Raw genomic sequence first — 56,527 nt, forward strand, 5'->3', positions numbered from 1 at the left:
ACGCTTCGGCACCGGATTGCCGTCGATGGCGATGACGGTCGTATCGGCGCCTTCAACCTTCAGCGAGAAGATCCGCGTCACGTCGGTGACCGCGATGCGCAGCCGCACCAGCCCGCCGGCCGGCGCGTCATATTGCGGCTCCCGATGCCAGTTGGCGGTGCGCACCGTGCCGTAGGTGCCCGACTTCGCGGCGTCACGCGGCCGGAAAGGGGCGATGAACTGTCCGTCGCCGCCGAGCCGCCAGTCGCGCAGGTTCAGGACAACCTCTGCATCGAATTCAGGGTCGGCCGGATCTTCGACGACGAGGACCCCGGTCATGCCGTGCCCCATCTGCGTCAGCGTATTGCAATGCGGATGATACCAGAAGGTGCCGGCATCCGGCGGCGTGAAGGCATAGTCGAAGCTGTCGCCGGTATAGACATAGGGCTGCGTCATGAAGGGCACGCCGTCCATGCGGTTATCGATGCGAAGCCCATGCCAGTGGATCGTCGTCGGCTCGTCGAGCCCGTTTTTCAGCCGCGCCGCATAGGGGCGTCCCTTCGTCATCCTGAGAACCGGCGGCATGCCGTCATGGCCCCAGCTCATGATCTCCCGGGTCGGTCCGATCTCGGTCAGCATCGCCTCGGTCTTGACAGCCGTCAGCAACTGCGGCTCGGGAGCCGCCTCGGCAGGCCCGAATTTGCCGGCAATGCCGAGGCCGACGCCATAGGCGCCCGCCACGGCGGATGCCTTGAGAAGATTGCGACGGGTCAGGAGGGGCATGCGGGCGCTCCACAGTGAGAATGCCGATCCTTTTAAAGTTGACCAGCTTCTTCATCAATACGGGAAGCGCGGCCAAACTGCCGCAGCATACGGGCCGCTGCGTTGCCACAAACGCGTGCCAAACGCGTGGGCGGCACGCGCCAAGCCTTGACAAATCGGAGCGTCCATGCGCTTTTCCGCCCGATTTTCTTGTCGGCGCTTGAGGGTCTTTGAACCCTTGCTGCCGTCTTAAGCCACATTCCAGGATTTGAGATCATGCATCGCTATCGCAGCCACACATGCGCCGCCCTCCGCAAGACGGATGTCGGCTCGACCGTCCGTATCTCCGGCTGGGTCCATCGCGTCCGCGACCATGGCGGCGTTCTCTTCATCGACCTTCGCGACCATTATGGCATCACCCAGGTCGTCGCCGATCCGGACAGCCCGGCCTTCAAGATGGCCGAGACCGTGCGCGGCGAATGGGTCATCCGCATCGACGGCCTCGTCAAGGCCCGCACCGAAGATACCGTCAACAAGGCGATGGCGACCGGCGAAATCGAGCTCTACGCCCAGGAGATCGAAGTGCTCTCCGCTGCCAAGGAATTGCCGCTTCCGGTGTTCGGCGAGCCGGACTATCCGGAAGACGTCCGCCTCAAATACCGCTTCCTCGATCTCCGCCGCGAAACGCTGCATAAGAACATTGTCAAGCGCACCCAGGTGATCTCGGCCATGCGCCGCGAAATGGGCAATGTCGGCTTCACCGAATATACGACTCCGATCCTGACGGCCTCCTCGCCGGAAGGCGCGCGCGACTTCCTCGTGCCGTCGCGCATCCATCCCGGCACATTCTACGCGCTGCCGCAGGCGCCGCAGCAGTACAAGCAACTGCTGATGGTCGCCGGCTTCGACCGCTACTTCCAGATCGCGCCGTGCTTCCGCGATGAAGACCCGCGCGCCGACCGCCTGCCGGGTGAATTCTACCAGCTCGACCTCGAAATGAGCTTCGTCACCCAGGAGGACGTCTGGAACACGATGGGCCCGCTGATGACAAGCGTGTTCGAGGAGTTCGCCGAAGGCAAGCCGGTCACCAAGGAGTGGCCGCGCATCCCCTATGACGAAGCGATCCGCAAATATGGTTCGGACAAGCCGGACCTGCGCAACCCGATCGTCATGGAAGCGGTGACCGAGCATTTCGCCGGTTCCGGCTTCAAGGTCTTCGCCGGTATGATCGCCTCGAACCCAAAGGTCCAGATCTGGGCGATCCCGGCCAAGACCGGTGGCTCGCGCGCCTTCTGCGATCGCATGAATGCCTGGGCACAGAGCCAGGGCCAGCCGGGCCTCGGCTATATTTTCTGGCGCAGTGAAAACGACAAACTCGAAGGTGCCGGCCCGCTTGCCAAGAACATCGGCGAGGAGCGCACCGATGCGATCCGCACCCAGCTTGGTCTCGGCGATGGTGACGCCTGCTTCTTCGTCGCCGGCGAACCGGAAAAGTTCTACAAGTTTGCCGGCGAGGCGCGCACCAAGGCCGGCGAGGAACTGAACCTCGTTGACCGCGACCGCTTCGAACTGTGCTGGATCGTCGATTTCCCCTTCTTCGAATGGAGCGAGGAAGACAAGAAGGTCGACTTCGCCCACAACCCGTTCTCGATGCCGCAGGGCGGCCTGGACGCGTTGCAGAACCAGGATCCGTTGACGATCAAGGCTTTCCAGTATGACGCCGTCTGCAACGGCTTCGAAATCGCCTCGGGCTCGATCCGCAACCAGTCGCCGGAAACCATGGTCGCCGCCTTCGAGAAGGTCGGTCTCAGCCAGCAGGATGTCGAGGATCGCTTCGGCGGCCTATACCGCGCCTTCCAGTACGGCGCGCCGCCGCACGGTGGTGCCGCTTTCGGTATCGACCGCATCGTCATGCTGCTCGTCGGCGCCAAAAACCTGCGCGAAATCTCGCTGTTCCCGATGAACCAGCAGGCCCAGGATCTGCTGATGGGCGCCCCGAGCCCGGCAACCCCGACGCAGCTGCGCGAGCTTTCGATCCGGCCGATCCCGCCGGTCAAGAAGGACTGAGGATCGTCCGATCCCGAATGTGAAAGGCCCGGCGACCGTTCAGGTGTCGTCGGGCTTTTTGCTGTCGCTCACAAGGCCGCGTAGATCGCCTCGCGCAGATCGACCGTGAACTTGCCCCACATGCCCTCCAGCGTCGTGTTCGTCAGCGCAACGACGGTCACTCCGTTGACCGGATCGATGAACCAGCTGTGGCCGTAGACGCCGCCCCATTTCACCGTGCCTCTGGGGAAGGGGACGCCTGCCTCGGCCGGATCGGTGATGACGGACCAGCCGAAGCCGAAGCCCGAGCCGGGTTCATACCACTGGCGGTGCCCGCCGGACTGGTCGGTCATCATCATCGCAACGGTGCCGCTCGAGAGCAGCGGTGCACCGCCCCTGCGGATGGTTTCAAGTACGGCCAGAACGTCATCAGCCGTTCCCGCCATGCCGGCGCCGCCCGAATGATAGGAGGCGGGATCGAAGATGCGGTCTGGGGCGAAGCGGATCGGACCCATCAGCGACATCACCAGCGCATTTTCGCCCATCAGCGCCGGTTCGGGTGAAGCGTTCATATAGGCGGCGGCGAGCCGGCTGCGGTCACGAACCGAAAACGCCGTGTCGGCAAGCCCGAGTGGTCTTGTCACCAGTTCGGCGACGGCCTCAGCCAACGGCACGCCGGTTTCCGCCTCGATGACGCCGCCGATAACATCCATGGCAAGGGAATATTGCCAGTCGCTGCCCGGTGCGAAACGCAAGGGCACACTGGCGATCCGCCTGAGGTTCTCAGTGAGCGCCAGTCCCGGCTGGTCGAGCCCGTCGGAAATGCCGGCGCGGATATAGGGACCGTCGTCCTCTTCTGAGAAGCTGTAGCCGAGCCCTGATGTATGGGTCAGCAGGTGGCGGATACGAATGGTCGCCTCGCTGCCGTCGGGCAGCTTTGGTCGGAATTCCGGCAGCCATCTGGTCGCCGCGTCGTCAAGGTCGATTCTCGCCTGCTCGACGAGCCGCATCGCGGCGATGGTGACGATGGGCTTGGTGATAGAGGCAAGCCTGAAGATCGTATTCTCGCGCATTGCCAGGCCGTTTTCGCGGTCGGCGAGGCCTGCTGCTCGGCGGTGAATGATTTCTCCGTCGCGGGCGACGAGCACGACCGCTCCGACCAGGCGCCTGTCGTCAAGCGCATCTGCAATTGCCGCGTCGACGCCCGCGGAAAGCAAGGAATTCTTGTTGGCACGTGTCGTTTCGAGGGGAAGACTCATCAGATCAAACCTTCTATAATCACAATGACCATTCCTGAATTAGATGGATCAGGCGGAATATCTAGAGCGATCGTTATGAAAAATAGTCCAGAGATGAAAAATCCTTCCGCGCGCCGCCGCGGCCGCCCGCCCGCCTTCGATCGCGAGACGGTTCTCGCGGCCGCCCGCGAGACCTTCTGGGCGCATGGATACGAAGGCGCCTCGATCGCCGATCTCACGACCGCCATGGGCATTACGACGCAAAGCCTCTATGCCGCCTTTCGCTCGAAGGCCGATCTCTACCGCGCGGCGTTAGAGCAATATAGAGCGCTGGGCGCCGGTACCTTTTCCGCGCTCGGCGAGCCGATCGACACCGTCTCTGCCTTCGAACGGATATTGCAGGGGTCGGCGGCGATATTTTCGGCTCCGGAACATCCGAAAGGCTGCATGATTTCGACGGCTGCGTTGAATTGCGCCAGCGAGAACGACATGATCGCCGACCATGTCGCGGCGCTGCGCCGTCGGTCGCTGGATACTTTTGCGGCAAGGATCGAGCGTGGTATCCGCGAGGGCGATATAAGCGCGGAGACGAATCCGCGTGCGTTGGCGCGATTCCTCGGCGCTATCGTGCAGGGCATGTCCGTGCAGGCAAGGGATGGCACATCGCTCGAGGAGTTGCTCGATATCGCAAGCCTCGCCATCTCAGAACTCGCCCGACACCGCGTTTGAATCGAAAAGGCCCGGCAATCCGTGACTGACACCAACTATTGGGGTCAGTCACACATTGCCGGGCCTTTCATCGCAAGAGTAAAGCGATCAGTCGTTGGCCGAGACCTTGACGCCGAGCACCTGCGGCAGCGTGTTCGGAGCGCCCATGGCAGCGCCGACGATCGTCGGGAAGGGCACCGGCTTTGCAGGAGCGGCCTTGACGGTCAGGCTCTTCGGGTCGTCGAGGAAGGTGTTGACCGCAGCCGAAACGGCGTTCTGCAGTTCCGGGATGTTGAGCTGCGCCAGCATGATCGGCGTCATCGCCTTCAGCGAATCCGCCATCTGCTTGCCCGACATGTTCTGCTGCGAGCCAGCGTAATCAAGCGCACGCTTGGTGATCGAGGCATCGTCGAAACGCACCTGCGCCGCTTCGAAGGAAAGCTGCTGCATCAGGCCGAGCATGGCGAGGCCGAGCGCCTGCTGCGACTGCTCCTTGTTCGGGTTGGTTTCGGATTCCTTCATCGCATCCTGCATCGATTTCATGAAGGCCATCGTGTAGCCCGAAATCTTGAAGCCGAGGTTCAGTTTGCCGACGTTGGTGAAGTCGAAGGCGAATTCCGAAATGTCGACCGTGCCGGGGGCGAGTTCCCAGGCGCCCTTCATGGTGATGTCGCCCTGGACGTGCTGCAGGGCGAGCTTCTCGATCGCATCCTTGCTCTGCGCATCTTCGGTCTTGGTCAGATCGGCCTTCATGCTTTTGAAGGCGCCGTCGAAATCGAAGCCGGATTCGTCTTCGCGCAGCGTCAGGTTCATGTTGCTTTCGAGCAGCGAGAACACTTCCGCACCGTCCTTGACGACCTTCACCGGGCCAATATGCGCGGTCTCATAGAGCATCATGGTGTCGAGCGTGTCGCCGCCCGGCGTTGCCGGCACGGAGATGCCGCCGAGCGTCAGTTCCTGCGCCGTCACGGTGACGCCGTCTTCCGTCTTGTTGATGTCGGGGAAGGCGGCTTCTTCGATATAATAGCCGCCGTCCTCGTCTTCTTCGACGCCGGAAAGGGTAATTTCGCCGATGGGCAGGCTTTCGCCGCCGGTCGGCTTGACGGTGACATTCTTCAACGTGACGGTCGTGCCGTCGATATCGACGCTGTCAGCCGCAATCGTCCCACCCTGGGCGGCATAGGCGGCATTGATCTTCTTCAAGAGATCGGTGCCGTCGAGAGCGAACGCCGAGCCGGCGAGCGAGAAAAAGGCGGCGCCCGACAGCATCAGCCGCGTTGTCCGGTAAAAATTCATGGGGTGATTCCTCTGGTGGCGTGTGGCGGTTGGAAATCTGCAGTTACGCTACTACGGATTGGGCCCGCTTTATATTTGCGGACTTCTAAATTTCCGTTGAAAGGAACGGCAAACGAAGTCCAAATTGCGGCCGAACGTTTGTCTCATCCTTTGATGTCGGTGCCAAGACTTCATCCACAGCTGCAATGGCCTGGATTCCTTGCCCGCCAGCCTCTTCTGGGCTAGTCAGAACCTATGGGACAAGAGATTTTGCCGCCGTCCGGCGGAGACGACGATCACATCCAACCGGTCGACCTCAAGGCGGCGCTCGAGCAGCGCTATCTCGCCTATGCGCTGTCGACCATCATGCATCGTGCTTTGCCTGACGTGCGCGACGGGCTGAAGCCCGTTCATCGCCGCATCGTCTACGCGATGAACGAGATGGGGCTGAGGCCGACGTCGGCCTTCAGGAAATGCGCCAAGATCGTCGGCGAGGTGATGGGTAACTACCATCCGCACGGCGACCAGTCGATCTATGATGCGCTTGCCCGTCTCGCCCAGGACTTCTCGCAACGCTACACGCTGGTCAACGGCCAGGGCAATTTTGGCAATATCGATGGCGACAGCCCCGCCGCCATGCGTTACACCGAATCGAAGATGACGGCGGTCTCCGAACTGCTGCTTGAAGGCATCGATCAGGATGCCGTCGATTTCCGCGACACCTACGACGAATCGAATTCCGAGCCGACCGTCCTTCCCGGCGCCTTCCCGAACCTGCTCGCCAACGGCTCCTCCGGCATCGCCGTCGGCATGGCGACCTCGATCCCGTCGCACAATGCCCACGAGCTTTGCGACGCCGCGCTGCATCTGATCAAGCATCCGGATGCGACCGTCGAAAAGCTCGTCGAATTCATTCCCGGCCCGGATTTCCCCACGGGCGGCATCATCATCGACAGCCGCGACAGCATCATCGAGAGCTATCGCACCGGCCGCGGTGGCTTCCGCGTGCGGGCGAAGTGGCAAACCGAGGATCTCGGCCGCGGCGGCTACCAGATCGTCATCACCGAAATTCCCTTCCAGGTGCAGAAGTCGCGGCTGATCGAGAAGATCGCCGAGCTGCTGATCGCCCGCAAACTGCCGCTCTTGGAGGACATCCGCGATGAATCGGCCGAGGACATCCGTGTCGTCCTGGTGCCGAAGACCCGCAGCGTCGATCCGACGATCTTGATGGAATCGATGTTCAAGCTGACGGAGCTCGAAAGCCGCTTCCCGCTCAACATGAACGTGCTGTCCATGGGCCGCATTCCGCGGGTCATGGCGCTGAACGAAGTGCTGAAGGAGTGGCTGGATCACCGCCGCGAGGTGCTGCAGCGCCGCTCGCGCTTCCGACTGGCCGCGATCGACAGGCGTCTCGAAATCCTCGGCGGCCTTCTGATCGCCTATCTCAACATCGACGAGGTGATCAGGATCATCCGCGAGGAGGATGAGCCGAAGCCTGTGATGATGGCGCGCTGGGATCTCACCGACATTCAGGTCGAGGCGATCCTCAACATGCGGCTGCGCGCCTTGCGCAAGCTGGAAGAGTTCGAGATCCGCAAGGAATTCGACGAACTCACCAAGGAAAAGGGCGAGATCGAAGCGCTGCTTGCCTCCGACGACAAGCAGTGGCAGACGGTCGCCTGGGAAATCGGCGAAGTGAAGAAGAAATTCGCCAAGGCGACCGAGGTCGGCCGCCGCCGCACCCAGTTTGCCGACGCACCCGAGGCCGACGAGGAAGCAATCCAGCAGGCGATGATCGAGAAAGAACCGATCACCGTCGTCATATCCGAAAAGGGCTGGATCCGAGCGCTGAAGGGCCATATCGCCGATACGGCGACGCTGACCTTCAAGGAGGGCGACGGCCTGAAGATAGCCTTCCCGGCGCAGACGACGGACAAGATCCTGATCGTCACGACAGGCGGCAAGGCCTTCACCCTTGGCGGCGACAAGCTGCCGGGCGGTCGCGGCCATGGCGAGCCGCTGCGCATCATGGTCGACATGGACAACGACCAGGCGGTGCTGACGGCTTTCGTCCACGATCCGTCGCGCAAGCAGCTGATCGTCTCGACAGCCGGCAACGGCTTCGTCGTTCCGGAGGCCGAGCTGGTCGCCAATACGCGCAAGGGCAAGCAGATCATGAACGTCGCGCTGCCCGAGGAGACGCAGCTGCTCGTGCCCGTCAGCGGCGACCATGTCGCCGTCGTCGGCGAAAACCGCAAGCTGCTGGTGTTCCCGCTGGCACAGGTGCCGGAAATGTCGCGCGGCAAGGGCGTGCGCCTGCAGCGTTACAAGGATGGCGGCATTTCCGACGTCCGCTGCTTCGCAATATCGGGCGGCCTCGTCTGGGAAGACAGCGCCGGCCGCACCTTCACGAAGAACAAGGACGAGCTTGCGGAATGGCTGGCCGACCGCGCCACCGCCGGCCGCACCGTGCCGAAGGGTTTTCCGCGCAGCGGCAAATTCGCCGGTTAATGCGTGATGCCGAAAAGTGTGAGCGGTTTTCGGGCGACATCATGCTCTAACTTTGTCGCCCGCAAGCGCGCAGCGGTTCCGGGCTAGCGATATAAAAATTCCGTGCTCGTCTCTTGGCGGGCGCCGGAACTTCTCTATCTCTTCGCTGTTATCCAAAACAAGAGAAGGCCGGTCTGTGGGCGGACGGAACGGCTGTGGGCCGCGCGCTTGGAGCAGGCGCGCGCCGTTACCGGAGGAAAATCGATGCCCGCCAGCACCATCAAATTGCATGTCAGCCATACCTACAGGGTTCCGCCTGCTGTCGTGTACGACGCCTGGCTCAACCCCGAAATCGCCCGCCGCTTCCTCTTTGCCACCGATGACGGTCATGTCATCCGCGCCGATATCGATCCGCATGTCGGCGGCCGTTTCTTCATCGTCGACCGCCGTCCCACCGGCGACGCCTTTCACCAGGGCGTCTTCCTGGAATTGAAGCGCCCGCAACGCATGGTCTTCAGCTTTTCCGTCGAGGACCACGACCACAATTGCGACCGAGTCGAAATCGACATCGAACCGCTCGGCGGCGGCAGCCGCCTGACGCTGACCCACGAAATGTGCGCCGAATGGGCCGAACACGAGGAAAAAACCCGGCAAGGCTGGGCGCACGTGCTCGAAGGACTTGGCAGAGAGTTGGAACAGCAGCAGATGAAGGCTACCGGTTGAGCGACAACGCCTATCCCGCCAATGGCCTGATGCTTCTGCCGTGCACCATCCAGAAGCAATGCCCGGCGATCGCCGCTATCAGGATGCCGCCGCCGACGAGTGTCATCGTCGCCGGCGTTTCCGAAAAGATCAGCCAGACCCAGATTGGGGCGAGCACTGTTTCGAGCAGATAGAACATGCCGACCTCGGGGGCGGAGAGGTAACGCGGCCCGGTCGCGAGGCACCAGAAGGCGACCGGCATGACGATGGCGCCGTTGACGAGAATCCAGCCGGGATCGGCGATGGAAAGCCCTGAGGGCAGAGCTTGCGCGAGGCCGAGCACGGCCGGCAGGATAGCGGCAAGCAGCGGCACGAAGCCCATATCCCGGCGCGAGGCGCGCCCGATTGTAATAGCTGCGGCAAGAATAAACGCGCTGAGAAGCGCCATGGCATCGCCGAAAAAATGACCGCTGGAAAGCCCTTCGCGCACGATCAATCCGACGCCGAGGATCATGAACAGCATGGCGATCAGCGTCGCGGCCTGCGGCTTCTCCTTGAGGAAAGTCCAGGAAAGGAGCGCCCCGAACATCGGGTTGAAGGCGACGATGAAGACGACATTGGCTGTGGTCGTATTGAAGACGGCCAGCACGAAAGTGAGGGATGAGAGGCCGTAGAGCAGACCGGCGAGCAGGCCGGCTCGCCCCGGAACGAGCACCGGCCATTTACCCGAGGCAACGCGCATTGCTGCAAGGATGACGAGCGTGGCGACAGCCGTGGCTGCGCTTCGCATGCCCAGGATCGACCAGATGTCGCCGCCGCCAAGGCGGACGAGCGGAATATCCATGGAAAGCGCCAGCCCGCCGATCGCCGTCAGCAGCAGGCCCTTCCGATGATCGGAAAGAGCGGTGGACATTCAGTCGTGGGGGCTTTCGGGCATGGACGAGGGATCGAAACGTTCCCAGCCGCGCGGTGTCAGGTGCTCCTGCGGCTGGAAGCGCGTCTTATAGTCCATTTTTCGCGACCCTTGAACCCAGTAGCCGAGATAGACATGCGGCAGGCCCAGCGCTTTCGCGCGCCTGACATGGTCGAGAATCATGAAGGTGCCGAGTGACCGCCGCTCGAGATCGGGATTGAAGTAGGAATAGACCATCGACAGCCCATCGCTCATCGTGTCGGTCAGCGCGGCGGCAAGCAGCTCGCCCTTCGGCCGCTGTTCCAGCCCGGAGCCTTCTTCACGCCGCCGGTACTCGACAATTCGCGTGTTCACATGCGTGTCCTCAACCATGATTGCATAGTCGAGCACTGTCATGTCGGACATGCCGCCCTGCTGGTGGCGAAAATCGAGATAGCGGCGGAAAAGCGAATATTGCTCGCTCGAAGGCTGGGCCGTGAATTCGGTGGCAATGACGTCGGAATTGGCGGCAAGCACCCGTTTCATCGATTTCGTCGGCTCGAATTCCTGGGCGAGAATACGCACGGAAACGCAGGCGCGACAGGATTCGCAGGCCGGGCGGTAGGCGATATTCTGGGAGCGGCGGAAACCGCCCTGGGTCAGGATGTCGTTCATCTCGGCGGCGCGCGGGCCGACCAGATGGGTGAACACCTTACGCTCCATCTCATGCGGCAGATACGGACACGCAGCCGGAGCCGTCAGATAAAACTGCGGAGATGGCGTTGTCTGCGTATTCATCTGTCGCGGAAATTTCCTTGTCGAGACCGTGCCGTTTCTTGACAGCATGACCTAAGAATAAAAAACGTCAACAGCGGGGCGGTTCTTGCCCTTCATATCGGTCTTCTAATTTTAAATATGGAGCAGTGGCGGCCCCGGCAAAGAGAAAGCGGAGACTTTATTTCGTCTCCGCTGAATGGTTTAGCCGTGGTCTTGAGCCATCGCTTAGGCGGTGCGAACCGTCGCTGTCCCGACCAGCAGGTCGTGGATGAGGCGGCTGCGCTCGGTAAACAGGCCGGCAAGCAGGATCAGCGGCGTCAGAACCGAGTTGAGGATCCAGAACAGCGCCAGATGCACGATCGCCGTCAGGAAATCCATCGGCCGACCGTCGACGCGCACGATGGCGATGCCCATCGCGCGCATGCCGAGCGAGGCCTGGCTCCGCCCGCCGACAGTCAGGCCGAAATAGATGCCGGCGACGATGACGAAGAGTGCAGGGTAGAGCAGGAAGCCAAGCCCGAGCGTGACGATCGACAGGAAGAACAGCACGATCCCCGCGGGGATGCAGAGCAGCAGCACGATCAAATAGTCGAGGATGAAGGCGAAGACACGGCGGCTCAACACGCCGCTATAGGCGCGCCAGTCCTCCGGTGCGGCATAAAGCGGATTGGGGTTGTAGCTCATCTCAATCTCCTGCGGAAAAGCGATGCCGCAGATATGGTATCGGCAGAACAAAATACAATAATTCTTCCTGGCTGCGGATGTTTCAGGCCGATCCGACCTGAAACATCCGCATCTAAATCGAAGAAATAGAGCATGATGTCACCCGAAAACCGCATACACTTTTCGGCATCATGCTCGCAATCACCGCTTCGCGAGAACTTTCGCCACCTCGACCGCGAAATAGGTGAGGATGCCGTCGCATCCCGCCCGCTTGAATGACAGCAGCGTTTCGAGCATCGCCCGCTCGCCGTCGATCCAGCCATTCATCGCCGCTGCCTTGATCTGCGAATATTCGCCGGAAACCTGGTAGGCGAAGGTCGGCAGGCCGAAGGCCTCCTTCATCCGCCAGCAGATGTCGAGATAGGGCAGGCCGGGCTTGACCATCAGCATATCAGCACCTTCCTCGACGTCGAGGGCCGCATCGCGGATCGCCTCGGTGCCGTTGGCCGGGTCGATATAATAGGTCTTCTTGTCACCCTTCAGCAGCCCGCCCGTCGAGATCGCCTCGCGATAGGGGCCATAGAAGGCGGAAGCGAATTTCGTCGCATAGCTCAAGATGCCGACGCTCTGGTGGCCGGCTGCATCAAGCGCCATGCGGATTGCGCCGATGCGCCCGTCCATCATCTCGGACGGCGCAATGATGTCGGCGCCGGCATCCGCCTGCATCACGGCGGCACGCGCCACCTGATCGACCGTCTCGTCGTTGACGATCTCGCTGCCTCTCAAAATGCCGTCATGGCCATGGCTGGTGAAGGGATCGAGCGCGACGTCGGTGATGACGCCGATATTGGGCACCGCCTTCTTGATCGCCGACGTCGCCTGATTGATCAGATTATTGGCTTCGAGGCTGTTCGAGCCCGTTTCGTCGCGCAGTTCCATCTCGATATTCGGAAAGGTCGCGAGCGCTGGAATGCCGAGGCCGGCCGCTTCGCGTGCTGCCTCGACGGCCTTGTCGATGCTCATGCGGTTGACGCCCGGCATGGCCGGGATCGGATCGACGATGCCGGAGCCGGGCACGATGAAGATCGGCCAGATCAGGTCGTCGACCGTCAGCCGGTTCTCCTGCACCAACCGGCGTGTCCATTCCGCCTTGCGGTTGCGCCGCATGCGGCGATGGCCGGTGATGTCGTCGACGAGATGCGTCCTATCCTGCATGATATCTGCCCCTGGCCCATTCCATTTATCGGAGCGCTCATTATCATGACCCCCGAAAAATCCAAACCGGACGATTGGCCGCGGCGGAAAAACTTGAGGCGTAAAGCCCGAAATCGATTTTCGGCGTTACGCGCGAGCGCGATGTGATAGAGCATCTTCAGCGCGTCGTCAGAGGCGCGGCGCTCGTATGAAGATGCAACCCCGAACCGATGTCTGCGCTATGGAAACCGATTCTCCGACGATACCGAAACGCACGCTGGCGGATATACTCTTCATTCTTTTCCTGAGACTGGTCGCCGTTTCCTGCTTCTGGTTCGGCCTGCAATATTGGGCGATGCTCGTCGGCTATTCGCTGGTCGGCGCCGGCCGCTTCGACCTTTTGAGCCTGCCGTGGAAGGTGGCGAGCACCAGTCTCGCCGTGCTTTTTCCCGTCGCCTCCCTCGGCCTTTGGCTCACCGTCTCCTGGGGGCCGGTCATCTGGGTGCTGGCCGCCGGCGGGCAAATCCTGATGTACGGCCTACTGCCCAATATTTTCGGAGCCAACAAACTGATCATCCTGCTGCACGTGATGGTCGCCGTCGTCTACCTGATTTTCCGCCTGCTGCTCTGGCTGGAAAAACGCCGGCACCGCCGCCAGGTAAGTGTTGATTTACCCTGAGACAACGTGGGGTTTCCAGTAAGGCTCCGTTAAGCCTGCGGTTTAAGTCGAATTTTATATGTATTCGATAGGGTCTCACTCAAGGCGGGAAGAAAACGACACCGCCAAACAAACAGTGAGGCAGTCAATATGAACACGAAAATCAAGCCGCAGGCGGTATCGAACTTCCGTGACCAGCAGGACCAGGGCATCCGTGATCTTTACATGGAATCCCTTCATCTTGTTGAACGTCTTCACCGCCGTCTTCTCGACGTCATCAAGGACGAGTTCGACCGTCAGGGTCGCAGCGACGTCAACGCCATCCAGGCGCTGCTCCTTTTCAACATCGGCAATTCCGAACTGACCGCCGGCGAGCTGCGCTCGCGGGGCTACTATCTCGGCTCCAACGTTTCCTACAACGTCAAGAAGCTGGTCGACCTCGGCTTCATCAACCACCAGCGCTCGCGCATCGACCGCCGTTCCGTCCGCATCAGCCTGACCGAAACCGGCCAGGACATTGCCGAAACGGTGGCTAAACTCTACGAACGCCACATCACCTCAATCGACAAGGTCGGCGGCATCGGCACCGACGAGTTCACCCAGATGAACAAGCTGCTCCAGCGCCTCGACCGCTTCTGGAACGACTCGATCATGTATCGCCTCTGAGACCCTCGACCTCCTTCGGGGTTGCAGAAAACCGGACGTGTTCCCTGCGCGTCCGGTTTTGCCGTTGGCAACGCGTGGCATCTTTGCAACGCAAGGCAGACAAGCATTATCTCCCGTATCCAAGCCGTTTTTTAGCCGTTATTAACCGGCACGGTTTAGCCCGTCATATGGTTTGTTGTGTCGTGTTTCCGGTAGCCGGATATTCCGCCTTCCGGCACGGCAACACGAATTGGCCATATTGGTGTGGCAGCGGAAGGCTTAACAACCGGCGCTTTCAAGGGACCGATCAAAAATGGTCAGGCTGTCGCATCGCAATCTTGTGATGGGGCAAGCGGAAAGTTTTGATCTGCCGGGACAACAAATGCACAGAGATCTGCGTCAGAGCGCAGTGATATCGCAAAGAGCCGCGGCTTCTCTTTATCGCCGCATTCAGTGGTTGGGACTATGTCGAAGAAAAACGGAAATGAAGCTCTCTCGCGCCGCGCTTTCCTTGCGTCCGCGGCAACGGTTGGCGTTAGCGCGATTGCCGCGCCGGCCTTCGCGCAATCGGCGATCGATACGCTGATCAACGCGCCGCGCCGCGGCAACTGGGACGACCAGTTTGACGCCAAGGCGGCTTCGCGCACGGCAAGCGCCGTCGTTTCCAATACGCCGATCCTCGGCCCCCAATCGGTCGCTAGCGCCCAGCAGGCGGTCATGCAGTATCAGCAGATCGCGGCCGCCGGCGGCTGGCCGGAGGTCAATCCCGGTGACCAGAAGCTGCAGCTCGGCGTCAGCCATCCCGCCGTTCAGGCGCTGCGCCAGCGTCTGGCGATCACCGGCGACCTGCCGCGCGAGGCCGGCATGTCGAGCGCCTTCGATTCCTATGTCGATGGTGCGGTCAAGCGTTTCCAGGCCCGCCACGGCCTGCCGTCCGACGGTGTGCTCGGCGAATTCACGCTGAAGGCGATGAACATCCCCGCCGATGTCCGCCTGCAGCAGTTGAACACCAATATCGTCCGCCTGCAGACTTTCCCCGAGGATCTCGGCCGCCGCCACGTGATGGTCAACATCCCGGCTGCCTATGTCGAGGCTGTCGAGGATGGCACTGTCGCGACGCGCCACACCGCTGTTGTCGGTCGTCTCAGCCGTCCGACACATCTCGTCAATTCGAAGATCTACGAGGTCATCCTCAACCCCTACTGGACCTCGCCGCGCTCGATCGTCGAGAAGGACATCATGCCGCTGATGCGCAAGGATCCGACCTATCTCGAAAAGAACGCCATCCGCCTGATCGACGGCAAGGGCAACGAAGTTGCCCCCGAGACCATCGACTGGAACGGCGAGGCACCGAACCTGATGTTCCGCCAGGACCCCGGCAAGACCAACGCCATGGCGTCGACGAAGATCAACTTCTACAACAAGAACGGCGAGTACATGCACGACACGCCGCAGCAGGGCCTGTTCAACAAGCTGATGCGCTTCGAGTCGTCTGGCTGCGTCCGCGTCCAGAACGTGCGCGACTTGTCGAACTGGCTCTTGCGCGAGACCCCCGGCTGGAACCGCCAGCAGATGGAGCAGGTGATCGCATCCGGCGTCAACACGCCGGTCAAACTCGCCACGGAAGTTCCGGTCTATTTCGTCTACATCTCCGCCTGGGGCATGCCCGACGGCATCGTCCAGTTCCGCGACGACATCTACCAGATGGACGGCAATGCCGAGCTGGCGCTCGATACCACGGCCGGCATGGAACAGCCGGTCCAATAAACGGCGGCCTCTGCATCGCATCTTCAAACCGCGCCTTCCCGGCGCGGTTTTTTTATGCCGGGGAGGGCACCCGGTGACGTGACCGCCGGTCCTCAGCGCTGCGCTGTCGCAAAATGACAGGAGCGCGCGCTTTGCTCAGCAAATGTCGTTCTCCGTATTGCCCTTGCCACGGCGGAAGGCTAATACCTCAGCGCATTCCAGTTGAGGAGCCCGCCATGACCAATGCTTCCACCGAGTCCTTCTTCAATCGCTCGCTTGCGGACGTCGATCCCGAGATTTTCGGTGCGATCGGAAAGGAACTCGGTCGCCAACGGCACGAGATCGAACTGATCGCTTCCGAGAACATCGTCTCCCGCGCCGTGCTGGAAGCCCAGGGCTCCATCATGACCAACAAATATGCCGAGGGTTATCCCGGCAAGCGTTACTACGGCGGCTGCCAGTTCGTCGATATCGCCGAGGAGCTGGCGATCGAGCGCGCCAAGAAGCTGTTCGGCGTCAATTTCGCCAACGTCCAGCCGAATTCGGGTTCGCAGATGAACCAGGCCGTGTTCCTGGCGCTGCTGCAGCCCGGCGATACTTTCATGGGTCTCGATCTGAATTCGGGCGGCCACCTCACGCACGGTTCGCCGGTCAACATGTCCGGCAAGTGGTTCAACGTCGTCTCCTACGGCGTGCGCGAAGGCGACAACCTGCTCGACATGGATGACGTCGCCCGCAAGGCCGAACAGCACAAGCCGAAGCTGATCATCGCCGGCGGCACTGCCTATTCCCGCATCTGGGACTGGAAGCGTTTCCGCGAAATCGCCGACTCGGTCGGCGCCTATCTGATGGTCGATATGGCCCACATCGCCGGCCTCGTCGCCGGCGGCCAGCATCCGTCGCCGTTCCCGCATTGCCATGTTGCGACGACCACGACCCACAAGTCACTGCGCGGCCCGCGCGGCGGCGTCATCCTCACCAATGAAGAGGATTTGGCGAAGAAGTTCAATTCGGCTGTTTTCCCCGGTCTGCAGGGTGGTCCGCTGATGCACATCATCGCCGCCAAGGCTGTCGCTTTCGGTGAGGCGCTGCAGCCTGAGTTCAAGGATTACGCCGCCCAGGTCGTCAAGAACGCCAAGGCACTGGCCGAAACGCTGATCGCAGGTGGTCTCGACGTCGTCTCCGGCGGCACCGACAACCATCTGATGCTGGTCGACCTGCGCAAGAAGAACGCCACCGGCAAACGCGCCGAGGCAGCTCTTGGCCGCGCCTACGTCACCTGCAACAAGAACGGCATTCCCTTCGACCCGGAAAAGCCCTTCGTCACCTCCGGTGTGCGCCTCGGCGCGCCGGCCGGCACGACCCGCGGCTTCAAGGAAGCCGAATTCCGCGAAATCGGCAATCTGATCGTCGAGGTTCTCGACGGCCTGAAGGTTGCCAATTCCGATGAAGGCAATGCCGCCGTCGAAGCCGCCGTACGTGGCAAGGTGGTCAACCTCACTGACCGCTTCCCAATGTATGACTACATGGGATAAGGAGTAGCGATGCGCTGCCCCTATTGCGGTTCGGAAGATACACAGGTTAAAGATTCGCGTCCGGCGGAGGACAATACGTCCATCCGCCGGCGGCGTATCTGTCCGGATTGCGGCGGCCGCTTCACGACCTTCGAACGCGTGCAACTGCGCGAGCTGATGGTCATCAAGAAGACCGGCCGCAAGGTTCCCTTTGATCGCGACAAGCTGGTGCGCTCCTTCGAAGTGGCTCTGCGCAAACGCCCTGTCGAGCGTGACCGCATCGAGCGCGCCGTGTCCGGCATCGTCCGCCGGCTTGAAAGCTCGGGCGAAACCGAAATCTCCTCCGAGCAGATCGGCTTGCAGGTGCTCGAAGCGATGAAGAGCCTCGACGATGTCGGCTTTGTGCGCTACGCCTCCGTCTATCGGGATTTCTCGCTTGCCGAGGATTTCGAAAAGGTCATTTCCGAAATCAACGCCAAGATCGCCCGCGACCCGCTGGACAGGTGAGCCATGAGCGTCACGTCGCATGACGAGAGTTTCATGGCGGCGGCAATCCGCCTGTCGCGCCGGCATCTCGGCCGCACCGCCACCAACCCCTCCGTCGGCTGTCTGATCGTCAAGGACGGCGTCGTCGTCGGCCAGGCGGTCACCGCCGTCGGCGGCCGCCCGCATGCCGAGCCGCAGGCGCTCGCCGAAGCGGGCGATGCTGCTCGCGGCGCCACCGCCTATGTGACACTCGAACCCTGCTCGCATCACGGCAAGACCCCACCCTGCGCCGAGGCGCTGATCGCCTATGGTGTCGCCCGCGTCGTCATCAGCGTCACCGATCCCGACCCGCGCGTCTCCGGCCGCGGCATCGCCATGCTGCGTGAAGCCGGCATCGAGGTGGATGCAGGCGTGCTGGAGGCCGACGGCCGGCGTTCGCTTGCCGGCTATCTCACCCGCCAGACGAAGAACCGCCCTTATGTGACTCTCAAGCTTGCCGTTTCCGCCGACGGCATGATCGGTCGCGAAGGGACGGGGCAGGTGGCGATAACAGGCCCGGAAGCCCGCGCCGAGGTTCAGGCGCTGCGCGCCGAAACCGACGCGATCCTCGTCGGCATCGGTACGGCGATATCGGATGATCCGCTGCTGACGGTGCGAACGCCCGGCCTGGAGGCGCAGTCGCCGATCCGGATTGTGCTCGATCCCTCCCTGGCATTGCCGCTGACGAGCAAGCTGGTTCAGACGGCGCGGGATGTGCCGGTGATCGTGGTGGCGAGTGAAGAGATTTCGCCGTTAGGGTCAGAGGAAGGGTCACACCCTTCTGTCCTGGGAGCTACCCCCCAGCCAATCTCCCCCCTTGTGGGGGAGATGTCCGGCAGGACAGAGGGGGGTGCCACACTCTCCGACGCCGCTACGGACCTGGACTCCCGCCGCATCGCTCTCGAAGCTGCCGGTGTCGAGATCGTCTACTGCAATCCCTATCATCCGGAAATCCTGCTGCCGGCCTTGGCAACACGCGGCATTTCCTCGCTTCTGGTCGAGGGCGGCGCCAAGACGGCCCAGCTTTTCCTCGAGGCTGGTCTCGTCGACCGCATCCAGCTTTACCAGGCGCCTGTCGTCATCGGCGAGGGCGGTATTGAATCGCCGCTTGATACAACCGACATACCATCGGGTTTTGCCCACACGGGCACGCAGATGTTCGGCGAAGATCGCCTGGACGAATACGAAAGAGGGCTTTGATGTTTACCGGAATAGTCACCGATGTCGGCACGGTCGAATCAGTTTCTCCGCTGAAGGAAGGCATCCGGTTGCGGGTCGCCACCGCCTACGATCCGTCAACGATCGACATGGGCGCCTCGATCTCGCATTCCGGCATCTGCCTGACCGTGACGGGTCTGCCGGCCGAGGGCAGCAATGGCCGCTGGTTCGAGGTCGAGGCCTGGGAAGAGGCGCTGCGGTTGACGACGATCGGCGCTTGGCGGGAAGGCAGCCGCATCAATCTCGAACGGTCGCTGAAAATCGGCGATGAACTCGGCGGCCACATCGTTTCCGGCCATGTCGACGGCAAGGCGGAAATCCTCTCGGTGACATCGGAAGGCGACGCCACCCGTTACCGGCTGCGCGCGCCCGAGCATCTGGCGAAATTCGTCGCCCCCAAAGGTTCGATCGCCCTCGACGGCACCTCGCTGACCGTCAATGCGGTCGACGGGACGGATTTCGACGTCCTGCTCATCCGCCACACGCTCGAGGTCACCACCTGGGGCGAGCGCAAGGCCGGCGATTTCGTCAATTTCGAAGTCGACACCATGGCGCGTTACGCCGCCCGGCTGGCGGAATTCCCGAGCACCTGAATCGAAAACCTGTACCGGTTTCCGGGGTCGCAAGTCACTCACCAATCCGGGGACAGCTTCGTCAGATACTGGCCGTAAGCGCTCTTGCCGAGCTTCTCTGCGAGCTTGGCGAGGTCGTCCTGCGAGATGTAACCCATGCGCCAGGCGACTTCTTCGGGACAGGCGATCTTGAAGCCCTGGCGTTTCTCCAGCGTGCTGACGAAACCTGCGGCATCATGCAGACTATCCGGCGTGCCGGTGTCGAGCCAGGCATAGCCCCGGCCCATCAGCTCCACGAAAAGCTGGCCGCGCTCAAGATAGGTGCGGTTGACATCGGTGATTTCCAGTTCGCCGCGCGGTGACGGCTTCAGGTTCGCGGCGATATCGACCACCTGCTGGTCGTAGAAATAGAGGCCGGTCACCGCCCAGTTCGATTTTGGCTCCTTCGGTTTCTCCTCGATCGACTGCGCATTCATCTTTTCGTCGAAGCCCACGACGCCATAACGTTCCGGATCGGTGACGTGATAGGCAAACACCGTTGCGCCTTCCCGCCGACCTGTGCCGGATTTCATGATTTCCGGCAGTCCGTGCCCGTAGAAGATATTGTCGCCGAGAACGAGTGCCGAGCTGTCGCCGTGCACGAAGTCGGCGCCGATGATGAAGGCCTGGGCGAGGCCGTCCGGGCTCGCCTGTACGGCATAGCTCAGCGAAATTCCCCATTGCGAGCCGTCGCCGAGAAGACGCTTGAAGGCTTCGACGTCGTGAGGCGTGGTGATGATCAGCAGCTCCCTGATGCCGGCGAGCATGAGCGTCGTCAGCGGATAGTAGATCATCGGTTTGTCGTAGACCGGCATCAACTGTTTCGAGACGGCCTGGGTGATCGGATGCAGACGTGAGCCCGTACCGCCGGCGAGAATAATTCCCTTCATGCCTATCTCCTTAAAGACCCTTGTTCAAAAGGTCTTGCATGACCATCGTCATGGATTTCTTCCACTCCGGGAGCCGGAGTCCATAGGTTCCGGCGAGCTTCTCGCCATTGAGGCGTGAATTGGCGGGACGCTTTGCCGGCGTCGGATAGTCCGCCGTCGGGATGCGTTCGACGCCGACGTTTCTACCGCCGGATTTGGAAAGCTCAGCGAATATCGCTTCGGCGAAATCCGCCCAGCTTGCTTCGCCGCTGCCGGTCAGGTGAAAGGTGCCGCGGAGCGATGGCGCGGGGTCCGCGACGATACGGGTTGCAATCGCAAGAATCGCGTCGGCGATGTCGAGTGCCGAGGTCGGGCATCCCCTCTGATCGGCGACGACGCGAAGAAGATCGCGCGTCTCGGAAAGCCGCAACATCGTTTTCATGAAATTGGCGCCAAAGGGTGAATAGACCCAGGCAGTGCGCAAGATGACGTGGTTCGGATTCGCCGCCGCGACGGCCTTCTCGCCCGCGAGTTTCGAACGCCCGTAGACGGAGATCGGCGCCGTCGCATCCTCTTCGCAATATGCGGAGGCCTTGTCGCCGCTGAAGACGTAGTCGGTCGAAATGTGGATGACCGGGACCCCGATCCGCGCGGCAGCCTCGGCAACTGCCCCGGCACCGGCTGCATTGACGGAAAAAGCAAGCTCGGCTTCGCTCTCGGCCTTGTCGACCGCCGTATAGGCGGCGGCCGAGACGATCACATCCGGCCGCAGAGCCGAGAAGGCGGCTGCGACGCTTGCAGGATCCGAAAGATCCATTTCCGGGCGCCCGACTGTGTTGATTTCGACGCCCGTTTCGGCACCGCGTCTGAGCAGCGACTGAACGACCTGGCCGTGTTTGCCGGTCACGGCAATGCGCATCTTATCGCCCCTTGAAAACGCCGAGGCGTTCGCCGGAGTAGACTTTTTCGCGCAGCGGCCTCCACCACCATTCGTTTTCCAAATACCAGTGCACGGTCTTCTCGATGCCGGTTTCGAAGGTCTCTTGCGCCTTCCAGCCGAGTTCGCTTTCGAGTTTCGAGGCATCGATCGCATAGCGTGCGTCGTGTCCGGGGCGGTCGGTGACGTTGGTGATCAGATGCGCATGCGGTGCCTTGTCACTGTAGACGCCGTCGAGAATGGCGCAGATGCGATGAACGACATCAATGTTCCTACGCTCATTGCGGCCGCCCACATTGTATTTTTCGCCGGGGCGCCCTCTGGATGCGATTGTGAAGAGCGCGCGGGCGTGGTCTTCGACGTAGAGCCAGTCTCGGACATTCGAGCCATTGCCGTAAATCGGAAGAGGCTTGCCCTCCAGTGCGTTCAGGATCATCAGCGGAATGAGCTTCTCAGGGAAATGGAACGGGCCGTAATTGTTGGAGCAATTGGAGACAACGACGGGCAGGCCATAGGTGCGGTGCCAGGCGATCGCCAGATGGTCGCTCGCGGCCTTGGAGGCGGAGTAGGGCGAGGACGGATCGTAGGGCGTCGTCTCCTCGAAGAGGCCCTCGTCGCCGAGCGAACCGTAGACCTCGTCCGTCGAGACATGCAGAAAACGGAAGGCGCTCTTGCGGCGAGCGTCAAGCCCATCCCAATAGTGCCGTGCGGCGTCCAGCAGGCTGAATGTGCCGACGATGTTGGTCTGAATGAAATCGGCTGCGCCCGAGATCGAGCGGTCGACATGGCTCTCTGCCGCGAGATGCATGACGATATCAGGGCGGAAGGACGCGAATGCTTCCTGCATCCCGACGTTGTCGCAGATGTCGGCGCGCAGGAACTGGTAGTTCGGCGCCGCTTCGACGGATTTCAGCGATGCCAGATTGCCGGCATAGGTCAGCGTGTCGACATTCAGCACCTCGGCGCCGATCTCGTTGACGAGGTGGCGCACCAATGCCGATCCGATGAAGCCCGCTCCGCCCGTGACCAGTATGCGCATCGTCGATCAATCCTGGGGTTGCTGTGTTGAATAGGAAAAATGACCTGGCAGATCGGCGAGCCGCGGCAACGTCTTGTCCTTGTCGGATGATACCATGTCTTTCTCATCGAAGGGCCAGCGAATGCCGATCGCCGGATCGTTCCACGCGATGCCGCGATCATGCTGCGGGCTGTAGGGTGCGGTTACCTTGTAGCTGATGACGCTGTTCGGCTCGATCGTTGCGAATCCGTGTGCGAAACCGGCCGGTATCCAGAGCTGCTTGCCGGTCTCCGGCGCGAGCTCCTGAGAGAGCCATTTGCCGAAGCTCGGCGATCCCTCGCGGATATCGACGACGACATCGATGATCCGGCCGGCAAGGCACCGCACCAGCTTGCCCTGTGCGAAGGGCGGGATCTGGAAATGCAGCCCCCGGACGGTTCCGGCCTGTGCCGAAAGCGATTCATTGTCCTGGACGAACGTGACGTCGGCCACATTTTCCCGGAACCAGGCATCCTTGAATACCTCGGAGAAGTAGCCGCGGTGATCGCCGAAGCGTGGCGGCGTGATCGCAACAATGCCCTCGATGGCTGCGGTCTCAATGCGCATGACATACCTTTTCTGCGGCCTTCATCAGGCGCCTGCCTTCATGACGCTCATCAGCATGTCAGCCTGCGAGCGGCTCTGCATGGCTGCAAGGCCTGTCGTTGCAATGGCATCGCGCTCGTCGGCATCTGCGATCAGCTTGTAGCAGCGCTCGATCATGTTGTCATACGGCTCGATTGCCAAGCCGCCGATGAAGGACTGGAGGTCTGGATCGCGGATGTCGCCTTCCGTCAGCACGCAAACGCGATTGGCGAGCAGATAGGAAATGCGTACGATCTCGAAGACGCCGCTGGCATAATGATGGATGTTGATCACGATCTTGGAGCGGGCAATCGCCGCATCGCGTTCCGCTCCATAGATATTGAAGAGATGGGCGACCTTGAGCCCGCCGTCCTTCAGCGTCTTCAGGATATGGTGGCGGCGTTCGTTCATCGAGCCGTAGAAGAGCACGTCGATATCTTTGACGGTGGCGCGGCTTATCTGGCTGAGGCACCGGCTATAGCCGATTTCGAGCACGCCGGCGTGATCGATTCCCTTGGCGGCGAGATTTTCCCGATTGCGCGGGCTGTAATCCAGAACCGGAAGCGACTTCAGGACCGAGGTGTAGCGCGAATTGATCCAGCTGCTTTCTTCGGACACCTGCTCGAGATTGATGACGACGCTGTCCTTCGGCAGATGGCTGACGATTTCGGCGGCGAGAAGATTGCCGCCATAAATGATCGGCGCACGGCCGGCGAATGCGTTCATGTCGCGGACGATCGGTGCCGAGCCGCCGAGCTCCTCGAAGGCGCCCTGCAGGCCGAGCGCGACTTCGTCGAAGGCATGGCTGTGATTGTAGTTTTCGGGCGTCACGATCCAGATGCAATGACGGTCCTTGTGTGCCTGCCATCCGCCGGCAAAGGGCTGCAATGAATTGCGCAGCGGCTGCTCGATCTTCGGCGCGGCCGGTATGGCGGGCCTTCCCGTCCGGACCGGCAGCGGCGGTACCGGAGAAGAACCAGAGGTCTGCCGGGCATAGGCGCGCATCAATTCGCGGCCGCCGATAAATTGGCCTCGCGGCATCCAGCCGGGCGGATCATCAGCCCCCCAGATCAGATGCGGCTGCTTGATGAGCGGTTGGCGGCCTTGCTGCCACGCGGTCAGGAGAGCCTCGTCACGGCTCTGCAAAAACGCTTCCTTGGCGGCGAGGAGGCCATGCAGCATCCGGCCGAGGCGGACACCGAACTTCCATTCGAAATCGGCAAGGGTGGGCACGAAGGCTGCGATCTTCAGTCCGGAGGCGATAGCCTGTTGGACATAAAGTCCGAGCAAGCGCTCGATCACGAAGGGGCGCATTTTCGCGTTGGCATCGCGTGAATAATTAGCCGTACCGGCATAGGCAGCACCCGCCGCCGTGCCGGCGCGCGCTTGGTTTTCCAGCGATTCGAGAATGCGTTCGCAAAAGGCGAAATAGCCGGACCAGAATTTTCGGTTGCCGCAGAAATAGTTGCAGAACATGAAGGCAATCTTGTCCTGCGGCGGCGCGATAGGATAGCCGAGCTCCTGGATATGCAGAAAGATCGGCTCCATGCCGGGATGACCGCCAAGCAGCGAATGTTCCCAGACGTTGCTGTAGATCGCCGCGTGGCCGATCAACGGATTGTAAAGATAGGCGTCCGCTCCTTCTGCTCTGGCTTTTTCCGCCTCCGTCACAAAGGACGGGAAGCTTGTCACCGACTTCATCTCGAATTTGCTGGAGAGCAGCCCCCAGAACACGTCGTCACCGAGGCCGATCGCCTCGTGATGCTGATGCAGGGTGAGGAAGAGTTCATATTCGCGGGTCGTAGCCTGCGTATTGAACGAGATGTCGAGCGGCATGGCAGCCGTATCGAGCTGGCTGCGCTGCGAAGCGTCGAGATAGGGCTGATAGATGATGACCGATCCCGTGCCGGCAGCTTTCTCCGTGAGAAGCGCCAGATCAGGAAGGCCCGCCGGCAAAGAAGGAATGGGCTGATTGATCGTCAAGGTATTGTCCTTCGCGAAAGGCTACCGTCTGCATGGAAATCTGCAGAACGGCAATTTGAGCCTGTTTGGTGCTACTATTTGAGGTGAAGCTTGCGCCACACTGTTTGCAGAACTGTCGCTGTTCCGGCTGGGGTGGGGTGAGGGCACTCGACTACCGTGGTCAGTTTTATCTAGTCAGCCTTATTGGCTGAGCCGCTTCTGCTGCCAGTATCGCAAAAAGTTGCGATGTTGCGTTTGCAATTGGGCGCCTCGCTTATACGCCGCTCCTGTAGACCCCGTCATTCGATACCGTCGCAATATCCCCGAACAGGGACCCGGGTAGGGTATTGCCATAGAGTTCGGCTATCCGCTTGACGAGAAGATAGCTTCCCAGACGCTCCTGGCAGAATGAGATCGCACGTTTCTGCACGGGGTCATCGGCTTGAAACGGTTGATATCGTTTCGCAAATTCAAAAGACGGCGCCACCATGCGGACAAAAGTATCCAGCCACCAGTCCGTCGGATACGTGCCGAGTTCAATGCCACCAGGAACGAAAGTGCTGGAATTGAAAAACTGCAAAGCTTCGGCTTGCGCTAAAGTATTTGCTTCGATCGCACACGCTGTATATCTCAAGAAGTCAACAATATTGTGAAAGCGTGCGTAGTGTTGAGATATGTTATGGAGATTTAGCGGCCGAGGCAGAAAGAAACTTTCTGAAAAAAACGCCGGATCCTCTGGTCTTGTGATTTCTGTTTCTTCCGATGTTGCTGTGTTCATCCCGGGATAATCGGGGTTCGGCGTTCCGATTTTGAGCCGTGTCAAGAATTTTCGATACTGCCAGATAGTAATGGTACGAGGTTTTGCTGCTTCTTCCGAAACGACTTTCGCGACTACGATCGTTCCCAGAGATCCTGACAATTTCGCGTGAAGCTCCTCCGGCTCGCTGAAAAAATCATAGCCGGCAATGACATCCATTCCCCTGTTTTCCGAAGGTAGTTTAGAGTTGAGCCATATGATTTTCGAGCCCTCGGGCGGAGGATAGCTCGGCAAATCCTTATGGCAGATGATGAAAATGGTCATATTTGTGATCAGCCTCTGATAGATCGGGAGTTTCTGCCGGCTGCAATTACCACGCAGCTCGCCCGTCAATGCTTAGTTGTGTCAAGGTGGCGGACGTCGGTATTCCAAGCGCTTCTGCCTCTTGTCAGTGACTCTAAAGCGCGTTCCTTGCGCGTAGCAGGTGCGAGGCCTGGACCCATCCGGGGACGCAAGCTGAGGTCGTCGCTACCCGTTAGCTTGGGTTTGCTTGCCGATATCGGCAAATGTCAGCAAGCGCCGCTTACGCGCGCTGCGTTGCCCGCTTGACGGAATTCGCTAACGCGAAAACTGAATGATCTCGCCGTTATACTGCGTGCGCGTGATCTCGCGAAAACCGAGTTTGGCTGCGACCCTCAACGAGGCCTGGTTCTCCGGGCTGATGATGCAGCTCATCGGCTTTCCGGGGAAATGCGTTTGCCCCCAGCCGATCAGCGCGGTCAGCGCCTCGGTGGCGTAACCGCGGCCGTGTACCGAAGGCATCAGCGCCCATCCGAGTTCCATCGTCCCCTCGATCGAGGGTTCCATCTCGCGGCGGGATTCCATGAAGCCCGCTTCGCCGATGAACCGGCCGCTGGCCTGTTCCTCGATTGCCAGAAAGCCGAAACCCATATGGTGCCACATGCCGGCAATCCGAAGCATCCGGCTCCAGCTCTGCTCTCGCGTCGATGGGATGCCGGTGATGAAGTGAACGACGTCCTCGTCCGCCCAGAGTGCCGCATGCGCCTCAAAATCGTCGAGGCGGTGCGGGCGGAGCGTCAGCCGCTCGGTTTCGAGGGTTGGAATATCGGTCATCTCGGTTCCTTCAAGCGCCGGGTTCGCCGTCCCAATAGTCGAGATCGCTTTCCGGCCGGCCGATATGGCGGAAGCGCGAAGGTTCGGAACCTTCCTCGTTTGTTTTGGCCCTGTTTGTTTTGGCAAGAAACTTTCCGGAATCCGGATATTCGACGATCTCGGTCTTCGCCATTGTCGATATGCCGAGATAGACGAGTGGAGCCGTGCCGGTGTTGATGATCTGGTGCGCCGTTTCCGGGCCGCCGGCCGGTGCGCCGAGCGTGTCACCCGCCTTGATCGCATGGCGCTCGCCGCCGAAGCGGTATTCGCCGGTGCCTGAAATCACGTAGAAAAGCTCGTCTTCGACATGGTGGTTGTGGAAGGGGCAGCCGGATTTCCCCGGCGGCACCTCGTTGTAGCTGATGCCGAGGCCGGTCAGGCCAAGAAGGGTGCCGAACGAAGTGTCGACGCTTTCATAGAGCGCGCCCTGTTTCCAGTGGTCGAGCTTGAGATCGGCGATATTGATCACCGCCTTCGATTCCCTAGCCATGATGTCCTCCTGTTGCAGGAAGAGAAGCCATCATCGCCCGGTAAAATTCAATGGTTTTCTGGAAAATCCCGGCATGACAGAGAAAAGGCATGGCAGAGAAAGGCATGGGCGGAGAGGAGACCGCCGCCCATGCTTTGAGCGCCGCGCACCGAAGGGGCCGCGATGCGCTGAAGCGTCAACGGACGTAGAAGGTCAGACTTCCGTCGGCTGCCTGTTCGGCATTTACGATGTTGCGGACGTCGACGCCCTCGTTGTTGAGCCGGTGGGCAAGTGACCTGTTGGCGTCGATCGAGGCCTGAATGGCGTGCACGGCCTGGCCGGAACGTTCCGGCGCCGAGCGCGGCCCGGTATCCTCGTCGTCGAGGTTGCGCCAGTTATGGACCTGCTCGACGTTGAAATCATTGCCGTGGAAGGTCCGGAGTGTCTGCTCGATGCCCTGGGCGGTGTTCATACCGAGGCTTTCGGCTCGGCTGACGGCGGCAAATACGAGGGAGGAGAGGGCTGCAGCGATGCTGATGGTGACAACGCGGTTCATGATTGTATCCTTTCATCTGCTTTGACGGTCGACTGTCGTTGCAGGGGATCGTCTGTCACGCCATGGAATTGGCACTCTCTTCCTCGCGATTCAATAGGCTAACCCACTGAAAAGCCATTAAGAATTGTTCATGAAATCCGCCTTCGAATTGCCGTTTTCCAGGCATCCGGAAATACCGCTTCGAGAAGCGTGCCGAGCAGTGCAGGCGCGGCGCGGCTATCCCCTTGCGGATATTTCTTCTTTGGCGTTTGCGGCATCGGGCGAAAGTGCTTGCCATTCTGGTGAAGGCATGTTTTGACCGCGGGCTGCCGAGTGGAAAACGCCCCACAAAACGAAGGTGAACCATGCCGAGAGAGACCGCTCCCCATATTTTGATCGTTGAGGCCCGCTTCTACGACGACATGGCCGACGCCCTGCTCGAAGGCGCGACCTTCGCACTGGAACAGGCCGGCGCCACTTTCGAGGTCGTCACCGTTCCCGGCGCACTGGAAATTCCGGCGGCGATTGCCATGTCGCTCGATGGAGACGACAATGGCGGAACGCATTATGATGGCTATGTCGCGCTCGGCATGGTCATTCGCGGCGAGACCTATCATTTCGATATCGTGTCGAACGAATCCTCGCGCGCTTTGATGGATCTTGCGGTCAGCGAGTCCCTTGCCATCGGCAACGGCATTCTGACCGTCGAGAACGACGAACAGGCATGGGTGCGTGCGCGCCGCTCGGACAAGGACAAGGGCGGATTTGCCGCTCGCGCCGCTCTGACGATGATCGAGCTGAAGCAGAAACTGGGTGCATAACGAATGAATGACGACAAGACGGAACGGCCGGTCAAGACTGCAAACCAGCGGGGCGCTGCCCGTCTTGCTGCCGTTCAGGCACTGTATCAGATGGATGTCGGCGGGACCGGCGTTCTGGAAATCGTCGCCGAATACGAGGCGCACCGTCTCGGCCAGGAACTCGACGGCGCGACCTATCTGAAGGCCGATGCCGGCTGGTTCCGTTCCATCGTCTCCGGCGTCGTGCGCGATCAGACCCGTCTCGATCCGCTGATCGCCGCAGCCCTGCAGGATGACTGGGCCCTGTCGCGCCTCGACAGCACCGTGCGCGCCATCCTGCGCGCCGGCGTCTTCGAGATCACCGACCGCAAGGACGTCCCGGTGGCGGTCATCGTCACCGAATATGTCGAGATCGCCCAGGCCTTCTTTGATGACGACGAGCCGAAGCTCGTCAATGCGGTGCTCGACCGCATTGCAAAGCAGGTTCGCGGCGACACGAAGAAGTAAGTCTTTAGCCGCCAAACAATCTCCCTAAGTCTTTCTTCGCACTGCAACGGTTTTCGCTCGTTGCGGTCTTGACGCCACGTGATCGACCACGCAATCTCCGCACCGCTTAGCTGTGGCATTTCTGTGGAGAGGAAGGCGATTCGGCGGCGTATCTGCCGGAGAAGGAGTGAGCTCCGGCCTATGGGAGGAAAGAGCGAAATGACGATTCTTTTATGCGTAATCGCATGCGGTCTGCTCTCGGTGGTCTATGCCGCCTGGGCAACCCGGTCGGTGCTTGCCGCCGATCAGGGCAATAGCCGCATGCAGGAGATCGCGGGTTATATCCGCGAAGGCGCTCAGGCCTATCTGACCCGCCAGTACAGAACCATTGCCCTTGTCGGCGTCGTTGTTTTCATCGCAGCCTGGCTGCTTCTTTCCGCCACGGCCGCCATCGGCTTCCTGATCGGCGCCGTGCTTTCCGGGGCTGCCGGCTTCATCGGCATGCATGTCTCCGTCCGCGCCAATGTGCGCACCGCCCAGGCGGCCTCCGCCAGCCTCTCCGCCGGCCTCGACATCGCCTTCAAGTCAGGTGCGATCACCGGCATGCTGGTGGCGGGCCTCGCACTGCTCGGCGTCTCCATCTACTATACGATTTTGACCTTCGGCCTCGGCCATGAGAGCGGCTCGCGCGAAGTCATCGATGCGCTGGTGGCGCTTGGCTTCGGCGCTTCGCTGATTTCGATCTTCGCCCGTCTCGGTGGCGGCATCTTCACCAAGGGCGCCGACGTCGGCGGTGACCTCGTCGGCAAGGTGGAAGCCGGCATTCCCGAGGACGATCCGCGCAACCCGGCAACGATTGCCGATAACGTCGGCGACAATGTCGGCGATTGCGCCGGTATGGCCGCCGACCTTTTCGAGACCTATGCGGTCTCCGTCGTCGCCACCATGGTTCTCGCCGCAATCTTCTTTGCCGGCGCCCCGATCCTCCAGTCGGCGATGATCTATCCGCTGGCGATCTGCGGCGCCTGCATCATCACCTCGATCATCGGCACCTTTTTCGTCAAGCTCGGTTCGAACGGCTCGATCATGGGCGCGCTCTACAAGGGGCTCATTGTCACCGGCCTGCTGTCGATCGTCGGTCTCGGCGCCGCCACCTCGCTGACGGTCGGCTGGGGCTCGCTCGGCACAGTCGCCGGCGCCGACGTGACCGGCACGAACCTGTTCGTCTGCGGGCTTGTCGGCCTGGTCGTCACCGCGCTGATCGTCGTCATCACCGAATACTACACCGGCACCGGCAAGCGTCCTGTCGTTTCGATCGCTCAGGCCTCGGTCACCGGTCATGGCACCAATGTCATCCAGGGCCTGGCGGTCTCGCTGGAATCGACCGCCCTGCCGGCCATCGTCATCGTCGGCGGCATTCTTGCCACTTACCAGCTCGGAGGCCTTTTCGGCACCGGCATCGCGGTTACCGCCATGCTCGGCCTTGCCGGCATGATCGTCGCCCTCGACGCCTTCGGCCCGGTCACCGACAATGCCGGCGGCATCGCCGAAATGGCGCATTTGCCGCCTGAGGTGCGCAAGTCGACCGACGCGCTCGACGCCGTCGGCAACACCACCAAGGCGGTGACCAAGGGTTACGCGATCGGCTCGGCCGGTCTCGGCGCGCTGGTGCTCTTTGCCGCTTACGCCAACGACCTGCGGTATTTTGCGGCGCATGGCGACCAGTATCCCTATTTCGCCAATATCGGCGAAATCTCGTTCGAATTGTCGAACCCCTATGTCGTCGCCGGTCTGCTGTTCGGCGGCCTGATTCCCTATCTCTTCGGCGGCATCGCCATGACCGCCGTCGGCCGCGCCGCCGGTTCGATCGTCGAAGAGGTGCGCCGTCAATTCAAGGAAAAGCCCGGCATCATGCAGGGCACGGAGAAGCCGGACTACGGCAAGGCGGTCGACCTTCTGACCAAGGCCGCCATCCGCGAGATGCTCGTGCCGTCGCTGCTGCCGGTGCTGGCGCCGATCGTCGTTTATTTCGGCGTGCTGCTCATCTCCGGCTCCAAGGCCTCGGCCTTCGCCGCTCTCGGCGCATCGCTGCTGGGCGTCATCATCAACGGCCTCTTCGTCGCCATCTCGATGACATCGGGCGGCGGCGCTTGGGACAATGCCAAGAAGAGCTTCGAGGACGGGTTCGTCGACAAGGACGGCGTACGTCACATGAAGGGCTCGGATGCGCACAAGGCGTCGGTCACCGGCGACACCGTCGGGGATCCCTACAAGGACACGGCCGGCCCCGCCGTCAACCCGGCGATCAAGATCACCAACATCGTCGCGCTGTTGCTGCTCGCTGTTCTCGCCGGTTGATACATCCAAGCACCGCGGTTCGCCGCGGTGCCATACCTGACAACAAAAAACCCGCCGGAAGGCGGGTTTTTTATCGGAGGTCTGTAGCTGATCAGCGCAGGCTGCTCGGATTCTGTGGCGTGCCGCCGGCGCCGCCGCCGAACAGGCTGCGGGCAGCACTCGCAGCGCTGCCGCCGGAAAGCATCTGCTGCAGGAAGGTGAGTTCCTTGCCGCCGGTCGGCGTGACGCGTCCGATCGTGTCGAACACCTTGCCGTCCTGAAGCGCGTAGTTGGCGCGGCGGCTGACGACGCCGTCCTTGTCGAAATAGATCGCCAGGACGCTCTGGTCGACGACCTTCAGCTTTTGGAACGCGACCGAGCGCGTGCGCCGCTGTGAGATGTAATAGAAGACTTCGCCGTCGAAGGTCGCCGTCGTCGACGGGGTGCCGAGTGAAAGCAGCACCTGCTCGCGGCTCGAGCCCTCCGGAACGAGGTTCAGCGACTGCTGGTCGGCGACATATCCGCCATTGAGCACGGTGCCGGTCTGGCAACCGGAAAGAACGGATGTGGAGGCGATTATAAGGGCAATGGCCGCACTGCTGAAGAGTTTCACGTCAGACTTGAAATACCGTTTCTTCAACGACATCTACTCCCTAAAGTATCGATAGCAGCCATTTGGGCCTTGCACGCTTTACCTCCTGCAAAACCATTGTGGCCATTCCGGGTCGACTATCCCGAATTTGCTTCGCTGACGCATCGAGGGCGTCGTCCCGAAACTGGCCACGATCGGCATTGCAATTCGCGCCTGCTTCGGTAAACCAGCTTTCGAAATCATGCAACAAGGCCAGAGGCCGGCCAGCGTGAAGAATGAGGCATTTCCGGAAAAAACAATGATCTTCGGGCTGTTCCGCAAGAAAAACAACAATCAGGCAATCGTCGACAGGCAATATGCGGTGCTGACGGCGGGCGCCCGCATGCCGGAGATTTATGAGCGGCTCAATGTGCCGGATACGGTCATGGGCCGTTTCGAGATGCTGTCGATCGCCATGATTCTGTTTTTTCGCCGCACGCGCAGCTCCGCCACCAGCGGCCAGGAGATCGCCCAGGAAATCGTTGACGCCTTCTTCCAGGATATCGACTATTCGATCCGCGAACTCGGCATCGGTGACAACAGCGTGCCGAAGCGCATGAAGAAGCTCGCCGGCATGTTTTACGGCCGGCTCGAAGCCTATTCGAAGGCGATGGACACCGGCGATGCCGAAGCGCTCGCGCTCGCCCTCGCGCGCAATATCTATCCGGAAAGCCCGGTGCCGGCCGATATGTCCGGCCTGGCCCATTGGATGATGGCCGCGGAAGCGCATTTGTCGGCGCTTGCCGAAGAGGAGATCGCCACCGGTTCGGCGACGCTGCCGCCGGTCGCCCGCCCACCTGTCGCCTGAGGAGGAAATCATGAAGAACGATCGGGACGATGTTCCCTTCTCCTATCGAGTCAAGGTAGGCCATATCTCGGCCAACCCCGTCGAGGTTCATGTCGAGGCCGACGCAAACGAGTTGACGGCGCTTGCCGAGAGCTGGAACGTCGTCTCCGTCGATGATCTCAGCGCCGATCTGCAGATTGCCCGCTGGAAGCGTGACGGCGTGCGCATCAAGGGCCGCGTGAAGGCGAAGATCGTCCAATCCTGCGTGGTGACGCTGGAGCCGGTCGAATCCGCCATCGACGAGAGCTTCGAGCAGATCTTCGTGCCGGAGGGTTCCAAGCTTGCCCGCCAGGCTGGCAATGATACCGGCGAGATGTTGCTCGATCCCGACGGTCCCGATCTGCCCGAGACCTTTGTCGGCGATACGATTGATGCCGGCGAGGTGGTTGCCGAATTCGCCGCTCTGGCGATCGATCCCTATCCGCGCAAGGGGGGCATCGAATTCGCCGGCCATATCGAAGATAGCGGCGAGGAGGACAAAAAGCCTTCGGCTTTCGCGGCCCTCAAGGATTGGAAAAAGGACTGAAGCGCCTCTGGCATTTGACATAATTCAGTTGTAAGCGACGCCAAAACCGGTATTTTGGCCGAAATTTCGCCCTCGGCGAAAAGAAGGATCAGGGACGCGTGATCAGAATATCTCTCGACCTCATGGGTGGCGACTTTGGTCCCCAGGTTGTCATCCCCGGCGCCGCCAAGGCGCTCGACCGGCATCCGGATATTTCCTTCGTTTTCTACGGTCTCAAGGAACAGTGCGATCCGGTTCTCGCCAAGTTTCCGAAGCTCAAGGAAAAATCGGTCTTTCACGACTGCGAGCTTGCCGTCAGCATGAGTGAGAAGCCGAGCCAGGCGCTGCGCCGCGGCCGCTATATCTCCACCATGTGGCGCTCGATCGAGGCGGTGAAGACGGGGGAGGCCGATGTCGCGGTCTCGGCCGGCAATACCGGCGCGCTGATGGCAATGGCGAAGTTCTGTCTGCGCACTATGGCCAATATCGAGCGCCCAGCGATCGCCGCGATCTGGCCGACGCTGAAAGGCGAGAGCATCGTGCTCGACGTCGGTGCGACGATCGGCGCAGATGCGCAGCAGCTGATGGATTTTGCGCTGATGGGCGGCGCCATGGCGCGGGCGCTGTTCGAGGTCGAACGGCCGACGGTCGGCCTGCTAAATGTCGGCGTCGAGGAGATGAAAGGCCAGGAAGAGGTCAAGGAGGCCGGCCGGCTGTTGCGCGAGGCGAATATCGATTCGCTCGAATATTCCGGCTTCGTCGAGGGCAATGACCTCGGCAAGGGCACGGTCGATGTCGTCGTCACCGAAGGGTTTTCAGGCAATATCGCGCTGAAAACCGCCGAAGGCACCGCCAAGCAGATCGGCGAATATCTGCGTGCTGCCATGTCGCGCACGCTGCTCGCCCGCATCGGCTACCTCTTCGCCAAAAGCGCCTTCGACATGCTTCGCGAGAAGCTCGATCCGAGCAAGGTCAATGGCGGTGTGTTTCTCGGCCTGAACGGCATCGTCATCAAGAGCCATGGCGGGGCAAATGCCGAAGGCATCGCCGCAGCCATCGAAGTCGGCTACGACATGGCCAAGAACGGCCTCAATCAGAAAATAGAAAACGATCTTAAGAAATATCATGCCAAGCGGCTGCCCCCAATGGGCCCGGAAGCTGCATGAGCAATGGGGTTCAATCGAATATGATCCGTTCAGTGGTTCGCGGGTTTGGAGCCGCACTTCCGAAGCGCGTGATGACCAATGGTGACATGGAAGCGATCGTCGACACGTCGGACGAATGGATTGTCCAGCGCACCGGCATCCGCCAGCGTTATGTCGCCGGCGATGACGAGACGACGGCCTCGCTCGGCGAGGCCGCCGCGCGAGCTGCCCTTGCCAATGGCGGCCTGACGCCGGCCGATATCGATCTGATCATCTGCGCCACCTCGACGCCTGATAACACCTTTCCGGCAACCTCGGTCAACATCCAGAACCGCCTCGGCATGAGCCACGGCTTCGCCTTCGACGTCCAGGCCGTCTGCACCGGTTTCGTCTATGCTGTCACGACGGCGGATGCCTACATCCGCGGCGGCCTAGCCAAGCGCGTTCTCGTCATCGGCGCTGAAACCTTTTCACGCATTCTCGACTGGAACGACCGTACCACCTGCGTGCTGTTCGGCGACGGCGCCGGTGCGATCGTGCTTGAAGCGACCGAAGGCGAGGGCACCGTTGCCGATCGTGGCGTGTTGACGGCGCATCTGCGCTCCGACGGCTCGCACAAGGAAAAGCTCTATGTCGATGGCGGGCCATCGACGACGGGTACCGTCGGCAAGCTGCGCATGGAAGGCCGCGAGGTCTTCAAATACGCCGTCGGCATGATCACCGATGTCATCCAGGCTGCCTTCGATTCGACCGGGACCACCGCCGAGGATCTCGACTGGCTGGTGCCGCATCAGGCCAATCGGCGCATTATCGACGGTTCGGCCAAGAAGCTGAACATCGATGCGGCGAAGGTCGTCATCACCGTCGATCTACACGGCAATACCTCGGCGGCCTCGATCCCGCTCGCGCTTGCGACCGCTGCCGGCGACGGCCGCATCAAGAAGGGCGACCTGGTGATGCTCGAAGCGATGGGCGGCGGCTTCACCTGGGGCGCCGTTCTGCTGCGCTGGTAGGCACGAATCCAAAAAAACTGGCGGCGAACAAGAGCTTGACCGTAAGGCGCAAGACAAATACTCTTTGCGCGATTTCACAAAATATTTGAAATGGGCGGGGAAACCATGACTGGAAAAACAGTGACGCGAGCAGACCTGGCGGAATCGGTTTTCCGCAAGGTCGGGCTTTCCCGGACCGAATCTGCGGAACTTGTGGAAACCGTCATCGACGAAGTTTGCAACGCCATCGTGCGTGGTGAAACCGTCAAGCTGTCCTCCTTCGCCACCTTCCAGGTGCGCGACAAGAACGAGCGGATCGGCCGCAACCCGAAGACCGGCGAAGAGGTTCCGATTTCTCCCCGCCGGGTCATGACCTTCAAGGCGTCGAACGTGCTGAAGACGCGCATCCTCAAGGCGCATGTCGCCCGCAAGGTCAAGCTGAAGCCGCAGAATCCGGCCTCCTGATCATCGGCTTCCCGTTTCGAAACGGCGATTTTCTCCCTTCGCACCGTCCTGCGTTGTGCGCAACGTCGAGACATGACTTGAATTGTCGGCGCCAAACCGTTGAAATACGATGAGTCGCCGTAAGATCGAGCCACGAGGTCGCGTAGCAGTATGACGTTGGACAAGAGCCCCGATGCCTTTCGCACCATTAGCGAAGTCGCAGACGATCTTGATCTGCCGCAGCATGTGCTGCGCTTCTGGGAAACGCGTTTTCCGCAGATAAAGCCGATGAAGCGCGGCGGCGGCCGTCGCTACTACCGGCCCGAGGATGTGGATCTTCTCAAGGGCATCCGGCATTTGCTCTATGATCACGGCTATACGATCAAGGGTGTGCAGAAGCTTCTGAAAACCAACGGCAACAAGTTCGTCATATCGGTCGGCCACGGCGATCTCGCCAGCGTCGAGGCGCTTGCCTCGGGCGTGCAGGAGGCGGCCGCCGGGGAACCGCGCGTCGGCATGGCCGACGAAGACCAGATTGTCGGCCGCGCCAAGCCGCCGATTACCCGCCGCTTCTTCAATTTTGTGGCTGGCGAGGACGAGCAGGAAGTCTCGATCGGCAAGTCGAGCGTTGGCAAGGAAGACAGGGCGCTGCTGCAGGAGGCGCTCTACGACCTGCTGGAATGCAAGCGTCTGCTCGATCAGGTGCGCTGACCGGAACTCTTATTCTTATGCATGTCGTTATCCCGGGATCGCCGCACGGCTCCGGGCGAGACGCTTCAAAGCATGTCGCGCAAAAGTGTACAGCGGTTTCCCAAGCAAAGCGCGAAGCGCTTTTGCCGCAACGACATGCGTAAAACAAAGACACAAAGCGCAAGGAGCGAATCTGAAAGATCGCGACGCGCTTTAGACTTCGGTAAGCCGCTTCATCGCCTGTTCGAGTTCGCTGAGCTGGAAGGGTTTTTGCAGCACCGGCAATGTGCTCGGGCTGCTGCCGGCAGGGGCGGCGCCGTATCCCGTTGCATAGATATAGGGTTTGCCGCGTTCGTCGAGCAGGTTTGCGACCGGCAGCGAGCTCTGCCCGGCAAGCGAGACGTCGAGAATTGCAGCGTCGAATTCAGTATCCCTGGCGGCTGCCAGCGCCCGTTCGAGATCGGGCGCGCTGGCGCAAACCCGGTAGCCGAGATCGGCGAGCATGTCCTCGAGCAGCATGGCAATCAGCGCATCGTCTTCGACGATGAATATGTCTTTCATGTTCGCGTCCACCCATTTCCCCTTGCCGGGCATGCGGATTTATGTGGACTCCTGGCATGTCTCGTCAAGACGTCGTGCCCGGCAGTGCGAGAAACAGCATATTGCCGGGTGAAATTCCATGTGTAAAAGCTGGGACGCCGCCTGCGCAACGGCAACTGCATAATTCCTTCAATCGGAATCGATTTTGGGATAAAACTCTGCAGCAATTCAAAGTGTTACGGCGCTCTTTGCGCGTCTGATAAGGCGCAGCGCCGTAAGGAGGGGTCTGGAATGGATTTGCTGAGTGCCACGGATTGGCTGCGTCACAGGCCGGGTTATACATATCCGCTGGCCGTTGCCTTCGTTGGCCTGACGTTTCTTCTGCGGCTTGCCGCCAGCGACTATCTTTCCGGCTTTCCCTTTCTGAGCTTCCTCCCGGCGATATTGCTGGCGAGTTTCATTGGCGGCGCGGGGCCGGGCCTCGTCGCGGCGATACTTGCCGCTTTCATTGTCCAGCAGTTTTTCGTCGAGCCGCACAATATCTTCTGGCCGGTCAGCGCCGGCCAATGGGTTGGGCTGTCGACCTATCTCATCAATGCGGCGATCATCATCGGGCTGATGGAGATGATCATCATCGCGCATCGCCGGCAGAGCCGCCTCCGCAACGAGCTCAACGGTTTCAACACGCGCCTCGAACAGACGGTTGTCCAGCGCACCGCCGAACTCAGGCACGAGATGGAAGAGAATGCCGCGGCACAGGCGCAGGTGCGCCAGCTGCAGAAGATGGAGACGATCGGTCAGCTCACAGGCGGCGTCGCCCATGATTTCAACAACATGCTGGCGATCATCATCGGCAACCTCGATCTTGCCCAGCGACGCATGACCGGGCATGAGGATCCCCGCGTGCTGAACTCCATCCAGAATGCCAAAGACGGCGCTCAGCGTGCCGCGGTCCTGACCGCGCGTCTGCTCGCTTTCTCGCGCCAGCAGCCGCTCGCCCCTGAGGTGATCGATCTCAATAAGCTCGTCGGCGGCATGTCCGAGCTGTTGCGGCGTACACTCGGCGAGCAGATCCGGATCGAGACCGTGCTTGCCGGCGGCCTTTGGCCGAGTTTTGCCGATTTGAGCCAGCTTGAGAACGCTATTTTGAACCTTGCCGTCAACGCCCGCGACGCCATGCCCGGCGGCGGACATTTGACCATCGAGACCGCCAATACCGAACTCGACGAGCGGTATTCCCGCATGCATTCGGAGGTCGATGCCGGGCAATATGTGATGGTCAGCATGACCGACACCGGCACCGGCATGTCGCCTGACGTGATCGAGCGTGCATTCGACCCTTTCTACACAACCAAGGGACCCGGCAAGGGCACCGGTCTCGGCCTCAGCCAGGTTTACGGCTACATCAAGCAGAGCGGCGGCCACATCAAGATCTATTCGGAGATCGACAGGGGTACGACGGTGAAGATCTATCTCCCCCGGCATGTCGGCGCGATGAGCGCCAGGTTGAATGCGGCTGGCGCCCAGCCTATTCCCCAAGGCAGCGTCAACGATACGATCCTGGTGGTGGAAGATGATGAGAACGTCCGCATCATGACCGCCGAAAGCCTGCATGAGCTCGGTTACACCGTGCTGCAGGCGGCAAGCGGCATGGAGGCGCTTCTGCTTCTGGAAGAAAATCGGGAGGTCGACCTGATCCTCACCGATATCGTCATGCCGCAAATGAGCGGACGCCAGCTTGCCGATATCGTCCAGGAAAAATGGCCGGCGATCCGCATCCTCTACACCACCGGTTATACCCGTAATGCCATCGTCCATAACGGGGTGCTCGATCATGGCGTCTCCCTGCTCGCCAAGCCCTTCAGCCTGGAGCAGCTAGCCCACAAGATCCGCGAACTTCTGAATGTGCCGGCGAAAATGGAAGATGAGAGCACGTGAAGCCGAGCATGATGCCGAAAAGTGTGAGCGGCTTTCTCATGACATCATGCTCTAACTCTTTAATTTAAAACAGGATTTGGATTTTAGGCCAACCGAGCCTAAAATCATCCTGTTCCAGGCGGCAACATGTCCTCTGTCCCCGATCGCCTTATTCGATGACCTGGATCACGCGGTGCGTCTTCGGCTCGACGATGACGCGTCGCTCGTTGACGACGGTATAGCCATAACCGTCCATATTCGGCACGGTGTGCACTTCGACGGTATCGGGCAGCGTCGCGCCGACGGCGATATCGCCGTCATAGACGACGGACGGCGTATTTTGCTCCATGACATAGGTGCGAACTTCGCCTGGCAACACGACGGAGCCGGTCGGTGCGGGATCGGTGACGATGACGGTGCTCTGCGCGAAGGCGGTGGAACTGATGGTCAGCATGGCGGCCGCAGCCAGCATGATCTTGCGCATGGGATGTTCTCCTTTTTAACTTTGGACACCGAGGCAACGCTGGCCATGCGGCATAGTTCCCCGCCGGCCTTTCATCGTGGCACAAGACAGTCGCCATCAGCGCAGTTAAGGTGTTGCTAAATCAATTTATGCACCATACGGTTGAGCTGTCCGAATCACGGTCAGCGCGGGTTCGTTTAACGGCATCAAGGGTCGGCCGTTTACGCTTCGTTAACCATGTTGGCGATTTATACCCTGTGAACGGCCGCGTGGTCGTTGATTCGAAGGTCCGTCGCGTTTCGGTTTGCGGATGGATATCTGGAAAGACGATTGCGGCGGCTCAAGACATGCGTTTGCGGATGACGATATCGCTGGTGGCAGTGGCGGGCATGATGGCCGGCTGCACGTCGACAGGCGGTGTCCGCCAGCCCTCCGGGCCGGAGACCGTGGCGCCCGAGAAGGCGCTGGTCCTGCCGCCGCCGGGCGGCCCGTCGATCGTCAGCGTGGTCGAACGCAAGCGTGGCAACGGCGTCGAGCAGACGGTTTCCTTGTTTACCTCATCCTCCGTGCCCGGCCAGAACTTCCTGAAGGTCCAATTTTTCGGCGCGTCCGGGGCCAACCCCGGCACCGGCAATGCCGGCTTCAGCATGATCAATGAGAGCGGCATTGCCCGCGAAGTGGCGCGCTCCGCCCCCGGCGTGCCCATGGCGACGTCGGCGACCTTTCTGCAGAACAGCTATGGCCCTTTTGGTTACGCCTCCGGCCGCAGCCGTGGCGGCGACACCTGCATCTATGCCTGGCAGCAGATCCGCTCGAGCGTCAATGCCAACACCCAGGCGCGCAATTTCGGCATGATCCAGCTGCGCCTGCGTCTCTGCGACGCGAATGCCAGCGAACGCCAACTGCTCGGCATCGTCTATGGCTATACCATATCGGGCACTTTCGACGGGGTGATCTGGAATCCCTACGGCAATCCGCCGCCGGCCGACGTTGCGCTCGGCCGCACGGGCGCGCCGATCTATCCTGACCAGGGCGGCTATCGCGCCAGCCCGATGCCGATCGGCTACGAGCCGGCGCCCGCGATTATCAGCCGGCCGCGGGCGGTTCTGCCCCGCAACGCTTCGACCCCGGCACCGGGCGCCGCACCGATGCCCGCGCCCATCGGCCCGCGCGTGCCGCTGCCCGGCGAGGCGCCGCAGGCGAGGGTGATGCCGGATGCGGCAGCCGCGCCGCCCGAACAGCCGGTCGAACAATCCGCAAGGGCGATCGGCGTCACCGTGCCTTCGCCAGACTGCATAGGCGACGCGGCCATGACGGCCGCCTGCCGGAGATAGAGCATGATGCCGAAAAGTGTGAGCGGTTTTCGGACGACATCATGCCCGTTCTAGTGAGCATGCCCGGAGCGCCGATGGTGTCCGGTTGAGCAATTTCGAAGGAACGTCGATGCGCAAAGCCCGCAGTGTCTTCATATGGGCCGTGGTTTCGCTCTGCTTGATCGTGCTGATCACGCTGCCGGTCAACTTGCAGACCCAGCTCATCACCAGCATCACGGTGGTGACGGTGATGGCGCTGATCAAGGTCTTGAAGGGCGAGGGGACCTGGCGCCTGGTGGCGCTCGCCTTCGGCACCTCGATCGTGCTGCGCTATGTCTACTGGCGCACCACCAACACCCTGCCGCCGGTAAACCAGCCTGAGAATTTCATTCCCGGCCTGCTGCTCTATCTCGCCGAAATGTACAGCGTCGCGATGCTGGCGCTGAGCCTGTTCATCGTCGCCACACCGCTGCCGCCGCGCCCCTCGCGCGCCGCCAATCCCGGGCGTTTGCCGCATGTCGATGTCTTCGTTCCGTCCTATAACGAGGATGCCGGGCTTCTCGGCAACACGCTGGCGGCCGCCAAGGCCATGGATTATCCGGCCGAAAAGCTGCATGTCTGGCTGCTCGACGATGGCGGCACCCTGCAGAAGCGAAATTCCGGCAAGCTGCTCGAAGCCCAGGCCGCCGCTGCCCGCCATATCGAGCTGAAGAAGCTCTGCGAAGACCTCGACGTCAGCTATCTCACGCGCGACCGAAACGAGCACGCCAAGGCCGGCAATCTGAATAACGGCATGAAACATTCGACTGGCGAACTCATCGCCGTCTTCGATGCCGACCACGCGCCGGCCCGCGATTTCCTGCTCGAGACCGTCGGCTACTTCGAAGACGACCCGAAGCTTTTCCTTGTTCAGACTCCGCACTTCTTCATCAATCCCGATCCGCTGGAGCGCAACCTGCGCACCTTCGACAAGATGCCGAGCGAGAACGAAATGTTCTACGGCATCATCCAGCGCGGCCTCGACAAATGGAACGCCGCCTTCTTCTGCGGTTCGGCGGCGGTCCTGAGCCGCAGGGCGCTCGACTCCCAGAACGGCTTTTCCGGCATCAGCATCACCGAGGATTGCGAGACGGCCTTAGCGCTCCACGGCAGCGGCTGGAACAGCATCTATGTCGACAAGCCGCTGATCGCCGGCCTGCAGCCCGCCACCTTCGCAAGCTTCATCGGCCAGCGCAGCCGCTGGGCGCAGGGCATGATGCAGATCCTGCGCTTCCGCTTCCCGCTGCTGAAACGCGGCCTGTCGATCCCGCAGCGCCTCTGCTACATGTCCTCCACGCTGTTCTGGCTCTTCCCGTTCCCGCGCACGATCTTCTTGTTTGCACCGCTCTTCTACCTGTTCTTCGATCTGGAAATCTTCACAGCCTCCGGCGGCGAGTTCCTTGCCTATACGCTTGCCTACATGCTGGTGAACCTGATGATGCAGAACTACCTCTACGGGTCGTTCCGCTGGCCATGGATTTCCGAACTCTACGAATATGTTCAGACTGTGCATCTGCTGCCGGCGGTCATCTCCGTCATGCTCAATCCGAGGAAGCCGACCTTCAAGGTCACCGCCAAGGACGAATCGATCGCCGTCAGCCGCCTGTCCGAGATCAGCCGCCCGTTCTTCGTCATCTTTGCGGTGCAGATCATCGCGCTCGTCATCACCATCTATAGAATCTATGCCGAGCCCTATAAGGCCGACGTCACCCTTGTCGTCGGCGGCTGGAACCTCATCAACCTGATCATGGCCGGCTGCGCGCTTGGTGTCGTGTCCGAGCGCGGCGAGCGCGCCTTGTCCCGCCGCGTCCGCGTCAACCGGCGCTGCGAATTCGGCGCCAACGGCAAGTGGTATACCGCCTCGATCGAGGACGTCTCGGTCCATGGCGCCAGGCTCCACATCTTCAACAAGCAACTCGACGAGATGCTGGTCGGTGCCCTCGGTGAAATCCGCTTCCGGCCCTATAGCGGTGCGGAACTGGAAACCCTGCCGCTGATCGTCCGCAACATCGAGCCGTCGGGCGACATCAGCAATGTCGGCTGCCAGTACGTGCCGAAAAGCGCGCTCGACCACCGCCTGATCGCAGACCTGATGTTTGCCAACTCGGGCCAGTGGACCGAGTTCCAGGCCTCGCGCCGCCGCAATCCGGGCCTGATCCGCGGCACCATTTGGTTCCTCGGTCTGTCGTTCTACCAGACGAGCCGCGGCCTCGTTTATTTCTTCCGCAGTATGCGGCCGGAACGCGAAGCCCAGCAGCAGGCCGCAAAGGTCAACGCCGGATGAGAAGCATCGTCGCTGCCTCGCTTTTCCTGCTGAATGCCTCCGCCTTCGCCCAGGCGCAGACGGCACCCTTCGACATGTCCGGGGAGCGTCCGCCCGGCGCCGCCGTTGCCCCGAGACAGACACCGCCGGCTCCGCCGGCAGCGGCTGCGCCGGTTCCCGTCACGCCCCCGGTTACCGTATTGCCGGCACCGGCACCCCAGGCGACACCTGCTCCTGCTCCTACACCGGTTCCCCCGGCAATCGCCGTTCAGCCGGCGCTGCAGCCGGCCGCGGCGGCGAATACGGCTCCGGTTCAGCGCCCCAACAGTATCCGTCGCTATGTCGTTCCCTTTTCGAAGCTCGGTCTCAGCGGTGAATATGATCGGCGGTCATGGTCCGTCTACCTGACGCAGGAACAGGCGGCCGCAAAGGCGAGCTTCACCTTCGCCTACCAGAATTCGATCGTCGTCGCGCCTGAGGCCTCGGCGCTGACCGTCTATCTCAACAATCGCCCGATCGGCCAGCAGCGCGTCGGCTCGCCGGACGGCCCGTCGGCCGTCACCTTCGCGGTTCCGCCAGGCCTGCTGCAGCCGGGCGCCAATGTCGTTACCTTCGAAGCCGCCCAGCGCCACCGCACCGATTGCAGCATCCAGTCGACCTATGAATTGTGGTCGAATATCGATCCGGCCGGAACCTATCTGAGCTTTGCCGGCAGCGATGCCGCAGAGCCGGCGAGCGCCGATGCGATCCGCGCCATCGGCGTCGACGGCGCCGGCAAGACCGAGTTCGACATCGTCGTCCCGGCGCTGGAGCAGCCGGGCACCACCAAGCCGCTACTGCGGCTGGCGCAGGGCCTCTCCGTGCTGAGCAGCATGCCGAACCAGGTCTTTGCCTTCAGCACTGCTTCGCTTCCGGCCGGCGGGCCGGGTAAGCTCAGTGTGCTCGTCGGTACCGCGGCGGAACTGCGGCCGCTCTTTCCGGGCCTGCCGCCCGGCGCCGAAAGTGCGGCACTCGCCGCTTTCGTCACCGATCCGCGCAGCGGCTCACCGGTGCTTCTGATCAGCGGCCCGTCCTGGCCGGCAGTCTCATCGGCGATCGATACCATCGTCTCCCCGACCGACAGATCCGCAGATATCCGCCGCGACGTGCTGACCACCGAACGCTGGAGCGCGCCGAACGCGCCGCTGGTCTTTTCCGATACCAACATCGCTTTGTCTCAGCTCGGCGTGAAGACCACCGAATTTTCCGGCCGGCGGTTGCGGACCAGCTTCAACATCGCCGTGCCGGCGGATTTTTATGCCAATGCCTATGGCGAGGCGAAGGTGCTGCTCGACGCCGCCTATACCGACAACGTCCTGCCCGGCAGCCACATCGATATCTACGTCAACGACAATATCGCCTCCACCGTGCCGATCACCACGACAACAGGCGGCATTCTGCGCCATCTGCCGATCCGCGTGACGATGCGGCACGTCAAGCCCGGCCTGAATACGGTGGCGATCGAGGCGATCCTGATGACCAAGGACGATGCGGCTTGCGCGCCTGGCGCGACAGCCGGCGCCAATCCCCGCTTTGCCCTGTTCGATACCTCAGAGCTGCAGATGCCGGATTTCGCCCGCGTCGGTCAGCGGCCGAATCTGGCCGCCATGGCCGGCACCGCCTATCCCTATGGCCGGGCCACCGAACCGATGCCGCTGTTCATCGACCGCGTCGACGCCGACACGCTTTCGGCCGCCGCGACCCTGCTCGGCCAGATGGCGATCATGGCCGGCCATCCGATCCCCGTGGAAACCGTTGCCTCGCCGAATACGATCGGAGATCGTGACGCGATCTTCATCGGCTCGATCTCGCAGATGCCGACAACTGCGCTGTCGCAGACCAATATAGCAACGGCGAGCCAGGCCTCATGGCGTCCAGTGACGGATGCGCAGACGGGCGTCGTCGACACCGGTACGGCCTTCGAGGAATGGAATTCCAAGGTCAGCGGCGGTGTCTTTCGCACCCGGATGATTGCCTTCCGCGAGTGGCTGTGGCGCAATTTCGATATTTCCCGCAGCTCGCTGCAATTCGTGCCGGGCGCCGAGGAAATCTTTACGCCGCCCAACACCGCTTCGCTTCTGGTGGCCCAGGGCTCCAGCCCCGCGGGAGCGGGCTCCTGGACCGTGGTGGCGGCGCCATCGGCGAAGGATCTGCGTGAAGGGGTCGAGGTTCTGACCTCGCAGCTGAACTGGCCGCAGTTGTCGGGCCACATCACCACCTATTCCAGCAAGACCGGCAAGATCGAGGCGTTGCCCGTCACCCGTTTCGATTTCGTGCCGTCGACGCCCTGGTCGATCGCCAACTATCGCCTGATCGCCGCCAACTGGTTGTCGACGAATATCCTCTCTTATGCCTCGCTGCTGGTCGTCTTCGTGCTCCTGATCGGCGTCACCACGTCGACGATGCTGAAGAAGCTGGGCCGGTCGAAATGAGGCGGTGGCGCGCGCTTCTGCTGGCGGCCTCTGTCGCGGTTGCACCGGGCCTGCCGGCTACCGCGCAGCAGGCGATGATTAATGCCGACGCCTGGTCGGCCTACAAGGCGAAGTTTCTCGATCCGAGCGGCCGCATCGTTGACAACGGCAACGGCAACATCAGCCACAGCGAAGGGCAGGGCTACGGCCTGCTGCTCGCCTATCTCTCGGCAAGCCCCGCCGATTTCGAGCAGATCTGGTATTTTACCCGCACCGAGCTGCTGCTGCGCGACGACGGCCTGGCCGTTTGGAAATGGGATCCGAACGTCAAGCCGCACGTGGCCGACACCAACAATGCCACCGACGGCGACATGCTGATCGCCTATGCTTTGGCGCTTGCCGGCACGGCATGGAAACGTGAAGATTATATCCTCGCTGCCTCCCGCATGGCGCAGGCGCTGCTTGCCGAAACCGTCGGCAGCTCGCAGGGCCGCACCTTGCTGATGCCGGGAACCGAAGGGTTTACCGGCAGCGACCGCGACGATGGTCCGGTCGTCAACCCGTCCTACTGGATTTATGAGGCGATCCCGGTGATGGCAGCGCTCGCGCCGTCGGATGCCTGGAAAAAACTGTCGGACGATGGCGTGGAACTGTTGAAGACGATGCAGTTCGGCCCGCGCAAGCTTCCTGCCGAATGGGTGAGCCTGCACGACAAGCCGCGGCCGGCAGAGGGGTTCGACGCCGAATTCGGCTACAACGCCATCCGCATCCCGCTATATCTCGCCCGCGGCGGCATCACCGATAAGGCACTGCTCGTCCGCCTGCAAAAGGGGATGTCGCAAGACGGCGTTCCCGCCACGATCGATCTGACCACCGGCCGGCCGAAGACCGTGCTGTCGGACCCCGGTTATCGAATTGTTAACGATGTTGTGGCCTGTGTTGTCGATGGGACCAGGCTGCCGAGTTCGGCGCTGCAGTTTGCCCCTGCGCTCTATTATCCGTCCACCCTTCAACTGCTGGGGCTGGCCTATATCGGGGAGAAGCATCCGGAGTGTCTGTGAAGTCTTCTCTCGTGGCGGTTTCAGCGGCAGTGGTGGTGGCAAGCCTTGTCACCGGACTGAAGGACCGTGCCGCTCTGCAGGAAAGGTTCGGCCTTGGCTCTGCCGGCAAGCCGGCGCCGGAACTGATGATGATGGGCCGTATCAAGCCGAACGATGCTGCCGGCAATTCCGAATTCAATGCGCAACTCGTCGCCGACAAGATCGAGGCGATCACGTCCCCGCCGCCATCGGCATCGGATACTTCAGATCCGAATGCCGTCGCGCAGCAGCCAGAACCGCCGCAATCAGCCGCGCCTCAATCTGCGCCCCCATCCGCGCCAGAACCCACGCCTCAGCCGACGGCTTCTCCGTCCCCGGTCACGCCTGCCATCGTGTCCGAGCCTCCAGCGCCGCAGCAGGCCGTCGCCCCGACGCAGCCTGCTGTCGATGAAAGCGCGCTTCGTTATTTCGCCAGCCGCGGCGACAAAGTGCGCCTGCAGGCCGAGATCTCTCGCCTTCAGGCGCTCTACCCGAACTGGGTTCCGCCGGCCGATCCGCTCGCCGTGCCGCAGAACGGCGACAAACAGCTCGAGGCCATGTGGCAGCTTTATTCCGATGGCCGATACGCCGAGCTGCGCAGGGCGCTCGCCGACCGTCAGGCAGCCGATGCCGGATGGCAGCCGCCGGCCGATCTGCTCGAGCGGCTCGCTGTCGCCGAGGACCGCGCCCGCCTCATCAATGCTTCCGACCTCAAGCAATATGCGACGGTGGTCGATATCGCAGCCACAACGCCGAGCCTGCTCACCTGCAGCGAGGTCGACGTCCTTTGGCGTGTCGCCGAAGCCTTCATCCAGACGAAGAGGCAGCAGCGCGGCCAGGACGCCTACAGCTATATCCTGAAGAACTGCCCCAATCCGGCCGAGCGGCAGGCGACTGTGGAAAAGGCCTCGACACTGCTTGCCTACCAGCCGATGCAGGCGCTGCTGGCGCTGGAGAAGCCCGCTGCCGACGGCAGCAAGGAATTCGACGCGATCCGCGACAATCTCGCCCGGCGCTTCATGGCCGAAGGCAATGACGATCCGAAGCTCGCCATCGCGCCCGAATATGTCGCCCGCCTCGAAAAACTCGCCGGGACCGAGGGGCTTGCCTCGGATGCGCTGCTGCTCGGCTGGTACCAGCTTCGCCGCAACAACGATCCTGAGGCGGAGAAGTGGTTCCGCGCCGCCCGCGCCAAGGAGGATACGGCCGCCGCTTCGCAGGGGCTGGCGCTGGCGCTGATCGCCCGCAAGGCGCCTCAGGAAGCCGAGGACGTGATGTTCCGCTGGCGTGCGGATTCCGACGATGCGAGCGCCACCTATCTCGCCGCGACCGCCAATCTGATGGCGCTGCAGCCCCCGGCCGATCTCGCCGAAGACGTGCTGCATCGCATCGCCGCCGAAGTTATCGCCCGGAAATACGTGCCGACGGCGCAGCAATTCGGCTGGTATGCCCGCTCGCTCAACCAGTTCCAGACCGCCGCGCGCTGGTTCGAGACCGCACTCGTCTGGAAGCCCGATGACGAACCGTCGGCCTATGGCCTTGTCGTCACCCGCGAGCAACTGGGTGACCGCAAGGGTGTGCTCGAGCTTCAGCGCGCCTGGGCCGGACGGTCGGCCCGGATCATCAATCTCGAAGACACCTCATCGCTGATGCCGAATGGGGGCGCGGTGCCGCCGGAGAAGGGCACGCTTGCCCCGCAGCAGCCGGTTCAGCCGACGCAGCCGGTGCAACGCCCTGCCACGGCGGCCGAGCCGCTTCCGGCCGAACGCCGCACCCCGCTGCAGCCGGAGCCCGATGTGGCCGTTCGCCCGGCAAGGCCGGCGATGCAGACGGTGACCGTTGCGCGCGGTTCGCGCCAGACACGCGGCTGCTCGACGACCTTCGATGCGGGTCAGCTCAGCCCGGCCAATGCGCTGTCGCGCGGCTGGTGCCTGATGGATATCAATCGGCCGATGGAGGCCATCTCGGCCTTCGAGGCGGCATTGCAGAGCCCGGTCCGCAAAGACCGTGAAGACGCAGCCTACGGCCAGAGCCTTGCCTATCTGCGCGCCGGCCTTTCCAGCAACGCCGCCGTTGCCGCCACCAAGGCGCCGCAGAACCGCCAGCGCGCCGCTGAGCTGCAGGTGGCGATCCTCGCCGACCGCGCGCTTTCGGCCTTCGATGCCGGGCGTTATCGCGAGACCCTGATCTATCTCGATCAGCGCGCCCAGCTACAGCAGGAACGCATCGACCTGATGGTTCTGCGCGGCTATTGCTACCTCAATCTCAAAATGTATGGCGATGCGACCCGTATCTTCGAAGCCGCTGCCGCGACCGGCAGCCGCGACGCTGCCCGCGGTCTGGCCGACGTTCGCAACGTCACCCATCCCGACGTCAACGACTAGCGTTGACGCCGCCGCCGCTCTCCGCTACTCGCCTGTGCAGGGGTCGCCCCGGCCTCGCACCCGCAAGGAACGCCCCGTGCCCGCTCTCCACGATATCCTCGACAGATCCTATGACGCCTTCCTTTTCGACATGGACGGGACGCTGTTGAATTCCATCGCCGTCGTCGAACGCGTCTGGAGCGAATGGGCAAGGCGCCATGGCTTCGAACCGGAGGTCTTTCTGAAGACCATCCACGGCATTCGCGCCTCCGACGTCATCCGCGGGCTCGGCCTTCCCGGCGTCGATCCGGCCCATGAGGCGGACTTGCTGCTCGTCGAGGAGATGGAGGATGTCTCCGGCATCGTCGAAATCCCCGGCGCCATCCGCTTCCTCTCCGCCATTGCCGACGGCAAATGGGCGATCGTCACCTCGGCGCCGATCGAGCTTGCCAGGCGCCGCATGGCCGCCGCCGGCATCCCGATGCCGAAGGTCATCGTCAGCGGCCAGGAGGTCAAATCGGGCAAGCCCAGCCCCGAAGGCTATCTGCTCGGCGCCAGCCGTCTTGGCGTCGATCCCGCGAAATGCCTGGTCTTCGAAGACGCCGTCGCCGGCATCCTCGCCGGCGAAGCCGCCGGTGCCGACGTGACCGTCATTACCGAAACCCACGCCACCCCCTTCGAGACCCCACATTTCTCGATCGCCAACTACCAGGCATGGCAGCCCCGCCATACCGCCGAAGGCCGGCTGACGCTCGCGGCGATCTGATCAATTAGACAAACCGCCTCTTTTTGTGGGAGGCGAGTTTTTCCGCTTGCATTGCACGCGCCGAAAAACTAAACGAAGCAAGCCGTTTCGGCAGGTCGGGGCGTAGCGCAGCCCGGTAGCGCACTTGACTGGGGGTCAAGGGGTCGCTGGTTCGAGTCCAGTCGCCCCGACCATTTATCCCCTTGAAATCCAGTCAGAACATCACGTTTCGTATGGCGGCGCTCTCGCGGCCATTGCGGAAAACGGTTGATCTTCAGTGCGGTTTCTGGGCAATCGCGATCATCGATTTTGCCAGCAGCGGAATCCTCCCGACATATTCGAAGTCGACGTCTTCGAAACCTGTTTCATGCAGCAGCGTGCTCAGCGTTTCCGGAGACCAGAATTTGATATGGCCATGGTCCTTGAGGGGCATGAAATGATCGTCCATCTTGCCGCTGACGGCCAAGGCCAGATTTTTCCAGTAACCGTGAAAAGGCGTCGACATGACCGCGATGCCGCCGGGCCTCACCAGATCGTACATGGTGGCCGAGAACGCCTTGGGATCATAAACGTGCTCCACCACCTCGAGGCTGATCACCGCATCGAAGGTCCCGTACCGGCTGGAGAGATCTTCGTAACCGGAGCCGATTTCCAGCGGCAGATCCGGATGGGCCGTTCTCGCTTTTGCGATACCGTCCTCGGAGGGATCGACACCGGTGACATCATAGCCCTTTCCTGCAAGCACGGCCGCAGCACCGCCGGCACCGCAACCGAGGTCGAAGACCGATGTTTCTTTTGCCTCCTGAAAACTGTTCTCAAGAACATCGACTACGGCCGGCAGAATATAGGAATGGGCCGTCGCCGGTTTAGCATGCACATAGGTCGTCGCGTCTAGTTCGATAGACATTTTACCTCCTGGAGAAAATGAGCCCGCCAACCCAATAATACGCAACACAATCGTACGGCGGAGTTTGACGGCAGTGTGGTGTCGTTGTGGTATTAAAGTGATTAGCGCAGGAGGCGCTCGCGGCAGCTGAGGATGGCGGTTGGCGGATATGCGCATTCGGCTAGGCTAGCCGTCATCTCACGAACGAAGGGCGCCGGCGCTCGCCGATGGGAGATCCTGAAGCCGATTGACAGGGTGCAGGGAAGATGATGAAACGTGGCGCAAATCGGATTTCACTTTGCCGGGACGGGTACCCAGTCGTCGTTTCGACTTCGATATTGCGACCATTTGCAGTAAATAACGCTATGAAATACCCTTTGTGGGTGTGGAATCAAATAAATCTATTAGTTCTTTTTGGTACGCTTTGAGTTACGGAGCTGTTATTTGTTGCCTTTTGTTAAGGTTATACCAAGATTAAGTATGAGATACGCAATTTCGAATCTAAAAAACGTGAAACCTCTTCGCTTTCATGCGAATATGTGTAGATTAAAAGCGTCCCTGTCACAAATAGCCTAGTGCGAGCGCATGGCGGAAATGAAGCAGAATATCACTTGCAGGCAAGCCCTCGCCGGCGCATTCCAGGCTTTGTCCGAGGAGGCCGTTAAGGCTGGCTGGTCGGAGGGCGATGTCGCCCTCGCGCTTGCTGAACTTGCCGAGGAGCAGGTGATCGAGGTGACCGCCAAGGTGATTATGGAAGGCTCCATTCACCCCCAGCTCGCCGCCGCCAGCCGCCACAGCAGCTGATCTCACAGCAGCAATCCCGCCGTCTTCGCCGCTGTGATGAAGGAAGCCTGTGCGGCGCGCGGGCTGCGCAGCCCGTCGAGCGCGTCCAGGCAATGCTGGCGCGCGACGCGATAGTGACGCCCACGCTTGCTCGGCCATTGTTTGAGATATTCGACGGCTTCCCAGACGGTGGACACGATCAGGCTGCTCTCTGGAGAAAACACCCGGATGGGGGAGGGGAAGCGTATTTCACTCAACGTCTGCACTCACTGATTATTGCCACAGGGCGGCGTCAAAACGCGCGGGACGAAAATTTGTTCCCGGATTTTGTTTCGTGGAAATTTGCGCAGTTGCTAAAATTCAAGCCGTCGCGCATAATCATTTCTGTCGGTTGCGGAGGGCGGCCGGCGATGCAAGCGTGGATGCGTTTGCCCTCGGAGGGAATGCGGCGTGATGTTACGGTCATCAATTCATCCGCATGATTTGCCGCTGTTTTCGGAAGATCTCGATCTGCTTTCGCAGGTGCTCGACAAGGTCTGCGATGAACGCGGCCTCGCCAGGACGACACCCGAGGCCGAGCGCATCGGTGCGGTCATCATTCAGCTCTACAGGCAGGGCGTGAAGGACGGCGGCAAACTCGCCGACCTGGCAAAGACCTACCTCTGACGTTCAGTTCTGCTCGATCGAGACACCGTTCTTGCCGATGCTCATCTCAATCCCCTGCGGCTTGCTTTCCTCACGGTAGATATAAGTACCGAGGCCGATGACGGTGACGACGAGAACGCCGATGAGAACGTAGAGACCATTCCTGCTGTTCAAATGACTGCCCTCAAATATCTGATAGGACAGCGGAAACGGCCAAGTGTCGGATTGGTTCCGCAACCAACAGGATGAATTGAGCCCGCGCCGGCCTAATCGTCGTTTGCGGCGTTGAGGTTTTCCGGCCGGATACCGTCGTCGCTGACGGTGCGCGCACGCAACCGGATGCCGGGGCCGCCTTCATCCTGATTGCCGCTCGACAGGAAGATGATGCCGTGCGCCTCCAGCGTGCTGCGCACATCGAACAGCGCGTGCGGCTCGCCCGCAAATTCGCCGTTTTCCAGCGCCGTCACGGTCTCCACAGGCAGGCCGGTTGCGGCGGCGAGCTCTTCGATACTCATCCCGATCATGGCGCGCGCGCCGCGTATCTGTGTCGCTGTTATCATGGCGGAAAATCTAGCGCATTTACCGCAGTTCTCAAGTGGCGCAGGCCGATCAAGTATCCTTCAATTTCACGCCGAACAGATCGTCGTGCATGCGCTCGACCGCGACCCCCATGCCTCCCATGAGGGCGGCCCGGTTCCCAAACCGGCTGATCTCGATGCGCGGCGGATAAGGCGTGCAGCGCGGCAGGAAACCCCGGATGGCGTTTACCAATTCCGGTCTTGCGCCGATGCTGCCGCCGGTGATCACCAGTTCGGGATCGAGAGTTGCTCCGATGGCGGCAATGGCGAGCGCCACTAGCCTTGCCGTCTCTTCGATTGCGGCGACGGCGCTGGCATCGCCTGCATTGAAGGCGTTGAAGAGATCGGCCACGGTGGCAGCGTTGCGCCCGCCGAAGCCGGTGTAGCGGCGTAACATCGCGACGCTGCCGACTGCACTCTCGAAGGTCCCGAGCGTAAACCCGCCGGGATCGAAAACATCGCCGCCGATCGGGAGATAGGCGATCTCGCCGGCCGCGCCACGCGCGCCACGCAGCAGTGCGCCATTGGCGATGATGCCCATGCCGACGCCCGTTCCGAGCGCGACGAAGGCAAAATTGCCGGTTTCGACACCGTGTCCCCGCCATTTCTCGCCTTGCGCGGCGAGGTTGACGTCATTTTCGACGATCACCGGAATGCCCATTCTGTCGGAGAAGACCTGCCGCAGATTGATCGCGTCGATGCCGGGGATATTCGGCGCCACATTGATATGGCCGGTGGCCGGATCGAGCACGCCGGGACTGCCCAGAACGACGAGACGGAGCTTGTCGGCAGTCGTTCCGGCTGCAAGCAAGAGTTCGACGATGAGATCGCTGAATTGATTGACGAGATGCATTCCGCCGCGGGGGTCGGTGGCCACTTTGGTTTCGGCTATGATGTTACCTAGCAGATCGCAGATCGCCGCAGCGATCTTGGTGCCGCCGAGATCGATGGAGACCGCAAGACCCGCCCTGGCGTTGAGTTCATACGTAATCGCATTGCGGCCCGGGCGGCCATCGGTCTGGCCGACAGGTTTCAACCATCCATCATCCTCGAGGTCGCGCACGACATCGGAAATCGTCTGTTTCGAAAGGCCGGTCAGCTTGGCAATGTCGGCGCGGGAAATCGAGCCGCTCGCCAACACGGTCCGGATCACGGCATGAGTTGAGATTTTTCGTGCGATGGGCGTCTGCGTGGCAGAAAGTGTCAGTGCCATCGGCTAGCTCTTCCAGTTAGTTCGGAGCATATACCTAATCAGGGGTCGATATTGACCCGAAACCCTCGTAGAAAGGAGGGCTTCGGCTCAACTTCGTCATATAAGCGGATTTCAGTACACCCAAGGTGGAGATTTGTCTATGTCCTTGACAAATGGGAGGTCGCCTGTAGGCTGATATCAACGTGCAATGAAATGCACGGCGAAATAAAGAGGGTCGAGGACAAGTATGCGCCACCCGCATTGTCTGGATAGCCGCGCGCTCGCCAAGGTCGCCCGAAGAGGAGCAGGCCCCGGCTTGTCCCTCTATTGCTCTCTTTCGCGTTCTGCAGCCTCTTCAACTTCGCTGTGGGGGGATTATCGATGATAAAGCCCTCGACCGATGGACAGCTTTCCGCCGAACAAGGCGTTTTACTGCCTATAATGGCGCCGCGCCTTCAGGCCGATGTTCATCCGGACGGATATGCTGATCTCGCCCTCTGGGGCGCCGGCAGTCTGGGGCGCGTGAGGTTTTCCGCCATCGCTGGCCCTTATACCTATGCGCCGAACCGAATGGTCTCCAGGCAGGGCGGCATATTCGTCGCGCAGTCGCTGCCGGTGATGTTGATCAGCGGCGCACGCCTTCAGGGCGTATATCCGGCGCGTCGTTGCGCCTGGTGGCATGAGCCGGATGGGGACGGCGCGAGCGCGAAGGTTACTCGGGGGCCCCATCGGCAGACTGCCGAAATGGGCTGGGGTGTCCTCATCGTGGACGTTCTCGGTTCCGATTTGCGGATTGCCGTCGGCGCCTCCAGAGACGAAGCCGAGAGGGCTCTCAGCCTCGCCAGCGAAGCGATCGTTGCCGAAGCCGCCGAATATGTCGCGCGTTGCGATCTGGCGCCCGACGCCGACCCGCTGATGCGCAGCATGGTCAGCCAGGGCATCCATGCCGCGCTTTCCAGCATCAGGCGCGACGAAAACGGCGCCTTCGCCGGTCTTGCCGCGGGGCAGGCCTACAGTGCCCCGGCGCGGACCTATTACCGCGACGGCTATTGGACGATGCAGCCGCTTTTGACGCTCGCACCGGAGGCGGTGCGCGACGAGATCCGGCTGCTTGCCAAGGGGGTGCAGCCGGATGGAGAAGCCCCGAGCGGGGTGATCTTGACCGGGCCTGCGCAATCGGAGGCGTGGCAGCGCTTTGTCGAAGACAGCAAGGCCAATCCCAAAACCCACAAAAAGGCGGTCCCGGAATACCACAACCGTCCGCAAGACTGGTGGAGCGACCACTTCGACAGCCCGCTTTTTTTCATCCTGTTCATCGACGACTACGTCAGGGCCACGAAGGACCTCGCCGAGGCGCAGCTGCACTGGCCGATCGTTCGGGCAATCGTCGACCGCTATCTCAGCCTGGCCGGCCCCGACAGCGTCCTGCCGGTAAAGCCACGTAACGATCGGGATTGGGCCGACAACGTCTATCGCGAGGGCCTGGTCTCTTATGATCTCGGTCTTTTCATCGGCGCCATGGATGCGGTGGCAAGGCTTGGCGACGGTCTGGATCCGGCTCTTGCCGAACGCGCGGGCAGGACCGCAAATCTGGCCCGCCAGGAGATCGAGGCCAAGCTCTTCGTCCCGGCAACGGGAGGATATGTCGACTATGGAACGCCTGGCGCTTTTGTCGAGGATCATCTGGCTCTCGACAGCCTGACCTTGTCGCGGTTCGGCGCAATTTCAAAACAGCAGGCCATTGGCTTGCTGAGAGCCTTTGAAAGCCAGCTGGAAACGCGCAACAATCACGAGCAGCCCTATGGCAGCTGGGGTGTAATGTGCGCCTATCCGCCCTTCAAGCGGCCAAGCGATCTGCGATCCAAGACGGCGTTTCCCTACCGCTACCACAATGGCTCGGACTGGCCCTATTGGGATGGCGCCTATGCCGAAGAACGCCTTCGCCACGGACTTGGAGGGGCGCGTTACGCCCTGACGCGCTGGTGGGAAACCTGTCTCGACAATGGCTGGATCGGTGCGGTGGAATATTTCTCGCCGCCCTATGGGCGCGGCTCGCTGCTTCAGGGCTGGAGCGCCATGCCGGCGGCAGTCGTTTTGAAATATGGGCTTGACGCCGCAAATGCGGAGCCAATCTCATGAGCATGACGGCTCGGTCGGTTCTACTCGGGTCTCTTATCAATCCGCATGGCGAAGGCGACGGAGCCATCGCGTTCGAGTTCGGAAAAGCCAAGATGACGGTAGAAACCTCTGGCGCGTTCGTTGTTCGGATCGACACCGAGATGCACCGCTCCGACTCCGTGATTGCGGAGCGCTTCAAGCTCGGTGCTGATCATCCTGCGCCCCCAGCCGCCGGCCTGAAGTCCGGGAAGAATGTTGATGTGAAGATGCGCCGGGTAGTCGTCTTGAA

The 56,527-nt window shown here is 61.4% G+C and carries 55 protein-coding genes, 1 tRNA gene and 1 pseudogene (2 of these 57 cut by a window edge); 32 read left to right on the top strand and 25 right to left on the bottom strand.

The features are described from left to right. Nucleotides 1-762 carry the 5' portion of a multicopper oxidase family protein gene (locus tag FHX03_RS26780; protein WP_183856290.1) on the bottom strand. Its footprint begins 630 nt before the window's first position, so the window shows 762 of its 1,392 coding nt (coding positions 1-762); the start codon lies at nt 760-762; its stop codon lies beyond the left edge, outside the window. A 255-nt stretch (nt 763-1,017) separates the two neighbouring features. Between FHX03_RS26780 and aspS the strand changes: the two genes are divergently transcribed. Then, nucleotides 1,018-2,808, top strand: coding sequence for an aspartate--tRNA ligase (gene aspS / locus FHX03_RS26785; protein ID WP_097627059.1), 1,791 nt, complete (start codon nt 1,018-1,020; stop codon nt 2,806-2,808). Between the two features lie 68 nt (nt 2,809-2,876). Here the strand turns inward: aspS and FHX03_RS26790 are convergent, their stop codons facing one another. Further along, complete coding sequence (locus tag FHX03_RS26790; RefSeq protein ID WP_183856292.1) at nt 2,877-4,046, bottom strand: serine hydrolase domain-containing protein; 1,170 nt, start codon at nt 4,044-4,046, stop codon at nt 2,877-2,879. Nucleotides 4,047-4,139: 93 nt separating this feature from the next. Between FHX03_RS26790 and FHX03_RS26795 the strand changes: the two genes are divergently transcribed. Then, nucleotides 4,140-4,754: a TetR/AcrR family transcriptional regulator gene (locus FHX03_RS26795; protein ID WP_409565164.1), complete on the top strand. Its 615-nt coding sequence runs from the start codon at nt 4,140-4,142 to the stop codon at nt 4,752-4,754. A gap of 87 nt (nt 4,755-4,841) precedes the next feature. Here FHX03_RS26795 and FHX03_RS26800 read toward each other — a convergent pair whose 3' ends face one another. Then, nucleotides 4,842-6,029 carry a hypothetical protein gene (locus tag FHX03_RS26800; RefSeq protein ID WP_183856296.1) on the bottom strand — a complete coding sequence of 396 codons (1,188 nt, stop codon included), beginning with the start codon at nt 6,027-6,029 and terminating at the stop codon, nt 4,842-4,844. A gap of 234 nt (nt 6,030-6,263) precedes the next feature. On the opposite strand from FHX03_RS26800, the gene parC reads away from it, so the two are divergent. Then, the gene (gene parC / locus FHX03_RS26805; RefSeq protein ID WP_097627068.1) at nt 6,264-8,519 is read left to right on the top strand and encodes a DNA topoisomerase IV subunit A; all 2,256 of its coding nucleotides are present in this window, start codon (nt 6,264-6,266) and stop codon (nt 8,517-8,519) included. 243 nt (nt 8,520-8,762) lie between these two features. Continuing rightward, entirely contained in the window at nt 8,763-9,221 is a 459-nt protein-coding gene (locus FHX03_RS26810) for an SRPBCC domain-containing protein (protein WP_012557206.1), read from the top strand. 10 nt (nt 9,222-9,231) lie between these two features. On the opposite strand, the gene FHX03_RS26815 is transcribed toward FHX03_RS26810, so the two are convergent. From FHX03_RS26815 to hemB, 4 genes are all read right to left on the bottom strand, one after another. Next, a complete protein-coding gene (locus FHX03_RS26815) occupies nt 9,232-10,113 on the bottom strand; it encodes a DMT family transporter (protein WP_183856298.1) in 882 nt (293 codons plus the stop codon). Further along, nucleotides 10,114-10,890 carry an arginyltransferase gene (locus FHX03_RS26820; RefSeq protein ID WP_183856300.1) on the bottom strand — a complete coding sequence of 259 codons (777 nt, stop codon included), beginning with the start codon at nt 10,888-10,890 and terminating at the stop codon, nt 10,114-10,116. A 204-nt stretch (nt 10,891-11,094) separates the two neighbouring features. Beyond that, nucleotides 11,095-11,553: an RDD family protein gene (locus tag FHX03_RS26825; protein WP_003574079.1), complete on the bottom strand. Its 459-nt coding sequence runs from the start codon at nt 11,551-11,553 to the stop codon at nt 11,095-11,097. A 180-nt stretch (nt 11,554-11,733) separates the two neighbouring features. Beyond that, complete coding sequence (gene hemB / locus FHX03_RS26830) at nt 11,734-12,747, bottom strand: porphobilinogen synthase (protein ID WP_183856302.1); 1,014 nt, start codon at nt 12,745-12,747, stop codon at nt 11,734-11,736. Between the two features lie 220 nt (nt 12,748-12,967). Here hemB and FHX03_RS26835 point away from each other — a divergent pair, with 220 nt between their 5' ends. From FHX03_RS26835 to FHX03_RS26865, 7 genes are all read left to right on the top strand, one after another. After that, the gene (locus tag FHX03_RS26835) at nt 12,968-13,405 is read left to right on the top strand and encodes a DUF6163 family protein (RefSeq protein ID WP_041671367.1); all 438 of its coding nucleotides are present in this window, start codon (nt 12,968-12,970) and stop codon (nt 13,403-13,405) included. A gap of 129 nt (nt 13,406-13,534) precedes the next feature. Continuing rightward, nucleotides 13,535-14,050, top strand: a complete 516-nt coding sequence (gene ldtR / locus FHX03_RS26840) for a transcriptional regulator LdtR (RefSeq protein WP_003574072.1) — start codon at nt 13,535-13,537, stop codon at nt 14,048-14,050. Nucleotides 14,051-14,494: 444 nt separating this feature from the next. Then, a complete protein-coding gene (locus tag FHX03_RS26845) occupies nt 14,495-15,796 on the top strand; it encodes a murein L,D-transpeptidase (protein WP_097627074.1) in 1,302 nt (433 codons plus the stop codon). Nucleotides 15,797-16,011: 215 nt separating this feature from the next. Continuing rightward, on the top strand, nt 16,012-17,310 hold the full coding sequence (gene glyA / locus FHX03_RS26850) for a serine hydroxymethyltransferase (protein ID WP_088940468.1): 1,299 nt from the start codon (nt 16,012-16,014) through the stop codon (nt 17,308-17,310). A gap of 9 nt (nt 17,311-17,319) precedes the next feature. After that, nucleotides 17,320-17,796, top strand: a complete 477-nt coding sequence (gene nrdR, locus FHX03_RS26855) for a transcriptional regulator NrdR (protein WP_003547190.1) — start codon at nt 17,320-17,322, stop codon at nt 17,794-17,796. 3 nt (nt 17,797-17,799) lie between these two features. Next, entirely contained in the window at nt 17,800-19,014 is a 1,215-nt protein-coding gene (ribD, locus tag FHX03_RS26860; protein WP_183856304.1) for a bifunctional diaminohydroxyphosphoribosylaminopyrimidine deaminase/5-amino-6-(5-phosphoribosylamino)uracil reductase RibD, read from the top strand. Continuing rightward, nucleotides 19,014-19,625 (top strand): riboflavin synthase, encoded by a 612-nt coding sequence (locus FHX03_RS26865; protein WP_097627080.1) that lies wholly within the window; start codon nt 19,014-19,016, stop codon nt 19,623-19,625. The genes ribD and FHX03_RS26865 overlap by 1 nt, the downstream gene beginning before the upstream one ends. A gap of 38 nt (nt 19,626-19,663) precedes the next feature. On the opposite strand, the gene rfbA is transcribed toward FHX03_RS26865, so the two are convergent. The 9 genes and pseudogenes from rfbA to FHX03_RS26910 form a co-directional block, all read right to left on the bottom strand. Further along, on the bottom strand, nt 19,664-20,533 hold the full coding sequence (gene rfbA, locus FHX03_RS26870) for a glucose-1-phosphate thymidylyltransferase RfbA (protein WP_097627082.1): 870 nt from the start codon (nt 20,531-20,533) through the stop codon (nt 19,664-19,666). Between the two features lie 10 nt (nt 20,534-20,543). Beyond that, a complete protein-coding gene (gene rfbD, locus FHX03_RS26875; RefSeq protein ID WP_183856306.1) occupies nt 20,544-21,431 on the bottom strand; it encodes a dTDP-4-dehydrorhamnose reductase in 888 nt (295 codons plus the stop codon). A 1-nt stretch (nt 21,432) separates the two neighbouring features. Then, entirely contained in the window at nt 21,433-22,488 is a 1,056-nt protein-coding gene (gene rfbB, locus FHX03_RS26880; protein WP_097627086.1) for a dTDP-glucose 4,6-dehydratase, read from the bottom strand. Between the two features lie 6 nt (nt 22,489-22,494). After that, the gene (gene rfbC / locus FHX03_RS26885; RefSeq protein WP_097627088.1) at nt 22,495-23,073 is read right to left on the bottom strand and encodes a dTDP-4-dehydrorhamnose 3,5-epimerase; all 579 of its coding nucleotides are present in this window, start codon (nt 23,071-23,073) and stop codon (nt 22,495-22,497) included. Next, a pseudogene (locus tag FHX03_RS26890) lies at nt 23,063-25,074 on the bottom strand (glycosyltransferase family 1 protein). The gene rfbC and the pseudogene FHX03_RS26890 overlap by 11 nt, the downstream one beginning before the upstream one ends. A gap of 253 nt (nt 25,075-25,327) precedes the next feature. After that, nucleotides 25,328-26,134, bottom strand: a complete 807-nt coding sequence (locus tag FHX03_RS26895) for a hypothetical protein (RefSeq protein WP_183856309.1) — start codon at nt 26,132-26,134, stop codon at nt 25,328-25,330. Between the two features lie 294 nt (nt 26,135-26,428). Further along, on the bottom strand, nt 26,429-26,944 hold the full coding sequence (locus FHX03_RS26900; RefSeq protein WP_097627094.1) for a GNAT family N-acetyltransferase: 516 nt from the start codon (nt 26,942-26,944) through the stop codon (nt 26,429-26,431). Nucleotides 26,945-26,954: 10 nt separating this feature from the next. After that, the gene (locus tag FHX03_RS26905; protein WP_097627096.1) at nt 26,955-27,473 is read right to left on the bottom strand and encodes a cupin domain-containing protein; all 519 of its coding nucleotides are present in this window, start codon (nt 27,471-27,473) and stop codon (nt 26,955-26,957) included. 175 nt (nt 27,474-27,648) lie between these two features. Then, on the bottom strand, nt 27,649-28,008 hold the full coding sequence (locus tag FHX03_RS26910) for a hypothetical protein (RefSeq protein WP_183856311.1): 360 nt from the start codon (nt 28,006-28,008) through the stop codon (nt 27,649-27,651). A gap of 130 nt (nt 28,009-28,138) precedes the next feature. Between FHX03_RS26910 and FHX03_RS26915 the strand changes: the two genes are divergently transcribed. From FHX03_RS26915 to FHX03_RS26930, 4 genes are all read left to right on the top strand, one after another. Then, the gene (locus FHX03_RS26915) at nt 28,139-28,306 is read left to right on the top strand and encodes a hypothetical protein (protein WP_165503913.1); all 168 of its coding nucleotides are present in this window, start codon (nt 28,139-28,141) and stop codon (nt 28,304-28,306) included. Nucleotides 28,307-28,352: 46 nt separating this feature from the next. After that, a complete protein-coding gene (locus tag FHX03_RS26920; protein WP_097627100.1) occupies nt 28,353-28,808 on the top strand; it encodes a 6,7-dimethyl-8-ribityllumazine synthase in 456 nt (151 codons plus the stop codon). 3 nt (nt 28,809-28,811) lie between these two features. Continuing rightward, nucleotides 28,812-29,294: a transcription antitermination factor NusB gene (gene nusB, locus FHX03_RS26925; protein WP_054181836.1), complete on the top strand. Its 483-nt coding sequence runs from the start codon at nt 28,812-28,814 to the stop codon at nt 29,292-29,294. A 198-nt stretch (nt 29,295-29,492) separates the two neighbouring features. Continuing rightward, nucleotides 29,493-31,631 carry a sodium-translocating pyrophosphatase gene (locus tag FHX03_RS26930; protein ID WP_097627279.1) on the top strand — a complete coding sequence of 713 codons (2,139 nt, stop codon included), beginning with the start codon at nt 29,493-29,495 and terminating at the stop codon, nt 31,629-31,631. Nucleotides 31,632-31,722: 91 nt separating this feature from the next. On the opposite strand, the gene FHX03_RS26935 is transcribed toward FHX03_RS26930, so the two are convergent. Continuing rightward, on the bottom strand, nt 31,723-32,256 hold the full coding sequence (locus FHX03_RS26935) for an outer membrane protein assembly factor BamE (RefSeq protein WP_097627102.1): 534 nt from the start codon (nt 32,254-32,256) through the stop codon (nt 31,723-31,725). A 187-nt stretch (nt 32,257-32,443) separates the two neighbouring features. On the opposite strand from FHX03_RS26935, the gene FHX03_RS26940 reads away from it, so the two are divergent. From FHX03_RS26940 to FHX03_RS26965, 6 genes are all read left to right on the top strand, one after another. Further along, entirely contained in the window at nt 32,444-33,049 is a 606-nt protein-coding gene (locus tag FHX03_RS26940) for a ubiquinol-cytochrome C chaperone family protein (RefSeq protein ID WP_097627104.1), read from the top strand. Nucleotides 33,050-33,059: 10 nt separating this feature from the next. Then, entirely contained in the window at nt 33,060-33,614 is a 555-nt protein-coding gene (locus tag FHX03_RS26945; protein ID WP_097627106.1) for a YceD family protein, read from the top strand. Nucleotides 33,615-33,712: 98 nt separating this feature from the next. Next, nucleotides 33,713-34,759: a phosphate acyltransferase PlsX gene (plsX, locus tag FHX03_RS26950; protein WP_012557284.1), complete on the top strand. Its 1,047-nt coding sequence runs from the start codon at nt 33,713-33,715 to the stop codon at nt 34,757-34,759. Between the two features lie 20 nt (nt 34,760-34,779). After that, a complete protein-coding gene (locus FHX03_RS26955) occupies nt 34,780-35,751 on the top strand; it encodes a beta-ketoacyl-ACP synthase III (protein ID WP_037073922.1) in 972 nt (323 codons plus the stop codon). A 105-nt stretch (nt 35,752-35,856) separates the two neighbouring features. Continuing rightward, entirely contained in the window at nt 35,857-36,195 is a 339-nt protein-coding gene (locus FHX03_RS26960; RefSeq protein ID WP_003578475.1) for an integration host factor subunit alpha, read from the top strand. Nucleotides 36,196-36,345: 150 nt separating this feature from the next. After that, complete coding sequence (locus tag FHX03_RS26965; protein ID WP_183781160.1) at nt 36,346-36,885, top strand: MerR family transcriptional regulator; 540 nt, start codon at nt 36,346-36,348, stop codon at nt 36,883-36,885. A gap of 192 nt (nt 36,886-37,077) precedes the next feature. Here FHX03_RS26965 and FHX03_RS26970 read toward each other — a convergent pair whose 3' ends face one another. After that, entirely contained in the window at nt 37,078-37,425 is a 348-nt protein-coding gene (locus FHX03_RS26970; RefSeq protein WP_097627111.1) for a response regulator, read from the bottom strand. 270 nt (nt 37,426-37,695) lie between these two features. On the opposite strand from FHX03_RS26970, the gene FHX03_RS26975 reads away from it, so the two are divergent. Then, nucleotides 37,696-39,342: an ATP-binding protein gene (locus FHX03_RS26975; protein WP_183856313.1), complete on the top strand. Its 1,647-nt coding sequence runs from the start codon at nt 37,696-37,698 to the stop codon at nt 39,340-39,342. A 148-nt stretch (nt 39,343-39,490) separates the two neighbouring features. Here the strand turns inward: FHX03_RS26975 and FHX03_RS26980 are convergent, their stop codons facing one another. After that, nucleotides 39,491-39,805, bottom strand: coding sequence for a DUF1236 domain-containing protein (locus FHX03_RS26980; RefSeq protein ID WP_097627115.1), 315 nt, complete (start codon nt 39,803-39,805; stop codon nt 39,491-39,493). Nucleotides 39,806-40,131: 326 nt separating this feature from the next. Between FHX03_RS26980 and bcsN the strand changes: the two genes are divergently transcribed. The 7 genes from bcsN to FHX03_RS27015 all read left to right on the top strand — a co-directional run bounded on the left by bcsN (nt 40,132) and on the right by FHX03_RS27015 (nt 50,230). Beyond that, the gene (bcsN, locus tag FHX03_RS26985; protein ID WP_097627117.1) at nt 40,132-41,118 is read left to right on the top strand and encodes a cellulose biosynthesis protein BcsN; all 987 of its coding nucleotides are present in this window, start codon (nt 40,132-40,134) and stop codon (nt 41,116-41,118) included. Nucleotides 41,119-41,227: 109 nt separating this feature from the next. Continuing rightward, nucleotides 41,228-43,420 carry a UDP-forming cellulose synthase catalytic subunit gene (bcsA, locus tag FHX03_RS26990; protein WP_097627280.1) on the top strand — a complete coding sequence of 731 codons (2,193 nt, stop codon included), beginning with the start codon at nt 41,228-41,230 and terminating at the stop codon, nt 43,418-43,420. Continuing rightward, nucleotides 43,417-45,870 (top strand): cellulose biosynthesis cyclic di-GMP-binding regulatory protein BcsB, encoded by a 2,454-nt coding sequence (locus FHX03_RS26995; RefSeq protein WP_097627119.1) that lies wholly within the window; start codon nt 43,417-43,419, stop codon nt 45,868-45,870. The genes bcsA and FHX03_RS26995 overlap by 4 nt, the downstream gene beginning before the upstream one ends. Continuing rightward, entirely contained in the window at nt 45,867-46,910 is a 1,044-nt protein-coding gene (locus FHX03_RS27000; protein ID WP_097627121.1) for a glycosyl hydrolase family 8, read from the top strand. Before FHX03_RS26995 ends, FHX03_RS27000 begins: the two co-directional genes overlap by 4 nt. Beyond that, complete coding sequence (locus tag FHX03_RS27005) at nt 46,907-49,312, top strand: cellulose synthase (protein ID WP_097627123.1); 2,406 nt, start codon at nt 46,907-46,909, stop codon at nt 49,310-49,312. The genes FHX03_RS27000 and FHX03_RS27005 overlap by 4 nt, the downstream gene beginning before the upstream one ends. Before the next feature lie 76 nt (nt 49,313-49,388). Next, nucleotides 49,389-50,057: an HAD family hydrolase gene (locus FHX03_RS27010; RefSeq protein ID WP_097627125.1), complete on the top strand. Its 669-nt coding sequence runs from the start codon at nt 49,389-49,391 to the stop codon at nt 50,055-50,057. 96 nt (nt 50,058-50,153) lie between these two features. Continuing rightward, nucleotides 50,154-50,230 (top strand) — tRNA-Pro (locus tag FHX03_RS27015). 80 nt (nt 50,231-50,310) lie between these two features. Here FHX03_RS27015 and FHX03_RS27020 read toward each other — a convergent pair. Continuing rightward, nucleotides 50,311-50,943 (bottom strand): class I SAM-dependent methyltransferase, encoded by a 633-nt coding sequence (locus tag FHX03_RS27020; protein ID WP_097627127.1) that lies wholly within the window; start codon nt 50,941-50,943, stop codon nt 50,311-50,313. 564 nt (nt 50,944-51,507) lie between these two features. Here FHX03_RS27020 and FHX03_RS27025 point away from each other — a divergent pair. Beyond that, nucleotides 51,508-51,726 (top strand): hypothetical protein, encoded by a 219-nt coding sequence (locus tag FHX03_RS27025; RefSeq protein WP_183856315.1) that lies wholly within the window; start codon nt 51,508-51,510, stop codon nt 51,724-51,726. 2 nt (nt 51,727-51,728) lie between these two features. On the opposite strand, the gene FHX03_RS27030 is transcribed toward FHX03_RS27025, so the two are convergent. Beyond that, nucleotides 51,729-51,962, bottom strand: coding sequence for a DUF982 domain-containing protein (locus FHX03_RS27030; protein WP_097627128.1), 234 nt, complete (start codon nt 51,960-51,962; stop codon nt 51,729-51,731). A gap of 196 nt (nt 51,963-52,158) precedes the next feature. On the opposite strand from FHX03_RS27030, the gene FHX03_RS27035 reads away from it, so the two are divergent. Further along, nucleotides 52,159-52,371 (top strand): hypothetical protein, encoded by a 213-nt coding sequence (locus tag FHX03_RS27035; RefSeq protein WP_029872887.1) that lies wholly within the window; start codon nt 52,159-52,161, stop codon nt 52,369-52,371. A 3-nt stretch (nt 52,372-52,374) separates the two neighbouring features. Here FHX03_RS27035 and FHX03_RS27040 read toward each other — a convergent pair whose 3' ends face one another. The 3 genes from FHX03_RS27040 to FHX03_RS27050 form a co-directional block, all read right to left on the bottom strand. Next, a complete protein-coding gene (locus FHX03_RS27040; protein WP_097627130.1) occupies nt 52,375-52,524 on the bottom strand; it encodes a hypothetical protein in 150 nt (49 codons plus the stop codon). 92 nt (nt 52,525-52,616) lie between these two features. Next, nucleotides 52,617-52,910, bottom strand: coding sequence for a helix-turn-helix domain-containing protein (locus FHX03_RS27045; RefSeq protein WP_097627132.1), 294 nt, complete (start codon nt 52,908-52,910; stop codon nt 52,617-52,619). A 49-nt stretch (nt 52,911-52,959) separates the two neighbouring features. Then, nucleotides 52,960-54,141, bottom strand: a complete 1,182-nt coding sequence (locus FHX03_RS27050; protein ID WP_097627134.1) for an ROK family transcriptional regulator — start codon at nt 54,139-54,141, stop codon at nt 52,960-52,962. A gap of 360 nt (nt 54,142-54,501) precedes the next feature. Between FHX03_RS27050 and FHX03_RS27055 the strand changes: the two genes are divergently transcribed. After that, nucleotides 54,502-56,259, top strand: coding sequence for a glycogen debranching protein (locus FHX03_RS27055; protein WP_097627136.1), 1,758 nt, complete (start codon nt 54,502-54,504; stop codon nt 56,257-56,259). A 20-nt stretch (nt 56,260-56,279) separates the two neighbouring features. Here the strand turns inward: FHX03_RS27055 and FHX03_RS27060 are convergent, their stop codons facing one another. Then, nucleotides 56,280-56,527: the final stretch of a GNAT family N-acetyltransferase gene (locus tag FHX03_RS27060; protein ID WP_097627138.1), read on the bottom strand. 367 nt of this gene lie beyond the right edge of the window; only the last 248 of its 615 coding nucleotides appear in the window; the start codon falls outside the window, past its right edge; the stop codon is at nt 56,280-56,282.

It is taken from the genome of Rhizobium sp. BK456 (assembly GCF_014194045.1).
In the GTDB taxonomy this organism is placed as follows: Bacteria; Pseudomonadota; Alphaproteobacteria; order Rhizobiales; family Rhizobiaceae; genus Rhizobium; species Rhizobium redzepovicii.

Coding starts and splice junctions, on each gene's coding strand:
- aspS (WP_097627059.1), top strand. CDS start 1,018: ATGCATCGCTATCGCAGCCACACATGCGCCGCCCTCCGCAAGACGGAT.
- FHX03_RS26790 (WP_183856292.1), bottom strand. CDS start 4,046: ATGAGTCTTCCCCTCGAAACGACACGTGCCAACAAGAATTCCTTGCTT.
- FHX03_RS26795 (WP_409565164.1), top strand. CDS start 4,140: ATGAAAAATCCTTCCGCGCGCCGCCGCGGCCGCCCGCCCGCCTTCGAT.
- FHX03_RS26800 (WP_183856296.1), bottom strand. CDS start 6,029: ATGAATTTTTACCGGACAACGCGGCTGATGCTGTCGGGCGCCGCCTTT.
- parC (WP_097627068.1), top strand. CDS start 6,264: ATGGGACAAGAGATTTTGCCGCCGTCCGGCGGAGACGACGATCACATC.
- FHX03_RS26810 (WP_012557206.1), top strand. CDS start 8,763: ATGCCCGCCAGCACCATCAAATTGCATGTCAGCCATACCTACAGGGTT.
- FHX03_RS26815 (WP_183856298.1), bottom strand. CDS start 10,113: ATGTCCACCGCTCTTTCCGATCATCGGAAGGGCCTGCTGCTGACGGCG.
- FHX03_RS26820 (WP_183856300.1), bottom strand. CDS start 10,890: ATGAATACGCAGACAACGCCATCTCCGCAGTTTTATCTGACGGCTCCG.
- FHX03_RS26825 (WP_003574079.1), bottom strand. CDS start 11,553: ATGAGCTACAACCCCAATCCGCTTTATGCCGCACCGGAGGACTGGCGC.
- hemB (WP_183856302.1), bottom strand. CDS start 12,747: ATGCAGGATAGGACGCATCTCGTCGACGACATCACCGGCCATCGCCGC.
- FHX03_RS26835 (WP_041671367.1), top strand. CDS start 12,968: ATGGAAACCGATTCTCCGACGATACCGAAACGCACGCTGGCGGATATA.
- ldtR (WP_003574072.1), top strand. CDS start 13,535: ATGAACACGAAAATCAAGCCGCAGGCGGTATCGAACTTCCGTGACCAG.
- FHX03_RS26845 (WP_097627074.1), top strand. CDS start 14,495: ATGTCGAAGAAAAACGGAAATGAAGCTCTCTCGCGCCGCGCTTTCCTT.
- glyA (WP_088940468.1), top strand. CDS start 16,012: ATGACCAATGCTTCCACCGAGTCCTTCTTCAATCGCTCGCTTGCGGAC.
- nrdR (WP_003547190.1), top strand. CDS start 17,320: ATGCGCTGCCCCTATTGCGGTTCGGAAGATACACAGGTTAAAGATTCG.
- ribD (WP_183856304.1), top strand. CDS start 17,800: ATGAGCGTCACGTCGCATGACGAGAGTTTCATGGCGGCGGCAATCCGC.
- FHX03_RS26865 (WP_097627080.1), top strand. CDS start 19,014: ATGTTTACCGGAATAGTCACCGATGTCGGCACGGTCGAATCAGTTTCT.
- rfbA (WP_097627082.1), bottom strand. CDS start 20,533: ATGAAGGGAATTATTCTCGCCGGCGGTACGGGCTCACGTCTGCATCCG.
- rfbD (WP_183856306.1), bottom strand. CDS start 21,431: ATGCGCATTGCCGTGACCGGCAAACACGGCCAGGTCGTTCAGTCGCTG.
- rfbB (WP_097627086.1), bottom strand. CDS start 22,488: ATGCGCATACTGGTCACGGGCGGAGCGGGCTTCATCGGATCGGCATTG.
- rfbC (WP_097627088.1), bottom strand. CDS start 23,073: ATGCGCATTGAGACCGCAGCCATCGAGGGCATTGTTGCGATCACGCCG.
- FHX03_RS26895 (WP_183856309.1), bottom strand. CDS start 26,134: ATGACCATTTTCATCATCTGCCATAAGGATTTGCCGAGCTATCCTCCG.
- FHX03_RS26900 (WP_097627094.1), bottom strand. CDS start 26,944: ATGACCGATATTCCAACCCTCGAAACCGAGCGGCTGACGCTCCGCCCG.
- FHX03_RS26905 (WP_097627096.1), bottom strand. CDS start 27,473: ATGGCTAGGGAATCGAAGGCGGTGATCAATATCGCCGATCTCAAGCTC.
- FHX03_RS26910 (WP_183856311.1), bottom strand. CDS start 28,008: ATGAACCGCGTTGTCACCATCAGCATCGCTGCAGCCCTCTCCTCCCTC.
- FHX03_RS26915 (WP_165503913.1), top strand. CDS start 28,139: ATGAAATCCGCCTTCGAATTGCCGTTTTCCAGGCATCCGGAAATACCG.
- FHX03_RS26920 (WP_097627100.1), top strand. CDS start 28,353: ATGCCGAGAGAGACCGCTCCCCATATTTTGATCGTTGAGGCCCGCTTC.
- nusB (WP_054181836.1), top strand. CDS start 28,812: ATGAATGACGACAAGACGGAACGGCCGGTCAAGACTGCAAACCAGCGG.
- FHX03_RS26930 (WP_097627279.1), top strand. CDS start 29,493: ATGACGATTCTTTTATGCGTAATCGCATGCGGTCTGCTCTCGGTGGTC.
- FHX03_RS26935 (WP_097627102.1), bottom strand. CDS start 32,256: ATGTCGTTGAAGAAACGGTATTTCAAGTCTGACGTGAAACTCTTCAGC.
- FHX03_RS26940 (WP_097627104.1), top strand. CDS start 32,444: ATGCAACAAGGCCAGAGGCCGGCCAGCGTGAAGAATGAGGCATTTCCG.
- FHX03_RS26945 (WP_097627106.1), top strand. CDS start 33,060: ATGAAGAACGATCGGGACGATGTTCCCTTCTCCTATCGAGTCAAGGTA.
- FHX03_RS26955 (WP_037073922.1), top strand. CDS start 34,780: ATGATCCGTTCAGTGGTTCGCGGGTTTGGAGCCGCACTTCCGAAGCGC.
- FHX03_RS26960 (WP_003578475.1), top strand. CDS start 35,857: ATGACTGGAAAAACAGTGACGCGAGCAGACCTGGCGGAATCGGTTTTC.
- FHX03_RS26965 (WP_183781160.1), top strand. CDS start 36,346: ATGACGTTGGACAAGAGCCCCGATGCCTTTCGCACCATTAGCGAAGTC.
- FHX03_RS26970 (WP_097627111.1), bottom strand. CDS start 37,425: ATGAAAGACATATTCATCGTCGAAGACGATGCGCTGATTGCCATGCTG.
- FHX03_RS26975 (WP_183856313.1), top strand. CDS start 37,696: ATGGATTTGCTGAGTGCCACGGATTGGCTGCGTCACAGGCCGGGTTAT.
- FHX03_RS26980 (WP_097627115.1), bottom strand. CDS start 39,805: ATGCGCAAGATCATGCTGGCTGCGGCCGCCATGCTGACCATCAGTTCC.
- bcsN (WP_097627117.1), top strand. CDS start 40,132: ATGCGTTTGCGGATGACGATATCGCTGGTGGCAGTGGCGGGCATGATG.
- bcsA (WP_097627280.1), top strand. CDS start 41,228: ATGCGCAAAGCCCGCAGTGTCTTCATATGGGCCGTGGTTTCGCTCTGC.
- FHX03_RS26995 (WP_097627119.1), top strand. CDS start 43,417: ATGAGAAGCATCGTCGCTGCCTCGCTTTTCCTGCTGAATGCCTCCGCC.
- FHX03_RS27000 (WP_097627121.1), top strand. CDS start 45,867: ATGAGGCGGTGGCGCGCGCTTCTGCTGGCGGCCTCTGTCGCGGTTGCA.
- FHX03_RS27020 (WP_097627127.1), bottom strand. CDS start 50,943: ATGTCTATCGAACTAGACGCGACGACCTATGTGCATGCTAAACCGGCG.
- FHX03_RS27025 (WP_183856315.1), top strand. CDS start 51,508: ATGGCGGAAATGAAGCAGAATATCACTTGCAGGCAAGCCCTCGCCGGC.
- FHX03_RS27035 (WP_029872887.1), top strand. CDS start 52,159: ATGTTACGGTCATCAATTCATCCGCATGATTTGCCGCTGTTTTCGGAA.
- FHX03_RS27045 (WP_097627132.1), bottom strand. CDS start 52,910: ATGATAACAGCGACACAGATACGCGGCGCGCGCGCCATGATCGGGATG.
- FHX03_RS27050 (WP_097627134.1), bottom strand. CDS start 54,141: ATGGCACTGACACTTTCTGCCACGCAGACGCCCATCGCACGAAAAATC.
- FHX03_RS27055 (WP_097627136.1), top strand. CDS start 54,502: ATGATAAAGCCCTCGACCGATGGACAGCTTTCCGCCGAACAAGGCGTT.